The sequence below is a fragment of the Streptomyces sp. DI166 genome (assembly GCF_900091315.1).
Lineage (GTDB): Bacteria > Actinomycetota > Actinomycetes > Streptomycetales > Streptomycetaceae > Streptomyces > Streptomyces fuscus.
In genome coordinates this window covers 1-55,395 of sequence record NZ_FLSP01000003.1, presented here as the reverse complement: position 1 = coordinate 55,395, position 55,395 = coordinate 1, and the positions used below count along the sequence as shown (strand labels likewise).

General features: G+C 71.3%; 54 protein-coding genes and 1 pseudogene (1 of these 55 only partly in view). 19 read left to right on the top strand and 36 right to left on the bottom strand.

Translation table 11 applies throughout. From position 1 onward, the window contains the following. From GA0115233_RS02375 to hemL, 3 genes are all read right to left on the bottom strand, one after another. A protein-coding gene (locus GA0115233_RS02375) for a polysaccharide deacetylase family protein (RefSeq protein WP_093718348.1) crosses the window boundary here: on the bottom strand, positions 1-916 show its 5' portion. 341 nt of this gene lie to the left of the window's left edge; only the first 916 of its 1,257 coding nucleotides appear in the window; it begins with the start codon at positions 914-916; the stop codon falls past the left edge of the window. 139 nt (positions 917-1,055) lie between these two features. Beyond that, positions 1,056-1,748 (bottom strand): histidine phosphatase family protein, encoded by a 693-nt coding sequence (locus GA0115233_RS02370; protein WP_093718347.1) that lies wholly within the window; start codon positions 1,746-1,748, stop codon positions 1,056-1,058. Further along, positions 1,745-3,061, bottom strand: coding sequence for a glutamate-1-semialdehyde 2,1-aminomutase (hemL, locus tag GA0115233_RS02365; RefSeq protein WP_093718346.1), 1,317 nt, complete (start codon positions 3,059-3,061; stop codon positions 1,745-1,747). The genes GA0115233_RS02370 and hemL overlap by 4 nt, the downstream gene beginning before the upstream one ends. Before the next feature lie 292 nt (positions 3,062-3,353). Here hemL and GA0115233_RS02355 point away from each other — a divergent pair, with 292 nt between their 5' ends. Further along, positions 3,354-3,992 carry a hypothetical protein gene (locus tag GA0115233_RS02355; RefSeq protein WP_176711612.1) on the top strand — a complete coding sequence of 213 codons (639 nt, stop codon included), beginning with the start codon at positions 3,354-3,356 and terminating at the stop codon, positions 3,990-3,992. 377 nt (positions 3,993-4,369) lie between these two features. Here GA0115233_RS02355 and GA0115233_RS02350 read toward each other — a convergent pair whose 3' ends face one another. Beyond that, the gene (locus GA0115233_RS02350; protein ID WP_093718462.1) at positions 4,370-5,251 is read right to left on the bottom strand and encodes a universal stress protein; all 882 of its coding nucleotides are present in this window, start codon (positions 5,249-5,251) and stop codon (positions 4,370-4,372) included. 162 nt (positions 5,252-5,413) lie between these two features. On the opposite strand from GA0115233_RS02350, the gene GA0115233_RS02345 reads away from it, so the two are divergent. Further along, a complete protein-coding gene (locus GA0115233_RS02345) occupies positions 5,414-5,938 on the top strand; it encodes a hypothetical protein (RefSeq protein WP_093718344.1) in 525 nt (174 codons plus the stop codon). 91 nt (positions 5,939-6,029) lie between these two features. Here GA0115233_RS02345 and GA0115233_RS02340 read toward each other — a convergent pair whose 3' ends face one another. The 11 genes and pseudogenes from GA0115233_RS02340 to GA0115233_RS02290 all read right to left on the bottom strand — a co-directional run bounded on the left by GA0115233_RS02340 (position 6,030) and on the right by GA0115233_RS02290 (position 16,091). Continuing rightward, complete coding sequence (locus GA0115233_RS02340; protein ID WP_093718343.1) at positions 6,030-7,559, bottom strand: SPFH domain-containing protein; 1,530 nt, start codon at positions 7,557-7,559, stop codon at positions 6,030-6,032. A 53-nt stretch (positions 7,560-7,612) separates the two neighbouring features. Then, positions 7,613-8,110: an NfeD family protein gene (locus GA0115233_RS02335; protein ID WP_093718342.1), complete on the bottom strand. Its 498-nt coding sequence runs from the start codon at positions 8,108-8,110 to the stop codon at positions 7,613-7,615. Between the two features lie 153 nt (positions 8,111-8,263). Then, a pseudogene (locus GA0115233_RS02330) lies at positions 8,264-8,512 on the bottom strand (PaaI family thioesterase); the annotation flags it as partial. Positions 8,513-8,625: 113 nt separating this feature from the next. Next, positions 8,626-9,210, bottom strand: coding sequence for a sigma-70 family RNA polymerase sigma factor (locus tag GA0115233_RS02325; protein ID WP_093718341.1), 585 nt, complete (start codon positions 9,208-9,210; stop codon positions 8,626-8,628). 159 nt (positions 9,211-9,369) lie between these two features. After that, positions 9,370-10,002, bottom strand: coding sequence for a hypothetical protein (locus GA0115233_RS02320; protein ID WP_093718340.1), 633 nt, complete (start codon positions 10,000-10,002; stop codon positions 9,370-9,372). A gap of 73 nt (positions 10,003-10,075) precedes the next feature. Next, positions 10,076-11,338 (bottom strand): ArgE/DapE family deacylase, encoded by a 1,263-nt coding sequence (locus tag GA0115233_RS02315; protein ID WP_093718339.1) that lies wholly within the window; start codon positions 11,336-11,338, stop codon positions 10,076-10,078. 41 nt (positions 11,339-11,379) lie between these two features. Continuing rightward, entirely contained in the window at positions 11,380-12,792 is a 1,413-nt protein-coding gene (locus tag GA0115233_RS02310; RefSeq protein WP_093718338.1) for a HAMP domain-containing sensor histidine kinase, read from the bottom strand. Next, positions 12,793-13,518, bottom strand: a complete 726-nt coding sequence (locus GA0115233_RS02305; RefSeq protein WP_093718337.1) for a response regulator transcription factor — start codon at positions 13,516-13,518, stop codon at positions 12,793-12,795. 216 nt (positions 13,519-13,734) lie between these two features. Beyond that, a complete protein-coding gene (locus GA0115233_RS02300; RefSeq protein ID WP_093718336.1) occupies positions 13,735-14,325 on the bottom strand; it encodes a CE1759 family FMN reductase in 591 nt (196 codons plus the stop codon). Beyond that, the gene (locus GA0115233_RS02295; RefSeq protein ID WP_093718335.1) at positions 14,322-15,407 is read right to left on the bottom strand and encodes an LLM class flavin-dependent oxidoreductase; all 1,086 of its coding nucleotides are present in this window, start codon (positions 15,405-15,407) and stop codon (positions 14,322-14,324) included. The genes GA0115233_RS02300 and GA0115233_RS02295 overlap by 4 nt, the downstream gene beginning before the upstream one ends. 78 nt (positions 15,408-15,485) lie before the next feature. Further along, a complete protein-coding gene (locus GA0115233_RS02290) occupies positions 15,486-16,091 on the bottom strand; it encodes a TIGR03086 family metal-binding protein (protein WP_250754125.1) in 606 nt (201 codons plus the stop codon). 62 nt (positions 16,092-16,153) lie between these two features. Here GA0115233_RS02290 and GA0115233_RS02285 point away from each other — a divergent pair, with 62 nt between their 5' ends. Further along, complete coding sequence (locus tag GA0115233_RS02285; protein WP_093718334.1) at positions 16,154-16,972, top strand: helix-turn-helix domain-containing protein; 819 nt, start codon at positions 16,154-16,156, stop codon at positions 16,970-16,972. A 185-nt stretch (positions 16,973-17,157) separates the two neighbouring features. Here GA0115233_RS02285 and GA0115233_RS02280 read toward each other — a convergent pair whose 3' ends face one another. Further along, positions 17,158-18,042: an NADP-dependent oxidoreductase gene (locus GA0115233_RS02280; protein WP_093718333.1), complete on the bottom strand. Its 885-nt coding sequence runs from the start codon at positions 18,040-18,042 to the stop codon at positions 17,158-17,160. A 126-nt stretch (positions 18,043-18,168) separates the two neighbouring features. On the opposite strand from GA0115233_RS02280, the gene GA0115233_RS02275 reads away from it, so the two are divergent. Then, positions 18,169-18,582 carry a winged helix-turn-helix transcriptional regulator gene (locus tag GA0115233_RS02275; RefSeq protein ID WP_093718332.1) on the top strand — a complete coding sequence of 138 codons (414 nt, stop codon included), beginning with the start codon at positions 18,169-18,171 and terminating at the stop codon, positions 18,580-18,582. A 24-nt stretch (positions 18,583-18,606) separates the two neighbouring features. Here the strand turns inward: GA0115233_RS02275 and GA0115233_RS02270 are convergent, their stop codons facing one another. Continuing rightward, positions 18,607-19,080, bottom strand: a complete 474-nt coding sequence (locus GA0115233_RS02270) for a hypothetical protein (RefSeq protein WP_093718331.1) — start codon at positions 19,078-19,080, stop codon at positions 18,607-18,609. A 126-nt stretch (positions 19,081-19,206) separates the two neighbouring features. On the opposite strand from GA0115233_RS02270, the gene GA0115233_RS02265 reads away from it, so the two are divergent. After that, complete coding sequence (locus GA0115233_RS02265) at positions 19,207-19,545, top strand: YnfA family protein (RefSeq protein ID WP_093718330.1); 339 nt, start codon at positions 19,207-19,209, stop codon at positions 19,543-19,545. A 6-nt stretch (positions 19,546-19,551) separates the two neighbouring features. On the opposite strand, the gene GA0115233_RS02260 is transcribed toward GA0115233_RS02265, so the two are convergent. Then, positions 19,552-19,980: an ester cyclase gene (locus GA0115233_RS02260; protein WP_093718329.1), complete on the bottom strand. Its 429-nt coding sequence runs from the start codon at positions 19,978-19,980 to the stop codon at positions 19,552-19,554. Between the two features lie 548 nt (positions 19,981-20,528). On the opposite strand from GA0115233_RS02260, the gene GA0115233_RS02255 reads away from it, so the two are divergent. From GA0115233_RS02255 to GA0115233_RS02245, 4 genes are all read left to right on the top strand, one after another. Further along, entirely contained in the window at positions 20,529-21,305 is a 777-nt protein-coding gene (locus tag GA0115233_RS02255) for an SDR family NAD(P)-dependent oxidoreductase (RefSeq protein ID WP_093718328.1), read from the top strand. Beyond that, positions 21,305-21,448 (top strand): hypothetical protein, encoded by a 144-nt coding sequence (locus tag GA0115233_RS40840; RefSeq protein WP_176711610.1) that lies wholly within the window; start codon positions 21,305-21,307, stop codon positions 21,446-21,448. Before GA0115233_RS02255 ends, GA0115233_RS40840 begins: the two co-directional genes overlap by 1 nt. A 37-nt stretch (positions 21,449-21,485) precedes the next feature. Continuing rightward, positions 21,486-22,751 carry a tyrosine-protein phosphatase gene (locus tag GA0115233_RS02250; RefSeq protein WP_093718327.1) on the top strand — a complete coding sequence of 422 codons (1,266 nt, stop codon included), beginning with the start codon at positions 21,486-21,488 and terminating at the stop codon, positions 22,749-22,751. 175 nt (positions 22,752-22,926) lie between these two features. Continuing rightward, positions 22,927-23,724, top strand: a complete 798-nt coding sequence (locus tag GA0115233_RS02245; RefSeq protein ID WP_369691349.1) for an LAGLIDADG family homing endonuclease — start codon at positions 22,927-22,929, stop codon at positions 23,722-23,724. 47 nt (positions 23,725-23,771) lie between these two features. Here GA0115233_RS02245 and GA0115233_RS02240 read toward each other — a convergent pair whose 3' ends face one another. Continuing rightward, positions 23,772-24,965, bottom strand: coding sequence for an RtcB family protein (locus tag GA0115233_RS02240; protein WP_093718325.1), 1,194 nt, complete (start codon positions 24,963-24,965; stop codon positions 23,772-23,774). 168 nt (positions 24,966-25,133) lie between these two features. Between GA0115233_RS02240 and GA0115233_RS02235 the strand changes: the two genes are divergently transcribed. The 3 genes from GA0115233_RS02235 to GA0115233_RS02225 all read left to right on the top strand — a co-directional run bounded on the left by GA0115233_RS02235 (position 25,134) and on the right by GA0115233_RS02225 (position 28,268). Beyond that, positions 25,134-25,967, top strand: coding sequence for a hypothetical protein (locus tag GA0115233_RS02235; protein ID WP_093718324.1), 834 nt, complete (start codon positions 25,134-25,136; stop codon positions 25,965-25,967). A 107-nt stretch (positions 25,968-26,074) separates the two neighbouring features. Then, the gene (locus GA0115233_RS02230) at positions 26,075-26,950 is read left to right on the top strand and encodes a DUF3558 family protein (RefSeq protein WP_093718323.1); all 876 of its coding nucleotides are present in this window, start codon (positions 26,075-26,077) and stop codon (positions 26,948-26,950) included. A 76-nt stretch (positions 26,951-27,026) separates the two neighbouring features. Continuing rightward, positions 27,027-28,268 carry a DUF2637 domain-containing protein gene (locus GA0115233_RS02225; protein WP_176711609.1) on the top strand — a complete coding sequence of 414 codons (1,242 nt, stop codon included), beginning with the start codon at positions 27,027-27,029 and terminating at the stop codon, positions 28,266-28,268. Positions 28,269-28,329: 61 nt separating this feature from the next. Here GA0115233_RS02225 and lysS read toward each other — a convergent pair whose 3' ends face one another. Further along, entirely contained in the window at positions 28,330-30,072 is a 1,743-nt protein-coding gene (gene lysS / locus GA0115233_RS02220; protein ID WP_093718321.1) for a lysine--tRNA ligase, read from the bottom strand. Positions 30,073-30,216: 144 nt separating this feature from the next. On the opposite strand from lysS, the gene argS reads away from it, so the two are divergent. Beyond that, positions 30,217-31,971: an arginine--tRNA ligase gene (argS, locus tag GA0115233_RS02215; protein ID WP_093718320.1), complete on the top strand. Its 1,755-nt coding sequence runs from the start codon at positions 30,217-30,219 to the stop codon at positions 31,969-31,971. A gap of 30 nt (positions 31,972-32,001) precedes the next feature. Here argS and GA0115233_RS02210 read toward each other — a convergent pair whose 3' ends face one another. After that, entirely contained in the window at positions 32,002-33,213 is a 1,212-nt protein-coding gene (locus tag GA0115233_RS02210) for an aminotransferase-like domain-containing protein (protein WP_093718319.1), read from the bottom strand. 255 nt (positions 33,214-33,468) lie between these two features. Between GA0115233_RS02210 and GA0115233_RS40835 the strand changes: the two genes are divergently transcribed. Further along, entirely contained in the window at positions 33,469-33,606 is a 138-nt protein-coding gene (locus GA0115233_RS40835) for a hypothetical protein (RefSeq protein ID WP_176711608.1), read from the top strand. Positions 33,607-33,612: 6 nt separating this feature from the next. On the opposite strand, the gene GA0115233_RS02205 is transcribed toward GA0115233_RS40835, so the two are convergent. Next, complete coding sequence (locus GA0115233_RS02205) at positions 33,613-34,869, bottom strand: helix-turn-helix domain-containing protein (RefSeq protein ID WP_255310025.1); 1,257 nt, start codon at positions 34,867-34,869, stop codon at positions 33,613-33,615. 182 nt (positions 34,870-35,051) lie between these two features. On the opposite strand from GA0115233_RS02205, the gene GA0115233_RS02200 reads away from it, so the two are divergent. Further along, positions 35,052-35,720 carry a DUF4232 domain-containing protein gene (locus tag GA0115233_RS02200; protein WP_093718317.1) on the top strand — a complete coding sequence of 223 codons (669 nt, stop codon included), beginning with the start codon at positions 35,052-35,054 and terminating at the stop codon, positions 35,718-35,720. Between the two features lie 13 nt (positions 35,721-35,733). Here GA0115233_RS02200 and hemB read toward each other — a convergent pair whose 3' ends face one another. Then, positions 35,734-36,726: a porphobilinogen synthase gene (hemB, locus tag GA0115233_RS02195; protein ID WP_093718316.1), complete on the bottom strand. Its 993-nt coding sequence runs from the start codon at positions 36,724-36,726 to the stop codon at positions 35,734-35,736. Between the two features lie 182 nt (positions 36,727-36,908). Between hemB and GA0115233_RS02190 the strand changes: the two genes are divergently transcribed. Then, positions 36,909-38,285 (top strand): FAD-binding oxidoreductase, encoded by a 1,377-nt coding sequence (locus tag GA0115233_RS02190; protein WP_093718315.1) that lies wholly within the window; start codon positions 36,909-36,911, stop codon positions 38,283-38,285. Between the two features lie 58 nt (positions 38,286-38,343). On the opposite strand, the gene GA0115233_RS02185 is transcribed toward GA0115233_RS02190, so the two are convergent. The 5 genes from GA0115233_RS02185 to GA0115233_RS02165 all read right to left on the bottom strand — a co-directional run bounded on the left by GA0115233_RS02185 (position 38,344) and on the right by GA0115233_RS02165 (position 43,976). Beyond that, positions 38,344-40,044 carry a uroporphyrinogen-III synthase gene (locus GA0115233_RS02185; RefSeq protein ID WP_093718314.1) on the bottom strand — a complete coding sequence of 567 codons (1,701 nt, stop codon included), beginning with the start codon at positions 40,042-40,044 and terminating at the stop codon, positions 38,344-38,346. Further along, positions 40,041-41,000, bottom strand: coding sequence for a hydroxymethylbilane synthase (gene hemC, locus GA0115233_RS02180; protein WP_093718313.1), 960 nt, complete (start codon positions 40,998-41,000; stop codon positions 40,041-40,043). Before hemC ends, GA0115233_RS02185 begins: the two co-directional genes overlap by 4 nt. Continuing rightward, entirely contained in the window at positions 40,997-42,682 is a 1,686-nt protein-coding gene (locus tag GA0115233_RS02175) for a glutamyl-tRNA reductase (RefSeq protein WP_093718312.1), read from the bottom strand. Before GA0115233_RS02175 ends, hemC begins: the two co-directional genes overlap by 4 nt. Continuing rightward, positions 42,679-43,443 (bottom strand): redox-sensing transcriptional repressor Rex, encoded by a 765-nt coding sequence (locus tag GA0115233_RS02170; protein ID WP_093718311.1) that lies wholly within the window; start codon positions 43,441-43,443, stop codon positions 42,679-42,681. The genes GA0115233_RS02175 and GA0115233_RS02170 overlap by 4 nt, the downstream gene beginning before the upstream one ends. A gap of 236 nt (positions 43,444-43,679) precedes the next feature. Continuing rightward, a complete protein-coding gene (locus GA0115233_RS02165) occupies positions 43,680-43,976 on the bottom strand; it encodes a glutaredoxin family protein (protein WP_093718310.1) in 297 nt (98 codons plus the stop codon). A 151-nt stretch (positions 43,977-44,127) separates the two neighbouring features. On the opposite strand from GA0115233_RS02165, the gene GA0115233_RS02160 reads away from it, so the two are divergent. The 3 genes from GA0115233_RS02160 to GA0115233_RS02150 all read left to right on the top strand — a co-directional run bounded on the left by GA0115233_RS02160 (position 44,128) and on the right by GA0115233_RS02150 (position 48,219). Further along, a complete protein-coding gene (locus tag GA0115233_RS02160) occupies positions 44,128-45,054 on the top strand; it encodes an HAD family hydrolase (protein ID WP_093718309.1) in 927 nt (308 codons plus the stop codon). Between the two features lie 925 nt (positions 45,055-45,979). Then, entirely contained in the window at positions 45,980-46,753 is a 774-nt protein-coding gene (locus GA0115233_RS02155) for an ECF subfamily RNA polymerase sigma factor, BldN family (RefSeq protein WP_093718308.1), read from the top strand. A gap of 233 nt (positions 46,754-46,986) precedes the next feature. Then, positions 46,987-48,219, top strand: coding sequence for a DUF5667 domain-containing protein (locus GA0115233_RS02150; RefSeq protein ID WP_093718307.1), 1,233 nt, complete (start codon positions 46,987-46,989; stop codon positions 48,217-48,219). 121 nt (positions 48,220-48,340) lie between these two features. Here the strand turns inward: GA0115233_RS02150 and GA0115233_RS02145 are convergent, their stop codons facing one another. The 8 genes from GA0115233_RS02145 to GA0115233_RS02110 all read right to left on the bottom strand — a co-directional run bounded on the left by GA0115233_RS02145 (position 48,341) and on the right by GA0115233_RS02110 (position 55,377). Beyond that, positions 48,341-49,399 carry a lysophospholipid acyltransferase family protein gene (locus tag GA0115233_RS02145; protein ID WP_093718306.1) on the bottom strand — a complete coding sequence of 353 codons (1,059 nt, stop codon included), beginning with the start codon at positions 49,397-49,399 and terminating at the stop codon, positions 48,341-48,343. Positions 49,400-49,413: 14 nt separating this feature from the next. Next, positions 49,414-50,475: an NAD-dependent epimerase/dehydratase family protein gene (locus GA0115233_RS02140; RefSeq protein ID WP_093718305.1), complete on the bottom strand. Its 1,062-nt coding sequence runs from the start codon at positions 50,473-50,475 to the stop codon at positions 49,414-49,416. Between the two features lie 294 nt (positions 50,476-50,769). Further along, positions 50,770-50,868 carry a 30S ribosomal protein bS22 gene (locus GA0115233_RS02135; protein ID WP_003948845.1) on the bottom strand — a complete coding sequence of 33 codons (99 nt, stop codon included), beginning with the start codon at positions 50,866-50,868 and terminating at the stop codon, positions 50,770-50,772. A 157-nt stretch (positions 50,869-51,025) separates the two neighbouring features. Next, on the bottom strand, positions 51,026-51,238 hold the full coding sequence (locus tag GA0115233_RS02130; protein WP_004984898.1) for a helix-turn-helix domain-containing protein: 213 nt from the start codon (positions 51,236-51,238) through the stop codon (positions 51,026-51,028). A gap of 129 nt (positions 51,239-51,367) precedes the next feature. Continuing rightward, positions 51,368-52,183, bottom strand: a complete 816-nt coding sequence (locus tag GA0115233_RS02125; RefSeq protein WP_093718304.1) for a phosphatase — start codon at positions 52,181-52,183, stop codon at positions 51,368-51,370. Positions 52,184-52,282: 99 nt separating this feature from the next. After that, positions 52,283-53,458, bottom strand: a complete 1,176-nt coding sequence (locus tag GA0115233_RS02120; RefSeq protein WP_093718303.1) for an acetoin utilization protein AcuC — start codon at positions 53,456-53,458, stop codon at positions 52,283-52,285. Continuing rightward, a complete protein-coding gene (locus GA0115233_RS02115) occupies positions 53,409-54,620 on the bottom strand; it encodes an MFS transporter (RefSeq protein ID WP_093718302.1) in 1,212 nt (403 codons plus the stop codon). Before GA0115233_RS02115 ends, GA0115233_RS02120 begins: the two co-directional genes overlap by 50 nt. Before the next feature lie 112 nt (positions 54,621-54,732). Continuing rightward, on the bottom strand, positions 54,733-55,377 hold the full coding sequence (locus GA0115233_RS02110; protein ID WP_093718301.1) for an HAD family hydrolase: 645 nt from the start codon (positions 55,375-55,377) through the stop codon (positions 54,733-54,735). Positions 55,378-55,395 lie beyond the last annotated feature (18 nt).

The window sequence follows — 55,395 nt, the reverse complement described above, 5'->3', positions numbered from 1 at the left end:
GGTTGGCCAGGATGTTGTAGTCCATCGACAGGACTTCGAAACTGTGGCCGGGGAAAGGTATCTGCTGGAGCGGCAGGTTCCAGAGGCCGTTCTTCTTGGTCGGCCAGACCTGACGGCCGCCGGGCGAGGAGGCGTCGTAGCGCCAGCCCAGCTCGCGGGCGGTGGGCAGCAGGTTGTCCTGGCCGAGCAGACAGGGGGTACGGCCGCCGACGAGTTCCTTGTCGTAGTCGAAGGGCAGCGAGGGCAGGTCGGTCCAGCCGGAGTTGGTGCGCCACTCCTTCACGAAGGACTTCGCCTGGTCGATCTCGCTGCGCCACTGCTGCGGGGTCCAGTTGGCGACGGAGCCCGAGCCCGCGCAGAAGTGGCCGTTGAAGTGGGTGCCGATCTCGTGCCCCTCCAGCCAGGCGCGGCGCACGTTCTTGAGGGTGTCCTTGATGTGGTCGTCGGTGAGGTAGCCGATGTCGGAGGCGCCGCGCTGGTTGTTCGGGGGTTCGTAGAGCCGCTTCTTGCTCTCGGGCAGCAGATAGAGCCCGGAGAGGAAGAAGGTCATGTGCGCGCCGTGCTCGGCGGCGAGGTCCAGGAAGCGCGGGAAGAGCCCGTTGCCGACCTCACCGGCGCCGTCCCAGGAGAAGACGACGAACTGGGGCGGCTTCTGGCCCGGCTCCAGCGGCTCCGGCTTGGCGGGCTGCTTGGGCTGCTTGCCGGTGTAGGAGGTGGAGCCGTCGCCGATGGGCTTCGCGGAGGGCTTCGACTCGGGCTTCGACCCGGGCTTGGAACCGGCGGGTTTGCGGTCGGCGGAACCTCCGGAGGGGTCCGGTCCGTCTGACGACTTGAGGGCGCCGCAGCCGGCGAGTCCGGCCGCGGCGGCCCCGGCGACGCCGAGTCCGAGTGCTCCCCTGCGGGTGAGAGTGCGCATGGCATCCCCGTTCGTACGTGCTCTGCTGGTCACCCATTCAGAGGACGCACGGAACGGGGCGGTTCCTGTGGATCACATGTGATTCACAACATCTGCCATGGAATCGGACCGGTGATGCGCTATGCCCTGAGGATTCGCATTACGCCCCGAATGCCTTGCTCTTGCCCTTCGCCGGTTTCGCACCGGCCCGCAGATGGACGGGCACGAGATCGATGGCGGGCTCGCTGTACCCGACCGAGACGATCCTGTCCCCCCGGTAGGTGAAGGACGTGAGGGACGCCAGCGTGCACTGGCGGCGGCGCGGGTCGTGCCACAGCCGGCGCTTCTCCACGAAGGACCGCACGATCCAGATCGGCAGCTGATGGCTGACCAGCACGGCCTCGTGCCCGCGCGCCCGGTCCTTGGCGGTGTCCAGCGCCCCCATCATCCGTACGACCTGCTCGAAGTACGGCTCGCCCCAGGACGGCTTGAACGGGTTGACCAGGTGCTTCCAGTTGGCGGGCTTCTTCAGCGCGCCGTCGCCGACGCCGAAGGTCTTGCCCTGGAAGACGTTGTCGGCCTCGATGAGCCGCTCGTCGGTGACGATGTCCAGCCCGTGCGCCTTGGCGATGGGCGTCGCCGTCTCCTGCGCCCGCTCCAGCGGGGAGGAGCCGACATGGACGATGTCGCGGGAGGCGAGGTGCTCGGCGACCCGGTCGGCCATCTGACGACCCAGCTCGGAGAGGTGGTAGCCGGGCAGCCGGCCGTAGAGGACGCCGTCGGGGTTGGCGACCTCGCCGTGCCGCATCAGGTGGACGACGGTGATGTCCTGGTCGCTGCTGACGTCGCTCATGCCGTGGCCTCCGCCGCCGCGCGGGCCGCCGCCGGAAGGGCGTCGGCAATCTGCTGCACCGCCCGCTCGTCGTGGGCCGTGGAGACGAACCAGGACTCGAAGGAGGACGGCGGCAGGTAGACGCCGTTCGCCAGCAGGGAGTGGAAGAACGCGGTGTAGCGGAACGAGTCCTGCTTGCGGGCGTCCTCGTAGTCACGGACCTCACGGTCGGTGAAGAACACCGAGAACATGTTGGACGCGGTCTGGATCCGGTGCGCGACGCCCTCCTTGGTGAGCGCCTCGCCGACCAGGCCCCGGATCTCCTCGGAGACGGCGTTGACCTTGTCGTAGGCCGCGTCGTCCAGGAGCCGCAGCTGGGCGAGACCGGCGGCGGTGGCGACCGGGTTACCGGAGAGGGTGCCGGCCTGGTACACGGGCCCGGCGGGGGCCAGGTGCGCCATGACGTCGGCGCGCCCGCCGAACGCCGCGGCCGGGAAGCCGCCGCCCATGACCTTGCCGAAGGTCATCAGGTCCGGGACCACCCCGTCCACCCCGAACCAACCGGCGCGGCTGGTGCGGAAGCCGGTCATGACCTCGTCGGAGATGTACAGGGCGCCGTTCTTCCGGCAGGCGTCCTTCAGCCCCTGGTTGAAGCCGGGGCGGGGCGGAACGACGCCCATGTTGCCCGGCGACGCCTCGGTGATCACACAGGCGATCTCGCCCGGGTGCCGGTGGAACGCCTCCTGCACGGCCTCCAGGTCGTTGTACGGCAGCACGATCGTGTCGCCGGCCTGGGCGCCCGTGACACCCGGGGTGTCGGGCAGCGCGAAGGTCGCGACCCCGGACCCGGCGGCGGCGAGCAGGGAGTCGACGTGGCCGTGGTAGCAACCGGCGAACTTGATCACCTTGGAGCGCTGGGTGAAGCCGCGGGCCAGCCGGATGGCGGACATGGTCGCCTCGGTGCCGCTGGAGACGAGCCGCACCTGCTCGACGGGCGCGACCCGCGCCACGATCTCCTCGGCGAGCGCGACCTCGCCCTCACCGGGCGTACCGAAGGAGGTACCGCGCGCGACGGCCTCCTGCACGGCGGCGATGACCTCCGGGTGCGCATGCCCGAGGATCATCGGCCCCCAGGAACACACCAGGTCCACGTACTCGCGCCCGTCGGCGTCGGTCAGCCGGGCACCCTTGCCGGACACCATGAACCGGGGCGTACCGCCCACGGCGCGGAAGGCGCGCACCGGGGAGTTCACACCACCCGGAGTGACTGCCGCAGCACGGTCGAACAGAGCCTGCGACTCAGGCGCATCGTATGAATAAGGCAGTGAGCTCATCTCCTGCGACTTCTCCGACCTTCTCCGAGTGCTCGGACTCCGGTTGCCAGTGACCTCCTCAGGGTAGGCCAGGGGGCGCGTACGACCGCCGGGCCGCTCCCCGCCTCCCCCTACTGACCCGAGATCCAGTCCCCGCCCCCGCGCGATCTGCGAAACTGGGGACTGGTGCAAGATCCTGCGGACAGGTGTTTCAACGCACGTTTCGGCGAGCGACCGTGGGGGAGGTCACTGACACGATGATCGGGTTGCGCGGCGGGGGCCACGCGTCCTAGAAAAGCAGTCGGGTGGAGATATGCATCGCGGTGGCGGACTGGGCGAGGGGACTGATGACCTGGGTCCTCGTCGTGCCCGGCGGGGAAGGCACCGACGCGAGGCGGAGGAAGCGACCGAAGCACGTCAGGCATCACAGGGCGGACAGAGCGGACAGACGGACCCCGAGCGGATCGACCGACGCGTCGACCGGCTCCGGGCGGCGAGCAGGAATGGTGGTCGGGTGGGGGTGACGTACAAGTACTTCGGCGCGCCGGACGGCGCGACCGCGGCCCGCGTCCCGATCTCGATGCGCCCCGAGGAACTCGGCGGCGACGAGCTCGGCATGAACGGCATGTTCACCAAGATCAAGCCGGAGACGATGGCCGCGATGGTACTGACCGGCATCGAGGGCGTCCCCCTGCACAAGGTCCCACCCCTGGAACTGGTCGTCCTGCACCCCGACTACGCCGTCGTCAAACTCCCCATGACCGTCGTCGACCCCCTGCGCGGCATAGGCGAGGAAGCGGTCGGCGCGGCAGCCTTCATCTGGTCCACGGTCCCGGACCGCGGCGGCCCGCGGGACGCGTTCAACGTGTACCAACTGCTGCACGAGTGGCAGGACTTCAGCCATCGGTTGCATGAGGCGGGGCATCAGCCGTACTGCCTTGTGTGGCCGTGAGTCATCCTCATACTGCGGGGCCCGACGCCTGAGTGCGCGTCGGGCCCCGCGGTCGTAGTCGGGTGGGTGTTGGTCAGGGGGTGTGGTCGAGGACGTCGCCGTTGACGCAGTGACTGGTCGTGTTACCCGTCCACGCTCCCCCGACCGGTACGACCGCCAGCTCCTGGAAGCAGACGGAGGCGGCGGAGAAGTTTCAGTTGTTGGCCGCGTTGACCCCGGATCCGAAGTTGGAATCGGGCTCGTCGGCGTGGGCGGGCGTGGCGAGTACGAGGCTCGTGAGGACCAGGGCGGCGGCGGAGATGATCTTCTTCACGGGCCGCCAACGACGTCGTACGACTCCGGTTACTGTCCTGCGGCCGGAAGCCTGACCAGGGCCTTCACGGTGCGGACCCGCGTACCACCGCCACCGGGCACTCCGCGTGATGCAGGGCCGCCTGGCTGACCGAGCCGAGGAGGAGGCCGGTGAAGCCGCCCCGGCCGCGGGCACCCACGACCAGGAGCTGGGCGGTGCGGCTGGCCTCGATCAGGGCCTCGCGGGTGGGGCCGTGGATCAGGCGCTGTTCGACCTGGACGTCCGGGTAGCGCTCGCGGTGGCCGGCGAGGGCCTCCGCCAGGAGGCGTTCCTCCGTTGCCTGCAACTCGCCCCGGGGGCTCGCGTACGGCTGGTTCGGGTCCGGCGGGGCGGGCAGGGGGGCGTTCCAGGTGGTCCAGGCGTGCAGGGCGAGCAGGCCGGTGCCGCGCTGGGCCGCCTCCGCGAAGGCGAAGTCGATCGCCGCCTCGCCCTTGGGGGAGCCGTCGACACCGACGACCACGGGACCGTTGGCGTCGCCCGTCTCCCGCACGACCAGCACCGGGCACCCGCCGTGCGACGCCAGATGCACCGCCGTCGAGCCCACCAGCAGGCCCACGAATCCGCCCATGCCCCGGGAGCCCACCACCACGAGTTCCGCCGCCCGGGACTGTGCCTCCAGGACCGTCAGCGGCTCGCCCGTCACCACCGTGTGGGAGACCTCCACCTCCGGCGCCGTCTTCCTGGCGCGGGCCACCGCCTCGGCCACCAGGTCCTCCACCATGTTCCGGACGCCGCCCTCGGGCGGACCCAGCGGTGACGGGCCCAGCGGCACATGCATCGCCGGCCACAAGAACGCGTGCACGACCCGCAGCCCCGCCCCGCGCCACCGCGCCTCCCGCGCGGCCGTCTCCACCGCCGCGAGACTCGACGCGGAACCGTCCACACCCACGACCACCAGACCGCTCATCATCTCTCCCGCGTCCAGACGCCTCGCTTCTCAACCCCAGGGTCGCCCGCCCCGCCGCCGCCTGCCATGGGACCAACAGCCGTCGTCGGGGCCATCCGGCCCTGTTTCCCGGCTCGCGCGTCGCGCCCCGGCACAGCCCTCCCCCCGCCGTACCGTTCCGCTATGTCCGAGTCCGACGCCGGGCGTCCGCCGGCTGCCGCCCCTCGCCCCGACACCCTCGTCGAGCGGGTCAAGGAACGGGTCTACGCGACGATCACCATGCTCGCCGTGCTGGTCGGGCTCGCGCAGAACACCCACACCCGGTACTCCACGGCCGCCGTCTTCGTCGCCTGTACGGCGCTCGGTCTGTGGCTGGCGACCGTCGTGGCCGACTTCCAGGCCCACCGGGTCGTCCATCAGCGCACGCCCACCCGCGCCGAGGTGCGGGAGCTGCTCTACGCCACCGGGCCGCTGCTCAGTTCCGCCGTCGGGCCGCTCGTGATGATCGCCCTGTCCGCCATCGGGCTGCTCGGGCTGTCCACCGCCCTGTGGATCTCCGTGGGCGTTGATGTCGCCTCGCTGGCCGGGTGGGGGTTCATCGGGGGGCGGCGGATGGGGAACGGGGTGCTGCCGTCCGTCGTCGCGGCGGTCGTGGACGCCGCCATCGGGTTGGGGGTGGTGATGGTGAAGGTCGTCGCCGGGCATTGAGGGCTGCCCCGAGCCCGTTGCCGGGTTCCGGCAACGGGAAAGGGCCCGCCCGCCGTCGTACGGCGAGCGGGCCCGTGCGGGCCACCGGCCGTCAGCCGGTGATCTCCACCTTCCCGTTCAGCGGCTCCGCCGGAGCGGGCGCGGGCGCCTCCGTGCGCTTGCCGGTCACGCCCTTCAGCAGCTCCGCCAGGTCCACGCCCGTCGTCGAGCCGAGCAGCTCCAGGCCCTGGGCCACGTTGTCGGCCACCGCGCGCGGGATCCGGCCCGCGCCGTCCGTCGAGATCACGGTCATCTTGTCGACCGCGCTCAGCGGCTCGGACGCCTTCGCCACGACCTGCGGCAGGACCTCGACGAGCATCTGCAGGACCGCCGCGTCGCCGTACTGCCCGAACGCGTCCGCCTTCAGCCGCATCGCCTCCGCCTCGGCGGCACCCTTCGCCCCGATGGCCGCCGCGTCGGCCTCGCCCTCCAGCCGTACGGCCTCGGCGATCGCCGCACGCCGGGCACGCTCGGCCTCACCCTGCCGCAGGCCCTCGATGGCCTCGGCCTCGGCCAGCGCGCTGCGCCGCTGCTTCTCGCCCTCACCGGTCAGCCGGGCCCGCTCGGCCTCGGCCTGGGCGTCGGCGATACCCGCCGCCTTCTCCGCCTCGGCCTCCTTGACGCGGGCCACGCGACGGGCCTCCGCCTCCTGCTCGGCGGCGTACCGGCGGGCGTCGGCGGGCTTGCGGACCTCGGTGTCGAGCTGGCGGTCGGTCAGCGCGGCCTGCCGCTCGGCGACCTTCTCCTGCTCGGCGAGGATCTCCTGCCGCCGTGCCGCCTCGGCCAGCGGGCCGGCCGCCGCGGCTCGCGCCGCCGCCTCGTCGGTCTCCGCCTTGATCTCGGCCTGCTTCAGCGCGAACGTCCGCTGCGCGACCGCGATCTCCTCCTCCGCCTTCAGCCGGGCCTGCTCGGCGGCCCGCCGGGCCACGGCCTCGGCGATGTCGGCCTCCTGCTTGGCGCGCGCGGCCTCCGGGCGGCCGAGGTCCTCCAGGTAGGAGCCCTCGGTGGTGATGTCCTGGATCTGGAAGGCGTCCAGCACCAGGCCCTGCCCGGACAGGCTGGCCTCCGCCTCCTCGGCTACCTGGCCGGCGAACGCGGCCCGGTCGCGGATGATGTCCTCCACCGACATCCGGCCCACGATGGCGCGCAGGGCGCCGGAGAGCACTTCCTGGGTGAAGCCGACGATGCCGTCCTGCTGCATCAGGAACCGCTGGGCGGCGGCCCGGATGGAGTCCTCGGTGCCGCCGACCTTGACGATCGCGACACCCTCCAGGTTGGCCTTCACCCCGCGCAGGGTGACCGCGCCGCGCACCGCCACCGGGATGTGCCGGGAGGACAGGTCGAGGGTGAACTTCTGCTGCACGAACGGCACGACGAACACACCGCCGCCGACCACGACCTTCTGGCCGCTGTTGTCGGTGAAGACCCGCCCGGTCTCCGGGTCGGTGGCCTTCTTGCCGCGCCGGCCGGTGACGATGAACGCCTCGCTCGGCCCGGCCACCTTGTAGCGGGTGATGACGACGAGGCCCAGCAGCACCAGGAGTACGACGACTCCCACCACCGCGAAAACGACAGGACTCATGGCACTGCCCCCGATTCATGTACTAGGGAAAGAAAGAAGAAAGAGAGAGAAGGTCAGCGGGTCACCGGGCGCACGACGACCGAGGTCGCCGACGGCACCGACTCGACCCACACCTCGGCGCCCCGGGCCACCGGGCCCGCACTGCGCGCGGCGAACTTCACCGGCTGGCCCGCGAGTCGGAGCAGCACCTCGCCGTATCCGTCGGCGGGGATCGCGGTGACCACGCTGCCGGGCGCCCCCACCAGATCGTCCCCGTTCGGGGTGCGAGCCGTCCGGTCGCGCATCAGGGCACGGCTGAAGCGGTACGTCAGCCAGGCCGTCCCCACTCCGCACACGGCACCCGCCGTGCCGGCGACCGCGGGCGGGGCGTGGGTCACGCCCATGACGATGGCCCCGGCGAAACCGGTCATCGCCGTGAACCCGGCGACCACCGGCAGCGACAGCCACCCGTCCAGCCCGCCCTCGAACGCGCCGTCCAGCACCCCGCCGAAGACCAGCGACAGGGCGAGGAGCGCGACCCCCGCTGTACCGAGTCCGAGAAACCAGACCATGCGCGCTCTCCCCCTCCCGCCTCTGCCGCCGACCTCCGACGGAAGGGAGCATGACACGTTCAGCGGAGTGCCTTCACTGCCGTTCTCCGGCAATCTTTATCCCGCGTTTAATGCCGAGCCGACACTGGAACCGGCGGCCCGGATTTCCCCTCGTCACCGCTTCCGCGGGTACACCCTGATCAGGGTCTGCTGGCCGTTGGCGACGAGTGTGCGGCGGTCGTCCCGGACGCCGTAGACCTCCAGTTGGCAGACCGTCAGGGTGCGGCCGGACTTGAGGACGGTGCCGATCGCCTCCAGGTGGTCGCCCACGGCCGGGGCGAGCAGGTTGATCTTGTACTCGACGGTGAGCACGTCGGAGTCCTCGGGGAAGAGGGTGTACGCGGCATATCCCCCGGCGCTGTCGGGTCCTCCACGCGCGCTCCTCCAGGAACTCCACGGACGTCACGGCACCACCACGGTCATCATGGCACCGGGCGTGCCGGGCCCTTGGGGGCACCGGCACCCCGGCGTACGGATCAAGCCGCCTGAAGCACCGGTTCCGCCGGCTCTCGCGACTCGTCCAGCAGGTGCAGCAGCTCCGCTCGCGCCCGCGCCACCCGCGAACGCACCGTCCCGACCGGGCAGTCGACCGCGCGGGCCGCCTCCGCGTAGGGCAGGCCGAGCAGTTGGGTCAGGACGAACGCCTGACGGCGCTCGGCGGGCAGCGAGGACAGCAGATCCAGCAGGACGACTCCGTCGTCGAAGCCGGGCACGCCCCGCGGCTGGGCGTTCTCCACGGCGAGCTGCCAGTCCGCCACGTCGGCGAGCCGGGGGCGTACGGCGGCGTGCCGGTAGCTGTCGACCACCGCGCGCCGGGCGATGGCCAGCAGCCAGGAGCGGGCCGAGGAGCGGCCCTCGAACCGGTGCAGACTGCCGAGCGCGCGCAGGAAGGTGTCCTGCGCGAGGTCGTCCACAGCCTGGGGATCGGCGCACAGGTAGGCGACGTAGCGCAGCACGTCCCGGTGCAGGGCGCGCACAAACTGCTCGACGGCGGCCGGGTCACCGGCCCCGGCGGCGAGCGCCGACGCGGTTATCGAGTCGTCGGGCGCGGGCGGTCCCATGGAAGGTACGGCTGAAGGCAGGGCTGAGGGTACGGCAGAAGCGATCACCTGGGTGTCCTTCGGATCGTCCGGAGCACGGACAGGCACGGGGGCCGGTCCGCGACCGGTGGGTGACGTGGGGATACGGCCGCGGGAAGCGGCCGTTGGCACCGGCTGTCGTCAGGCGACAGCGGGCCCCACCGGCGGACCCCGGGAGGTGATCGCATGGGCGAGGAGGAGACACGGCACGCGCTCGGCGTCGCCGCGGTCGGCGCGCGGGCGGGGCCGCTCGGGCGGTACGGGCAGGGCGAGCAGCAGCCGCAGCGGCGCGGCCAGCCATCCGGCGACCGCCCGCAGGATGCGGAACGCCGACTGTTCGCCGTATGCCAGCCACAGGCCGCACAGCAGGGCGGCGAGCAGGTGGGCGGCGAGCATGCCGGGCGAGGAGACCGCCGTGGCGTCGGCACCGGAACCGGCATCGGCACCGGCACTCATGTGGTGCCCCATATGGCTCATGTGCAGGGCGTGTTCACCCGCACCGTCGGCCGTCCCGGAGGACACCGACTGCGCCCAGGAGAACCCCGAGTGCAACCCGGACTGCGCGGCCACGACCACCGTCACGACCAGCGGCAGCCCCCGCTCACGCCCGCCCAGCAGCCAGCCGACGGCACCCGTCGCGGCCACGGCGGCCGCCAGTGCCCACGCGGGCACATGGCTGCCGGACATCAGGACGTGCCCCAGCGCGGCGAGCAGCACGCACACGGCCGCGAACACCGCGGCCCTGAACGCGCGAGTGCACCGCCCTGCTGTCATGGCGCCTCATCCTCGCATCCGGACGTGGTTCGTCAGCCGTGGGTACGGCCGCGCCCTGCGATCGGTTCACCGCTCACCGCGTCCCCACACTCCGCAGGATCACCGGCACCAACGTCCGCGCAGCGTCCGCGACTTCGGTCACCGAGACATGCTCCCGCGCACTGTGCGCGACGTGGATGTCACCGGGCCCGTACTGCAGGGTGGGGATTCCCTCGGCCGCGTACAGCCGCAGATCGCTGCCGTACGTGGCCCCGTGGACGCCCGGCTCGGCGCCGCCGACCGCGTCGGTCCTCGCGCCGCGCACCAGGTCCGCCAGCGGGTGCCCCTCGGGCAGCGACCCGCTCGCGAACTGCCCGCCCGGCCAGGTGACCTCGGCGGGGTGTTCCCGCAGCCACGGGTCCGCCGCGCACGCCTCGGCCACGCACCGCTCGAACTCGGCGCGCGCGTCGGCCGGTTCCTCCCCCAGTCGCACCCCGAGCCGTCCCTCGGCCACCAGCAGATCGGGCACGCTGCTCGCCCAGTCCCCGGCGCGCAGGGTGCCGACGGAGAGCCCGTACGGGATCGGGTGCTCGGCCATCAGCGGTGCCGGGTCGCGGTTGCGCTCGGTCTCCAGGCGGGCCAGCGCCCGGTGCAGCGGCAGATAGGCGTCGATGGCGCTGACGCCCTGTTCGCGCGAGCTGCCGTGGGCGGACCTGCCGGGTACGGCGATCCGGAAGGTCAGGGCGCCCGCGTTGGCGGTGATGACCCGGCCCGCGGTCGGTTCGGCGATGACGCAGGCGTCCCCGCGGTGACCGCGGCGCAGGGTGCCGAAGGCGCCGATGCCGCCGTCCTCCTCGCCGACCACGAAGTGCACGGCGACCTGTCCGCGCAGCCGCAGCCCGGCCGCCCGGATCGCGGCGAGGGCGGCGAGGTGGGCGGTCAGTCCGGCCTTCATGTCGCAGGCACCGCGCCCGTGCACGAGGTCTCCGGTGACGCGGGGGACGAACGGGTCGCCGTCCCAGGTGGCGAGGTCGCCGGGCGGTACGACGTCGACGTGGCCCTGGAGGATCAGGGTCGGCCCGTCGTCGCCGCCGGTGGTGCCGACCAGGCCCCAGGCCTCGTCGCGGGGGGCCTCGGAGCCGGGGAAGCCGGGGTCGGCCCGCAGGGCGTCGAGGTCCATGGACCACAGGTCCACGTCCAGGCCGAGCAGTTCCAGGCGCCGGGCGAGGTGGTGCTGGAGCTCGGACTCGGCGGGGGTGCCGGTGACGCTGGGGATCGCTATGAGTTCCCGCAGCGTGCGGGCTACGGCGGCCTCGTCGACCTCGGCCAGCGCGCGGGCTTCTTCACGGCTCAGCATGGCCGGATGCTAGAGCCCGGACCCCGGCGCCGAACAGTGGCTCATCCGCCCTTCACCGTGAACCCGATGACCGCCCCTCCCCCGGGCCGCCGCGAGGCGAACGTCGCGCCGCCGTGCGCCAGGGCAACCTCGCGCACGACCGACAGGCCGAGCCCCGAGCCGGGCAGGGAGCGGGCGTCCGCCGCCCGGTAGAACCGGTCGAAGACATGCCGGAGGTCGTCGTCGGTGATGCCGGGCCCGCGGTCCAGTACCTCCACCCGTACCGTGCCGTGCACGGCGGGCCCGGCGACGTTGATCTCGATGGGGGCGTTGCCCTCGCGGTCGAACTTGGCCGCGTTCTCCACCAGGTTGGACAGCGCCCGCTGGAGCATCCCGGGCCGCCCGTCGGTGGTGGTGTCCCCGCTGGCCCGGACGAGGATCCGCCGCCCGGTGCGCCGCTGGGCGAGGCCCGCCACGTCCTCGGCGATGTCGGCGAGGTCGACGCGCTGCGGCGGCTCGGAGTCGTACTGGCCCGCCGCCAGGTCGACCAGTTCGTTGACCAGGTCGGTCAGTTCGCGGGCCTCCTGGGCGAGGTCGGCGACCAGTTCCTCCCGGGTGTCGGGCGGGAACTCGTCGATCCGGCGCAGCAGCGAGATGTTGGTGCGCAGCGAGGTCAGCGGGGTGCGCAGTTCGTGTCCCGCGTCCTGCACGAGCCGCCGCTGGTCCTCCTCGGACTGGGCGAGGCGGCCGAGCATGCGGTCGAAGGCGCGGCCGAGGCGGCCCACCTCGTCGTAGCCGGTGACCGGTACCTGGATGCCCAGGCGCCGGGTGCGGGCGACCTTCTCCGCCGCGGAGGTGAGCACGATCAGGCGCCGGGTGATCCGGCGGGCCAGCCACCAGCCGAACAGTCCGGCCCCGATCACGACCGCGGAGGTGAGGATCAGGGTGCGTTGCTGCAGTGCCCGCAGCAGGTCCTCGGTGTTGCTGAACTCCTGCGCGATCTGCACCGCTCCGCGTCCGCCGCCGAGCGAGACGGTGGCGACCCGGTAGACGTCGTCGCCGACGTTCACGTCGACGTGCACGACCGTGCGCCCGGAGGTCCGCCGGGCGGCGATCTCCCGGTCGGCGTCGGTGACGGGCAGTCCGGGGTCGCCGGGGTCGTAGATGGAGCCGTCGGGGCCGAGGACCTGCACGTCGGTGCGGGCAGGGCGGACCAGGTCGTGGCCGGGGGCGGTGGAGGAGAAGTCCAGCGGTTCCATCGTCCGGGTGCTGACCTCCTCGCGCACGGCCCGGACGACCTCGTCGAACGCCGACTGCTGGTCCACGCGGACCAGGCGGGCGGCGGCGCTGTAGGACAGCAGGCCGACGAGGACGGTGACGGCGGCGGTGATGGCGGCGAAGGAGACCGCGAAGGTGGTGCGCAGCGAGACCAGCCGTGGCCGTGGGCGCCGCAGCAGCCGCCCGAGGCGGCCCACTCAGTCCGCCCGCAGCACGTAACCCACCCCTCGCACCGTGTGGATCAGCGGCGGGGCGCCGGGCTGGTCGAGCTTGCGGCGCAGGTAGCCGACGTAGACGGCGAGGTTCTTGGAGCCGGGGCCGAAGTCGTAGCCCCAGATCTTGTCGTAGATGGTGGCGTGGTCGAGGACGATGCCGGCGTTGCGCACGAGCAGTTCCAGCAGCTCGAACTCGGTGCGGGTCAGTTCCAGCTCGCGCTCGCCGCGCCAGGCCCGGCGGGCCTGCGGGTCCATGCGCAGCCCGGCCGCCTCCAGCATCCGCTCGTCGGCCTGCTCGGGCTCCTGCTTGGGCACGTCGGCGGCGGCGCCGGTCTCGGTCTGGCCGGTGCGGCGGAGCAGGGCACGCAGCCGGGCGAAGACCTCCTCGACGTCGAAGGGTTTGACGACGTAGTCGTCGGCGCCCGCGTCCAGGCCGGCGATCCGGTCCTGGGTCTCCACGAGCGCGGTCAGCATCAGGATGGGGGTGCGGTCGCCCTCGGCGCGCAGCACCCGGCAGACCTGGAGGCCGTCGATGCCGGGCATCATCACGTCCAGGACGAGCACGTCCGGCGTCGCGGTGTGGGCCTGCGCCAGCGCCTCCACGCCGTCGGCGACCGCGGTGACCCGGTAGCCCTCCAGGGTCAGGGCACGCTCCAGGGCGTGCCGGATGGCGCGGTCGTCTTCGGCGAGGAGCACGGTGTGAGGCACGCCTTTCAGTGTGCCAAGGCCGGGGGCCGGGCGGCCCGGCGAGTACGCCCGCGGGCCCCCTTCTTACGCGCCTCTCACCGGGCCCTCTCCTGGGCGCCTCTCACCGGGCCCTTTCCTGGGCGCCTCTCACCGCGCCTCGGAGATCGCCCGTGCCTCTGACCGCGCCTCGGAGATCGCCCGTGCCTCTCACCGCGCCTCGGAGACCGCCCGTGCCTCTCACCGGGCCTCGGAGATCGCGGCGAGCTGTTCGGCGAACGGGACGACGGTGAAGTCGTCCTTGGCGGGGCGGGCCGGGCCCAGTCCCTCCGCCAGCGCGGCCAGTTCCCCGGCCGCCCGCTCGATCCTGCCGTCCAGGCCCTCCGCGCCCCAGTCCTCCGAGGCCGCGTAGACGCCGGTCGGGACGACGACGGCCTTGAGGTACGCGAACAGGGGGCGCAGGGCGTGCTCCAGGACCAGCGAGTGCCGGGCGGTGCCGCCGGTCGCGGCGATCAGCACGGGCTTGCCCGCGAGCGCGTCCGGCTCCAGCACGTCGAAGAACGACTTGAACAGTCCGCTGTACGACGCCGAGAACACCGGCGTGACCACGATCAGCCCGTCCGCCTCGGTGACCGCGCGCTGGGCCGCGGCCAGCTTCGTACCCGCGAAGCCGTTGGTGAAGTTGTGCGCGATCTCCACGGCGAGGTCGCGCAGCTCCACGACCTCGATGTCGGCCCCGGTGCGGGCGGCCGCGGCGGCGGCCAGCCGGTCGCCGAGCAGCCGGGTGGAGGACGGGACGCTCAGTCCCGCCGAGACGACGACGAGCTTCATACGGTGGTCACCTCCTGGGCGTTCTTGAGAGAGGCGTGGGTGGGGGCGTCCGGCACATCGGCCGGGCGGTTCTTGGCGAACTCCTCGCGCAGCACCGGTACGACCTCCTCGCCGAGCAGGTCGAGCTGCTCCAGCACGGTCTTCAGCGGCAGTCCGGCGTGGTCCATCAGGAACAGCTGGCGCTGGTAGTCACCGGCGTACTCGCGGAAGGACAGGGTCTTCTCGATCACCTGCTGCGGCGAGCCGACGGTCAGCGGGGTCTGCGCGGTGAAGTCCTCCAGGGAGGGACCGTGGCCGTAGACCGGGGCGTTGTCGAAGTACGGGCGGAACTCGTTCACCGCGTCCTGGGAGTTCTTCCGCATGAACACCTGCCCGCCGAGCCCGACGATCGCCTGCTCGGGGGTGCCGTGCCCGTAGTGGGCGTAGCGGGTCCGGTACAGCTCGACCATGCGCTTGGTGTGGTCGGCCGGCCAGAAGATGTTGTTGTGGAAGAAGCCGTCGCCGTAGTACGCGGCCTGCTCGGCGATCTCCGGGGAGCGGATGGAGCCGTGCCAGACGAACGGCGGTACGCCGTCCAGCGGGCGGGGTGTGGAGGTGAAGCCCTGCAGCGGGGTGCGGAACTTGCCCTCCCAGTTCACCACGTCCTCGCGCCACAGCCGGTGGAGCAGGTTGTAGTTCTCCAGGGCCAGGTTGATGCCCTCGCGGATGTCCTTGCCGAACCAGGGGTAGACCGGGCCGGTGTTGCCGCGGCCCATCATCAGGTCGACCCGGCCGTCGGCCAGGTGCTGGAGCATCGCGAAGTCCTCGGCGATCTTCACCGGGTCGTTGGTGGTGATCAGCGTGGTGGACGTGGACAGGATCAGCCGCTCGGTGCGGGCCGCCACGTAGCCGAGCATGGTGGTCGGCGAGGACGGCACGAACGGCGGGTTGTGGTGCTCGCCGGTCGCGAAGACGTCCAGGCCGACCTCCTCGGCCTTGAGCGCGATGGCGACCATGGCCTTGATCCGCTCCGCTTCGGTCGGCGTCCGGCCGTTGGTCGGGTCCGGCGTGACATCGCCGACGCTGAAGATCCCGAACTGCATGGTCGCTCACCCTCCAGGTTGTTGACCGTTCAACTATACCCTCGAACGGTCACCCCTGGCGTGGTATTCCCTCTCCTCTCAGGGCGTCCAGTGCGGGTCGCGTCCGGTGCGGGCGAGCAGCCGCTCGAAGGGCTCGGCGTCCTCCGCCACCGCTACGGGTTCCCCGAAGACGCCCATCTTCCGGGCGGTCGGCTCCAGCGTCGCGACCGCGCCTTCCAGCTCCGCCACCACGGCCCCGTCCGCACCCGGGTACTCCTGGCCGGTGGCCCGGGCCAGGTCCCACACGTGCACGGTCAGATCGAGCAGCGCCATCGAGCCCACCAGCCGGGCCGGCATGTCCATCGCCCCGGTGGTGCCCTCCTCGGCGCCGGGCGCGGACCAGAGCGACACCAGCCGCTGCGCCTCGTCCGCGAACCGCTCCCGCCACGCGGGGTCGGCGCCGACCAGGTCGGGGGTCTCGGCGCCGAAGTCGGAGTTCTCCTTCACGGCCAGCCGCTGGAACTGCACCACCACCTGGAAGAGGTGGTTGACCAGCGCCTTGACGTCGTACTCGGAGCAAGGAGTCGGGCCGCCGAGCGCGGAACCGGGGACGGCCCGCAGCACCGGCACCGCCCGCTCCCGCGCGAGATCCAGCAGCTCACCGATGCCGTACGTCTTCACGGGGTGCACAGAGTTCGTGTCCATGCCCCGACCGTAGGAGCGGGCAGGGCCGCGCTTCTTGAAGAAACGCGACATACGATCCCGGCATGGACGCCCGTCAGGACGACACCCGCGGCATCGTGGACCCGTCGGGCCTGCTCTCCCGCGTCCGCTTCCGCCGCCACCTCCCCGCCGAGCCGCTGCGCCCCTACGTCGAGTGGTACTGGCTGATCGACTGGGACCTCCCCGAGCCCTACGTCGCCCACACCGTCCCGCACCCCTCGGTCAACCTGACCTTCCAGTGGGACGAGGACGCGGGCCCGCCCTACGCCGAGCTGACGGGCGTGGCGCTGGGCCTGTACGCCCGCAGGCTGACGGGCCGCGGCCGGGTGTGCGGGGTGAAGTTCCGGCCCGGCGCCTTCCGCCCGTTCGCCCCGGAGGCCCCGGTCTCCCACTGGACCGGCCGCGCGCTCCCCGCCGGGGAGGTGCTGGGACAGGCGACCCCGGAAGAGGCGAGGCGGATCGTCACGGCGGAGGGCGACGAGGCCCGCGTGCGGGCCCTGGACGCCTTCCTGCTGTCGGTCCCGCACACCGCGGACCCCCAGGAGGACCTGGCTGCCGACCTGGTCGCCCGGATCCGCACGGACCGCTCGGTGAACCGGGTCGCGGACTTCGCCCGCTCACAGGGCCTGTCGGTCCGCTCCCTGCAACGCCTGTTCTCCGCGTACGTCGGGGTCAGCCCCAAGTGGACGATCCTGCGCTACCGCCTCCACGACGCCCTCGACCGGGCGGACTCCGCGGACACTGACTGGTCGGGCCTGGCAGCCACCCTGGGCTACGCGGACCAGTCCCACCTGGTGCGCGCGTTCACGGGGACACTCGGGGTGTCCCCCACGGCGTACGCGCGGGCGGTACGGGGGGACTGAGGGGGTCCGACGGCTTCCCTGTCCAGCCGGCCCCCTGTCCAGCTGGTCCCCGGTCCAGCCGGCCCCCTGTCCAGCTGGTCCCCGGTCCAGCCGGTCCCCTGTCCAGCTGGTCCCCCGGTCCGGCCGGTCCCCTGTCCAGCCGGCCCCCTGTCCAGCCGGCCCCCGCCTGTCCGGCCGGCCCCGCCTCACGGCACCAGCACCAGCCGCCCCCGGACACCGCCCTCCGCCAGGCGGGCGTGCGCCTTCACCGCGTCGACCAGGGCGTAGGTCTCCGCGACCCGGAGGGTCAGGACGCCCTTCTCGGCCAGGTCGACCAGCTCGGCGAGCTGACGGCCGTCGGCGCGAACCTCGACCGCGGCGACCCGCACCCCGCGCTCGGACGCCGGTTCGCCGCCCGGGTGGACACCCAGGTAGGCGCCGCCGTCGCGGACCCGGGCCAGGGCCGGCTCACCGAGGGCCGCCGCGTCCAGTACGGCGTCGAAGCCGCCCTCGTCGGCGTCCGCGATCCGGGCCGCGCCCAGCGACCGTACGAGCTCCTCGCTGCCCGGCCGGGCCAGGGCCGTCGCCTCGATGCCCCGGTGCGCGGCGAGCTGGAGGGCGTACCCGCCGACCGCGCCCGCGGCACCGGTGACCAGCAGCTTCTGCCCCGGCTCCACCCCCAGCCCGGCCAGGGCCTGCGCGGCAGTCAGGGCGTTCAGGGGAAGAGTGGCCGCCAGGACGGCGTCCACACCCGCCGGGGCCTTGGCCACCGCGTCGGCGTCCACTACCACGTACTCGGCGTGGGTGCCCAGCGACTTGCCCATGCCGTAGTGCAGGGCCACCACCTCGTCACCGACGCTCCAGTCCGCCTCCGCACCGACGGCGTCCACCACGCCCGCGACGTCCCAGCCCAGGCCGATCTGGGTGCCCGCGCCCCCGAAGACGCCTTCCCGCAGTCCGGCGTCGACCGGGTTCAGCGCGGCCGCCGCCACCTTGATCCGGACCTGGCGCGCACCCGGCTCGGGCACCTCGACCTCCACGACCTCCACGGCCTCGGGTCCGCCGAACGTCGTCACCACTGCTGCACGCATGTCGAAACAGCTCCTCAAGCCCTTGCGAAAGCCTCGGTATCTCCTCGGCCTCCGCAACCCTAGGAAGAGCTACTATCGATTCGTAAGGAGTTACCCAAAGGTGCGTACATACCCCAGAGGTGAGCCATGGCGACGATGACGGCGGCACAGCGACGCGAGCAGGCCCGCCGCGAGTACGACGCGTTCATCAAGGGCTGCCCCACCAACCAGCTCCTGGACCGGCTCAGCGACAAGTGGGTCAGCCTCGTCGTCTCCGCGCTCGCCTCCGGCCCCATGCGCTACAGCGACCTCGGCCGCAAGATCGCCGGGGTGAGCCCCAAGATGCTCACCCAGACGCTGCGCGCCCTGGAACGCGACGGCATCCTCACCCGTCAGGTCACCCCGTCCGTACCGGTCCGCGTCGACTACGAACTGACCCCCCTCGGCCACAGCCTGGCCCTGCTGCTGATGGCCGTGAAGGACTGGGCCGAGACCCACATCGAACAGGTCCACGAGGCCCGCGAGCGGTACGACGCGGCGAACGAGGAGCAGGCGGCCTAACCACGGGGGGCGCGCCCGGGGGCGCTAGAAGTAGTACGCGTCCCCCGTCTCCAGGATCAGCACCCGCTGCCGGTCATTGGCCGGGTTCCGGTCCACGGCCCCGCCGCTCCACACCGTGTCCATCTCCAGCTCCACCTCGGAGGACGCGTCCCGCAGCCGTACCCGCAGCGCGATCCGCTCCCCGAACTCGTCCGCGCCCAGCGCCCCCACCCGGCACAGCACCGCCCGCGTCCCGGCCCGCGCACACCCGTCGGGCAGCTCCTGCCGGTCCGCCAGCGGCTCCGACCAGCGCAGCCGCACCGTCGCGTCGGGCACCGCCGAGGGCCCGTGGTTGCGGGGCGTGAACCGCAGATCGACCTCACCGCCGACCAGCGACGCGGACCCGTGGTACGCCAGATCCGCCTCCGGCCCTCGCACGGCACCGGCCGCCCCCGACGCCCCTCCCACCAGCAACGCCGCCGCCATCACTCCGGCCCCGCACACCCGCGCACCGCGCATACGTCCACTCCCGTCCATCCGGTCGTTTTGTCGTACGGATGTATGCCACGTGGGGCATACGGCAGGCGCCGTCCAACAGGTGACAGACCCCGGTCCGCCCGAGGCCCCTTATGCCAAGCTGCGCCCATGTCCGTACTGCGCTCCGCCGTCCTGTTCGTCGTCGCCGCCCTCTTCGAGATCGGCGGCGCCTGGCTGGTCTGGCAGGGCGTACGCGAGCACCGCGGCTGGCTGTGGATCGGCGGCGGCGTGCTGGCCCTCGGTGCCTACGGCTTCGTCGCCACCCTCCAGCCGGACGCCGAGTTCGGCCGCATCCTCGCCGCGTACGGCGGGGTCTTCGTGGCCGGCTCGCTCGCCTGGGGCATGGTCGCGGACGGCTACCGGCCCGACCGCTGGGACGTGGTCGGCGCACTGATCTGCCTCGCGGGGATGGCCGTGATCATGTACGCCCCGCGCGGCGAGGGCTGACGGCCCTCAGTCCTCCGGCAGCAGACCGAGCTGCCCCAGGAACTCCATCTGATCGAAGTAGAGCCGGTAACTGACGATCCTCCCGTCCCGGACGGTGGCGAAGTCCACACCCCGCAGCTTGACGGGCTTCCCGGTCGCGGGCAGCGACTGCCCGTCCGGCAGCGCGATGGGGCCGCTGTTGATCCCGCTGAAGAACCCCTCATCGATCGCGGTGTCCCCGGCCTCGTACTCGTTCAGGGGCTCGAAGACCGCGTTCGGCACCGCGTCCGTCATCTGCCGGAAGTACTCGACGATGTGGTCCCGCCCGGTCACTTCCCCCTCATCGGGCGTCACCGCCACGGCGTCCTCCGCGAACAGCTCCGCCAGCGCCTTCAGATCCGGCTCCCCGGTGACCGCCGCGGTCAGCCGGTCCATCACCTCACGAGCCTGTCCCATGACAACCTCCGCCCTGCGAGGACCACCCACCCCAATTCTCCCACCAGAGCCCCCACCGGGGGCCGCCAGAGGCCTCGCCGGAACCTCGCAGGGGGCCGCCCAGGCCTCGCGGAAGACCCCCCGAGGCCTCGCGGGAGCCGACCAGAGCCTCACATGGGACCGCCCAAGGCCCCGCAGGAGCCGCGCAGAACCCTCGCAGGAGACCGCCCAAGAACGCCGCAGGGGCCGACCAGAGCCTCACAGAAGGCCCCCAAGGCTTCGCAGGAGCCGCTCAGAAGGCTCGCAGAAAACCGCCCAAGGCCCCGCGGGAGCCGACCAGAGCCTCACGAAGCTGCCCAGACCCGCCCACCCGCCCTCGCAGGGGCGCCGTCAGGGGGGCCTCGCGGGTGGTCCTAAGGCTCGCAGGGGGCCGTTCGAAGGGCTCGCAGGGGCCCCTCGGGAGCCCACCCACCGAAACCCCCCGACCCGCCCCCGGCCCGCCCGCCTATCCTGGCCGGGCATGCATTCGGGCCCCGCCCGAGCCGTCCGCCCTCCCGAGGAGCAGCCCCATGGCAGCCGCCGCACCGTCCGCCGCGTCCCGTATCGCCGTCGTCACCGGGGCGAGCAGCGGTATCGGTGCCGCCACCGCCCGGCAGCTCGCCGCGGCCGGGTACCGGGTCGTGCTGACCGCGCGCCGCAAGGACCGGATCGAGGCCGTGGCCGAGGAGATCAACGCCGCCGGACACTCGGCGACCGCCTACCAGCTCGACGTCACCGACCGCGCGGCCGTCGACGAGTTCGCCACCGCGTTCAAGACCATCGCCGTCCTGGTCAACAACGCCGGCGGAGCCCTCGGCGCCGACCCCGTCGCCACCGGCGACCCCGCGGACTGGCGCGCGATGTACGAGACCAACGTCATCGGCACCCTCAACCTCACCCAGGCGCTCCTGCCCAAGCTGGAGGCCGGCGGCAACGGCACCGTCGTCGTGGTGTCCTCGACCGCGGGCCACGGCACCTACGAGGGCGGCGCGGGCTACGTCGCCGCCAAGCACGGCGAGCACGTCCTCGCCGAGACCCTCCGCCTGGAGATCGTCGGCAAGCCGGTCCGTGTCATCGAGGTCGCCCCCGGCATGGTGAAGACGGACGAGTTCGCCCTCACCCGCTTCGGCGGCGACACCGACAAGGCCGCCAAGGTCTACCAGGGCGTCGCCGAGCCGCTCACCGCCGACGACGTCGCCGACACCATCACCTGGGCCGTGACCCGGCCCAGCCACGTCAACATCGACCTGCTGGTCGTCCGGCCCCGCGCGCAGGCGTCCAACACCAAGGTCCACCGGGAGCTGTGATGACGGGCGAGGAGAAACAGCAGGGCGAGAGCAAGAGCCCCCACAACGAACGCCAGATGTGGTGGTGGCTCGGCTACTTCCTGTTCGGCATCCACATCGTGGCGTTCGTCATGATCTACGCCGTGACACACGCGCCGAAGTAACCCCGGAACCCAAGAGTCCACGGGTAGAACCGACCGAGTGGACAGACACATACCCTTCGACGCCCTGCACAACTTCCGCGACCTCGGCGGCTACCGCACCGCCGACGGCCGCCGGATCCGCCCCGGCCGCCTCTACCGCGCCGACTCCCTCGGCAAGCTCACCGAAGGCAACGAGGACTGGACCCGCTTCCTCGCGCTGGGCGTGCGCACGGTCATCGACCTGCGTTACCCCTGGGAGATCGACTCCCGGGGCCGGGTCCCGGACCACCCCACGCTGACCTACCACAACCTCAGCATCGAACACCGCCCCTACAACCAGGCCGCGTTGACGGCGGACGTGCAGGCCGGACCGTACCTGTCGGAACGCTTCCTGGAGGTCGCCGAGGACGGCGCACAGGAAATCCGCCAGGCACTCGAAGTGATCACGAAGTCCGCCGAATCGGACGAACCCCTCGTCTTCCACTGCGCCTCGGGCAAGGACCGCACCGGTGAACTGGCCGCCCTGGTCCTGTCGTTGCTCGGCGTCGACGAACCAACGATCGTCGAGGACTTCACCCTCACCGAACTCGCCACCGAGCCCCTGCTCGCGGAATGGCGCACCCGCAACAACGGCGACTCCCCCACCTGGCCGGACTACGGCCGCGCCCCGGCATCGGTCATGCGCCTGTTCCTGAAGGGCCTGAAGGACCGCTACGGCTCGGTGGAGGCGTACGTCACCGACGCCCTCGCCCTGAACGCGCAAGCCCTGACCCGCACCCTCCGCGCCGCCCTCCTGGAGCAACCCCCCACCACCCACCCGGAGTTGACCTTCCACAAGGCAACCGAGGCAGACGCCCCCGCCCTCGCCCGCCTCCACGACTCGGCCGCCCTGTGGATGCTGGCCCGCGGCATCGACCAGTGGAAACCGGGCCGCAAGGACGAGGCCCACTTCCGCACCCGCATGCGCGAGGGCGAGGTCTGGCTGGCCCATGCCGACGGCCACCTGACCGGCGCCTGGGAACTGTGGTGGTCCGACCCCGCCGCCTGGGGCCCCCGCCCCGACGACGCCGGGTACATCCACCGCCTGATGACCACCCTCCACACGGCCCCACCCGGCACCGGCCGCCGCCTCCTCGCCGAGGCCGAGTCCCGCATAGCCACCACCGGCCGCCCCTACGCCCGCCTCGACTGCCTCACCTCCAACCCCCGCCTGCGCACGTACTACGAGACCGCGGGCTACCGGGCCGTCGGCGAACGCCACGACAAAACGGACGGCACGAACGCCCTGTACGGGGTGACGCTGATGGAAAAGAAGCTCGGTTAACTCACAGGACTGAACATCACCGATCACCCGTACGGCCGTTGAACTGCCGACCTACGCTCGCGTCGAACGATCAACGCAACGGCCCTCGCCCGGATGCCGGTCCGGAGCGAGGGCCTGACCAGTATGGAAGGCGGCCTTCCTCATGGCTGACTGCGAGCCTAGCGCTCATCGATTCATGGACCTCACGGTCCCCGAGTACGCGTACATGTTCGGCTTCCTGCAAGCCGACGGGCATCTGTACCAAGGCACAGGGCGCAAAGGGAGGTTGAGCCTGGAGATCAACGCGCGGGACATCGATCTCCTCCGCGCATTCCAGAAGCTGACGCCCTACAACAGCAGCATCATCCAACGCACCCGGTCCACCAACTTCGCCGCCGTCCATACCTCGGCGGTCTGGAGCGTGTGCTCCCTGGAGGCCAGGACCGTCCTCAACGACCTCGGACTCCCCTACGGACGAAAGTCGGAGACGATCGCTCCGCCGCTCGGCGACTTCGCCCACCGTGACTACCTTCGAGGAGTCATCGACGCCGACGGGTCAGTGGGATTCACGAGCAAGGGATTTCCGTTCGTCTCCCTCACCACGGCCAGCACCGCCATCGGCCAGGACCTGTGCGACTACGTCCAAGAGGTCACCGGAGTCCAGCGCACAGTCAAGCGGAACACTCGCGACAGCATCTACAACGTGCTCATCGCGATGGAGGCAGGCCAGCGCCTGGCAGCCGACCTGTACTACCCCGGCTGCCTGGCTCTGGCACGCAAGCAGGCGGCCGCCGACTCGCTCGCCGCGTGGATCCGTACCGCAGGAATGCGTTCCGCCTACACGGCCCGCCGCTGGACGGCGGCGGAGGACCGCATCCTGCTGAAGCTCAACAGCCCGACAGCGGCGGCCGAGGTCCTCGACCGGACGCCGCAGAGCTGCAATCTTCGTATGTGGCGACTGCGGTCCGGCAAGGTACCCATGCCGAGCAACTGACGTCGGACCGACACGGCCCCCGGCTGTCGCGCCGGGGGCCTTGTGCGTCAGCCCTTCACACACACGAACTGCTTCAGCTTCGCGACCACTTCGACGAGATCGCGCTGCTGCTGCATTACCTGGTCGATGTTCTTGTAGGCACCCGGAATCTCGTCCAGCACACCGGAGTCCTTACGGCACTCCACACCGCGCGTCTGTTCCTCCAGGTCCCGCACGGTGAAACGCCGCTTCGCCGCATTGCGGCTCATGCGCCGACCGGCACCGTGCGAAGCGGAGTTGAAGGCCTTCTCGTTGCCGAGTCCCTTCACGATGTAGGAACTCGTGCCCATCGAGCCCGGAATGATCCCGTACTCGCCGGAGCCCGCCCGGATCGCTCCCTTGCGGGTGACGAGCAGGTCCATGCCCTCGTAGCGCTCCTCGGCCACATAGTTGTGGTGGCACGAGATCTCCTGCTCGAAGGTCGGCTTCGCCTTCTTGAACTCCCTGCGGACGACGTCCTTGAGCAGCGCCATCATGATCGCGCGGTTGTACTTCGCGTACTCCTGGGCCCAGTACAGATCGCTCCGGTACGCCGCCATCTGCGGCGTGTCCGCCACGAACACCGCGAGATCGCGGTCGACCAGGCCCTGATTGTGCGGAAGCTTCTGCGCGACGCCGATGTGGTACTCCGCCAGCTCCTTACCGATGTTCCGGGAACCGGAGTGCAGCATGAGCCAGACCGAATTTGACTGATCAAGACAAAATTCGATCATGTGATTGCCGGATCCGAGCGTCCCCATCTGCTTCCCGGCCCGTTCGTGACGGAATTTGACCGCTTCCGCGATCCCGTCGAACCGGTCCCAGAAGTCGCCCCACCCGCCGGTCGGGAAGCCGTGCAGTCGGCCGGGGTCGACGGGGTCGTCGTGCATCCCCCGCCCCACCGGGATCGCCTGCTCGATCTTCGAGCGCAGGCGGGAGAGGTCGCCGGGGAGGTCGTTCGCCGTCAGGGACGTCCTGACCGCCGACATTCCGCAGCCGATGTCCACCCCGACCGCCGCCGGGCACACCGCGCCCTGCATCGCGATCACGGAGCCGACCGTCGCACCCTTGCCGTAGTGGACGTCCGGCATGACCGCCAGACCCTTGATCCACGGCAGGGTCGCCACGTTCCGGAGCTGCTGGAGGGCCACGTCCTCCACCGTCGCGGGGTCCGTCCACATCCGGATCGGAACCTTGGCACCGAGCATTTCCACGTACGACATATCGTCCTCATTCCCCCGATAAGCAACACAAGTCTTCAATCGCAAAACTGGCGCCAAGGTCAACGAAAGGGACATCGGACCGGCGTTCACAGCAGTGCGTGCGATACACATTGTGTCCAGGGGGCGCACCCCGCCCGCAATCGATTTCCGCAGCGAGAGGAGCCGACCGTGCAGCGGAAGGCGTACGTATCCGGCGTCGCCGCACTCCTCGCGGCGCTGCTGGCCGGCTGCACCGGAAGCTCCGACGACGGCGGCCCGACGGACGGGTCGAACCCCGGCGACTCCGGTACCGCGACGGCGGCGGCCGAGCCCGGCCGGTACCGCACCCTCCCGGAGCCCTGCGGCTCGGTCGAGCCGGACACTCTCGACGCGCTGCTGCCGGGCATTCCCGAGGTCAGCGACGAGGAGCAGCGGGAGAAGCTCTACGAGGGCACCGCCACCCTCACCTACGACACCGACCGCAAGGTCGGCTGCCGCTGGAAGGTGGACTCGGCCGCCGCGACCGACCACCTCTTCATCGACTTCGAGCGTGTGGTGTCCTACGACACCGCGGTCAGCGACGACAGCCAGGCCGAGGATGTCTTCGCGCGGCTGCGCACCGAGGCGGACCTCCCCGAACCGGCAGACACGGACGCCGAGTCCTCCGGCTCCGAGTCCCCGGACAAGCCCACGGACGCGGTCTCCAACTCCCTGACCCCGTCGGACCCCGACGCCTCCCCCTCCTCGTCCGCCACGTCCGCGCCGGACACCACCCCGGCCGACCTCCAGCCCCGCCTCCTGGAGGATCTGGGCGACGAGGCGTTCCTGAACGACGTGCTCAGCAGTGCCGGTTCGACGGCCAAGCAGCGCACGGTGACTGTGGCGTTCCGCACGTCCAATGTCGTGGTGACCATCCAGTACGAGGAGCAGCCGGCCACTGTCGGTGTGGTGCCGGACAGCAAGGAAATGCAGGACAGGGCGCTGAATCTGGCCATCGAGCTGGCCGAGACGCTGGCGGGCTGAGGCCCGTGCGCGGCGAGTTGTGAAGACGGCGAAACAGAAACGCACTCCTTGCTCACCGCGTACCGTGGCCCCTCGGACCCGATCCGACGGCAGGAACCACGAGTCTCATGAGTGAAGGAACCATGCAGCGAGCAGCCCAGCGTGACCCGAGCCATCAGCGAGCCAGGCGTCTTTCCCGTGCTGTTGTCGGTGCGGCCGCCGTTCCCGTGATGCTGATCGCCGCCGGCTGCTCCTCTGACTCCGGCTCGGACGACGCGAGCAAGAACGCCAGTGCCAGTGCTTCGGCGTCGGCGGCTCCGTCGCCCACTGTGCAGGCGGCGGCGTACGACAAGCTGCCCGAGGCGTGTGACGTGCTGGCCAAGGACACCTTGGGTGATCTCGTACCGAAGGCGGGCAAGTCCGGCAAGGAGGGCTCGTCCGACGACACTTCCACGCGCGCCAGTTGTTCCTGGAGCAGTCTGGACAACAACGGTGTGAAGGGCTCGCAGTTCCGCTGGCTGAATGTCTCGCTGCTGCGCTTCGAGTCGGACATCACGCGCGGTGAGGGCGACAAGCTGGCGGCGGAGTTCTACGCCAAGCAGGTCCAGGACGCGCAGGCCACGAAGGACGCGAAGAACGTCAAGTCGGAGCCGGTCGCCGGGACGGGCGACGAGGCGACGCTGGTGCGCTACGACCTGAAGAAGAAGGAGGGCGCCTTCAAGCAGCAGACGGTCGTCGCCCGGGTCGAGAACGTGGTCGTCACGCTCGACTACAACGGTGCCGGTCTCGCGGGCGAGAAGACGCCGAGCGCGGACACGCTGACCAAGCTGGCCGAGAAGGCCGCGAAGGAAGCGGTGGCGGCGGTGACGAAGGCCAACGGCAGCGGCACGGACGGTGACTCGGCGGGCACGAATCCGTCCAAGTCGCCCTCGAAGGATGCCACCGAGGACTCCGCCAAGGACTCCTCGAAGAAGCCGTCGGCGAAGGCGTCGGCGAAGAGCTGACCCACCGGCGACACGTGCGCCGCACACATGTGCCACCCTGTTGCGCGCAACAACACGCAAGGGGAGGGGAGTACGAGTGGCCGGGCCACCGCAGCTGACCCGAATGCACCGCGTCCTCATCGGCGTGGTGGTGTTCGGCGCAGTGATCATCGCCGGCATCGGCTTCGCCGGTTCGTACGCGGCCGTCCGAGAGCTGGCCATCAAGAAGGGTTTCGGGGACTTCAGCTATGTGTTCCCGATCGGCATCGACGCGGGCATCTGTGTGCTGCTCGCGCTCGATCTGCTGCTGACCTGGATCCGTATCCCCTTCCCGCTGCTGCGTCAGACGGCCTGGCTGCTGACGGCGGCGACGATCGCGTTCAACGGCGCGGCGGCCTGGCCGGACCCGCTGGGCGTGGGCATGCACGGCGTGATCCCGATCCTGTTCGTGGTCGCGGTGGAGGCGGCGCGGCACGCGATCGGGCGGATCGCGGACATCACGGCGGACAAGCACATGGAGGGCGTCCGGCTGACCCGCTGGCTGCTCAGCCCGGTGCCGACGTTTCTGCTGTGGCGGCGGATGAAGCTGTGGGAGCTGCGCTCCTACGAGCAGGTCATCAAGCTGGAGCAGGAACGTCTCGTCTACCAGGCGCGGCTGCGTTCCCGCTTCGGCCGGGCCTGGCGGCGCAAGGCTCCGGTGGAGTCGTTGATGCCGCTGCGGCTGGCCCGCTACGGCGTGCCGCTGGCGGAGACGGCCCCGGCGGGTCTGGCGGCGGCGGGCATAGAGCCGCTGCTCATACCCCCGGCGCCGCAGCAGCCGCAGGCCGTCGCGGCGCCGTCCGCCGCCGAGCAGCAGCGCCCCCAGCTCGTCGGCAACCAGTACGCCGAGCAGTACACCGACCCGTACGCCTACGAGCCGCCTCCCGAGGAAAGCCCCTGGCTGCACGCCCGGCACCCGGAGGAGATCGAGTACCACGGCGGCTACGACCCCTCGTACGACCCGGCGCAGTACGAGAACTGGCACGAGGAAGAGCCCCCGGTGATGGATCACCAGGAGCCCTCTCCGGAGGAGACGGGCAGCTTCCCGATCCCGGTGGCCCCCGGCCGCACCCGTGAGCTGGGTGAGGGCGGCGGTGCCCCGGAGCCGGACGAGGATGCCTTCTACCAGGTGTTCCGTGAGTCGATAAAGAGCGGCAACGGTGCTCCCACGCCCCGTGGCTTCATGGCCGACGTGGAGGCGACGTACGGCATCGCGCTCCCGGAGGCGGAGGCCAAGCGGATGGTGAACCGGTTCTCCAACCGCCTGAACGCGGAACTCACCGACGAGCACATCGCGTAGGACACACAAGAAGGGGCCCTCCGTAGGAGAGGGCCCCTTCTTCCATGCGCACGCTCGTCGCCTACTCCCCGAGCAGCGACCGCACCCGCTCCTGCCCGACCGCCAGCAGCAGCGTGGGCAGACGCGGACCGGTGTCCCGGCCCACCAGCAGGTGGTAGAGCAGCGCGAAGAACGACCGCTGGGCCGTCTTGATCTCCGGCGGCAGCTCCTTGGGCGTGGCGTCGGCCGGGAACCCGGCCTGCACCTTGGGCACGCCGTAGACGAGGTGGGTCAGGCCGTCGAGCGACCAGTGCGAGTCCAGTCCGTCGAGCAGCAGCCGCAGGGACTGCTGGGAGGTCTCGTCGAGGGACTTCAGCAGCTCGGCGTCGGGCTCGGAGCGCACGATGGTCCGCTGGTCGGCGGGCACGTGCGTGTTGATCCAGGCCACGGCCTTGTCGTAGCGCGGGCGGGCCTCGTCCAGGGAGCCCAGCGGGTTGGCCGGGTCCAGGTCGGAGAGGATGCGCAGCGCCTGGTCCTCGTGCCCGGCGGTGATGTCGGCGACGGACGCGAGGGTCCGGTACGGCATCGGCCGGGGCGTGCGCGGCAGCTCACCGGAGGCCGTGCGCACCGCGCGGGAGTGCGCGGCGATGTCGGCCGGGAGGGCGGAGCCGTCGGCGACCTTGGCGTCGAGCTTGTCCCACTCGTCGTACAGCCGCTGGATCTCCTGGTCGAAGGCGATCTTGAACGACTGGTTCGGGCGGCGGCGGGCGTAGAGCCAGCGCAGGAGCTGGGGCTCCATGATCTGCAGGGCGTCCGCCGGGGTGGGCACCCCGCCCCGGGAGGAGGACATCTTCGCCATGCCGGAGATACCGACGAAGGCGTACATCGGGCCGATGGGCTGCTTGCCGCCGAAGATCCCGACGATCTGCCCGCCGACCTGGAACGACGAGCCGGGCGAGGAGTGGTCGACGCCGCTGGGCTCGAAGATGACGCCCTCGTAGGCCCAGCGCATGGGCCAGTCGACCTTCCACACCAGCTTGCCGCGGTTGAACTCGTTCAGCCGCACGGTCTCGGCGAAGCCGCACTCGTTGCAGGTGTACGACAGCTCGGTGGTCTCGTCCGCGTAGGAGGTGACGGTCGTCAGGTCCTTCTCGCAGTTGCCGCAGTACGGCTTGTACGGGAAGTACCCGGCCGAGCCGGCCGAGCCGTCGTCCTCGCCGGCGGCGCCCGAGCCCTCGGCGGCCTCCAGCTCGGCCTCGTCGACCGGCTTCTGCGACTTCTTCGCGGGGGCCTTCTTGGTGCGGTACTGGGCGAGCACCGCGTCGATGTCGTTGCGGTGCTTCATGGCGTGCAGGATCTGCTCGCGGTAGGCGCCCGAGGTGTACTGCTCCGTCTGGCTGATCCCGTCGAACTCCACGCCCAGCTCGGCCAGCGACTCGATCATCGCGGCCTTGAAGTGCTCGGCCCAGTTCGGGTACGCCGAGCCCTCCGGCGCGGGGACGGAGGTCAGGGGCTTGCCGATGTGGGCGGCCCAGGCCTCCTCGTCGACCCCGGCGATGCCCTTGGGCACCTTGCGGTAGCGGTCGTAGTCGTCCCAGGAGATCAGGTGCCGGACCTGGTACCCGCGGCGCCGGATCTCGTCGGCGACGAGGTGCGGCGTCATGACCTCGCGGAGGTTGCCCAGGTGAATGGGGCCGGAGGGGGAGAGGCCGGACGCGACGACGACCGGTTTGCCCGGGGCCCGACGCTCCGACTCCTCGATGACGTCATCCGCGAAACGGGAGACCCAGTCGGTGGTCTCGGTGCTCTGAGCCACGATCGGCACGTCCTTCTTTCCTAGGGGCAGCCGTACGGTCAAGGCTGACGGGTGCATTCTCCCAGACGTCACCGCGCCCGGAAAAACGGCTTTACCCCCCGTGGGATACTGGCCACGTCCAGCAATTCCGCCGAGGAGAACGGCTCCCACTCAATGGCTCCGGTCACGTCGCTCACCGATCTCGTCAACCAGCGCCTCACCGACGCCCTCGTCTCCGCCCTGCCGGAGACCGACGGCGCCGACCCGCTGCTGCGACGTAGCGACCGGGCCGACTTCCAGGCCAACGGCATCCTCGCGCTCGCCAAGAAGGCGAAGGCGAACCCGCGGGAGCTGGCCACGAAGGTCGTCGGCGACATCGTCACCGGTGATGTGATCAAGGACGTCGAGGTCTCCGGCCCCGGCTTCCTGAACGTCACCGTCGCCGACCGCGCGATCACCGAGACGCTCGCCGCGCGCGCCGCCGACGACCGGCTCGGCGTGCCGCTGAAGGAGAACCCCGGCGTCACGGTGATCGACTACGCCCAGCCGAACGTGGCCAAGGAGATGCACGTCGGCCACCTGCGCTCCGCGGTGATCGGCGACGCCCTGCGCCACATGCTCGACTTCACCGGCGAGAGGACGATCGGCCGGCACCACATCGGCGACTGGGGCACCCAGTTCGGCATGCTCATCCAGTACCTGATCGAGAACCCGGGCGAGCTGGCGCCACCGTCGGAGGTCGACGGTGCGGAGGCGATGAGCAACCTCAACCGCGTCTACAAGGCCTCGCGTGCCGTCTTCGACGCAGACGACGACTTCAAGGAGCGGGCCCGCAAGCGGGTCGTCGCCCTCCAGTCGGGCGACGAGGAGACCCTGAAGCTGTGGCAGCAGTTCGTGGACGAGTCGAAGGTCTACTTCTACTCCGTCTTCGAGAAGCTGGACATGGAGATCCGGGACGAGGAGATCGTCGGCGAGTCGGCGTACAACGACGGCATGCCGGAGACCGCCCGCCTCCTGGAGGAGATGGGTGTCGCGGTGCGCTCCGAGGGCGCGCTGGTGGTGTTCTTCGACGACATCCGCGGCAAGGACGACCAGCCGGTGCCGCTGATCGTGCAGAAGGCGGACGGCGGCTTCGGCTACGCGGCCAGCGACCTGACGGCGATCCGCAACCGGGTGGGCGAACTGGACGCGACGACGCTGCTGTACGTGGTGGACGTGCGTCAGTCCCTGCACTTCAAGATGGTCTTCGAGACGGCCCGCCGCGCGGGCTGGCTGAACGAGAACGTGACCGCCCACAACATGGGCTACGGCACGGTCCTCGGCGCGGACGGCAAGCCGTTCAAGACGCGTGAGGGCGAGACGGTCAAGCTGGAGGATCTGCTGGACGAGGCGGTCCAGCGGGCCGCCGAGGTCGTCCGGGAGAAGGCGCAGGATCTCACCGAGGAGGAGATCCAGGAGCGGGCCGCGCAGGTCGGCATCGGCGCGGTGAAGTACGCGGACCTGTCGACGTCGCCGAGCCGGGACTACAAGTTCGACCTGGACCAGATGGTCTCACTGAACGGCGACACGTCCGTGTACCTCCAGTACGCGTACGCCCGTATCCAGTCGATCCTGCGCAAGGCGGGAGAGGCGAAGCCGGTCGCGCACCCCGAGCTGGAACTGGTCGCGGCAGAGCGGGCGTTGGGCCTGCACCTGGACGCGTTCGGCACCACCGTGTTCGAGGCTGCGGCCGAGTACGCGCCGCACAAGGTGGCCGCGTACCTGTACCAGCTGGCGTCGCTGTACACGGCGTTCTACGACAAGTGCCCGGTGCTGAAGGCCGACACCGAGGAGCAGAAGGAGAACCGCCTCTTCCTCTGCGACCTCACCGCCCGCACCCTGCACCAGGGCATGGCGCTCCTCGGCATCCGCACCCCCGAGCGTCTCTGACCTGAGCGGTTGCGGGACTTCGGCCTTGCCCTAGTCCCGCAGCCCCCGTCCCAGCCGCGCCAGTCCCTCCCCGATCCGCTCCGGGGTCTCCGTGACGAAGCAGAGCCGCAGGGTCGAGCGGTCGGGGTCGCCGACGTGGAAGGGTGCGCCGGGCACGTAGGCGACGTCCTGGCGCACCACCCGTGCCAGCAGCTCTGTCGTGTCGTACGTGTCCGGCAGGCGGGCCCAGAGGAACATGCCGCCCTCGGGGCGGCCCCAGGTCGAGCCGGGCGGCAGGGCGTCCGCCAGTCCCGCGAGCATGGCGTCGCGCCGCTCGCCGTAGACGTGGGCCACGCGGGCGACGTGGGCGTCGAGGTCCCGGTCGGCCAAGTACCGTGCGGCGGCGAGCTGGTTGACGGTGGGGGTGTGCAGATCCGCCGCCTGCTTGACGACCGCGCAGGCGCGGCGGAGTTCGGCGGGGGCGCGCAGCCAGCCCAGGCGCAGGCCGGGCGCCATGACCTTGGAGAAGGAGCCGAGCAGGACGGTGCGGTCCTCGGCGCCCGGGTGGGCGGCGATCCACGGCACGCGCTCGCCCTCGAAGCGGAGTTCGCCGTACGGGTCGTCCTCGACGAGCCACAGCCCGTACCTCGCCGCGACGGCGGCGACGGCGGCGCGCCGCTCGGCGGGCATGGTGCGGCCCGTGGGGTTCTGGAAGGTGGGGACGGTGTAGAGGAGCTTGGGCCGCTCCTTGAGGACCAGTTCCGCCAGCGCGCCGGGGTCCACGCCGTCCGCGTCGCCGGGGACGGCCACGACCCGGGCGCCGGTGAAGGCGAACGCCTGAAGTGCCGCGAGGTAGCAGGGACTTTCCACCAGTACGGCGTCGCCGGGTTCCAGCAGCGCGGTGGCTAGCAGGGACAGTGCCTGCTGTGAGCCGGTGGTGACGAGCACGTCGTCGGCGTCGGTGGGCAGTCCCCGCGCGGACATGCGGGCGGCGAGCGCGGCCCGCAGACTCGGCTCGCCCTCGGTGGTGGAGTACTGGAGCGCCCGGCCGGGGACTTCGGCGAGGACCGCCCGGTAGGCGGCCGCTATCCCGTCCGCGTCGAAGAGTTCCGGCGCCGGGAGCCCGCCCGCGAAGTTGATCACCTCGGGCCGTGCGGTGACGGCCAGGATGTCCCGTACCGGGGAACCGCCCACGGAGCGGGCCCGCGCGGCGAGCGGCGGCAGGGACGCGGAACGGGACGGCACGGGCTCGGCGACGGTCACGTGGCGGCTCCTCGAAGGCGATTCGGCTGCTGCCCGCACCCTAGGCAGCTAGGTGCCGCCTACAAGCACCTTTCCGCGATACGGACACGGCGCCCGAGACCCGTCCCGTCCCGCCCCTCCGGGACGGCGCGTCTTCGCAGCTCAGAGACGGTCCCAGCACCCGGCCGTCCCGAATCGACGGCGGAAGCTGGCACCGGCCCCGCTCATTTCGCAATCTGAGACCGTCCCCGGACCCCTCCTGCGAAAGGGCCCCCCATGTCCGCACGCCGCCGCCCCCGTCTGCTCGCCGCCGTCCTCCTGCTGGCCGTCCTCACCGCCGCCCTCACCGGCTGCGAGGACGGCAAGGGCCTGCGCGACGAGGGCCCGTCGAGCAGTGTCGGCGAGCACCGCTAGCGGACCTCAACCGCCCGACGACGGCTCCCACTTTTCCCCGCCCAGCAGGAACTCGTACGCGGGCCGCCCCTTGTTGCCGCTCGTCCGGAACGGCCTGCCCCCGTCGTCGACGACGAGCTTCCCGCTCCGACCACCACTGGACCACGCCAACTCCAGGTACCAGCGCACGTCGTACGCCGAGGTGTCGGCGGTGATCCGGAAGACCTCGGGGTCCGACTCGCTCACCGAGAACGGGAAGTCCCGCTGCCCGGCTCCGGCCACCACGACCGGGCGCCCCGCGTCGAGCGCGACCGTGAAGGGCCGGCTGGGCACGTCGCCTCCGCAGCCGACGCCCATGACGTAGTCGTTCCACTGCAGCGGCGCGTCCTTGCCGACGACCCGCACGGTCAGACTGTCGAGGACCACGGTCTCCTTGCCCGTGCCCTGCACCGTCAGCGTCACCAACTGCTCCCCCGCCGACACGGCCCCCTCCGCGGCCACCCAGGCGGGCGCCTCCTGCTGGAACGGCGGCGGAGGCACCTTCGAGGGGCCCTTGTCGATCAAGTAGTGCTGGGAGCAGGGCCCTTCCCAGGTGTACGGCCGGGTCGTGACGGTCAGGGGCGGCGCCGCGCTGTCAGCGGTGTCACCGCCGCCGCTCGCGCGGCTCCGGGAGGGCTCGGCGGACGGGGTGCCCTTCGTCGGGGCCGGGTCGGTGCTGCGGGACGGGGAGGCGGAGGAAGGCCGGTTCTCGCCCGGTGACTCGGACGGCTCCTCGGAGGCGGCGGAGCCGACGGGACCGCGGCGGGCGTCGGCGCTCTTCTCACCGTCCCCGGAGAAGGGGTTCACGGCGAGGGCGACCCCGGCGAGCAGAGCGGCGAGGCCGACACCGGCGAGGACGGCCGTACGCCGGGGAAGGCGGAGGCGGGACGGGGAGGGCGGGAGGGGGTCGTTCCCCGGCTCGTTCTGCGGCTCGGGTTCGTGCTGCGGCTCGGCCTCCTCGACCCGTGCCTCAGGAGTCGCCGTCCCCTTCCTCCCCCTCCCCGCGTCGGCCAGCACCCAGCGCCGGTGCAGCTCCACCAGTTCCTCCGGGGTCGCCTTGCAGAGGCGGGCGAGGCGTTCGACGGGGGCGTACTCGGCGGGTACGGCGTCGCCGTTGCAGTAGCGGTGCAGCGTGGACGTACTCATGTGCAGGCGCTTGGCGAGCACCCCGTAACTGAGCCCGGAGCGGTCCTTCAACTCCCGCAGATACGCGGCGAACCCGTCCCCCGAACTGTCCTGCGACACCGTTCCTCCACTCCCCGTCGTCCCGTTCCCCCGTTCCAGGAAAGGGTCGTTCTCCCACGTCAGACGTGGTGCGGGCGTTCCAGCGTCCCGTATCCCCCGGCGATTGCTGCGCCCGGGACAAAAGATCGCACACGCTCTCCCCATCCACAGCAGATCCCGTCGACACGGACAAGGAACCAGCCATGCGCACCTTCCGCCACGCACGTCTTCTCGCCGCCACCGGCGCCGCTCTCGCCGCCCTCGCCCTGACCGCGTGCGACAACGGCACCGGAACCGAGGACGAGGGCAGGGCGGAGCCGTCGACCACGCGCACCGCGCAGCCGGACGACAAGCAGACGGACGACAAGGAGACCGGCGGGCAGACCGAGGAGGCGAACAAGCCGAACGAGCAGACGGCACAGCCCTCTTCCGATGCCGACTCCTCCGAGCCCGTCGTCTGCAACGGCTCGAACACCAAGGTGACCGCCCAGACGGTGTCCCGCCCCCTGAACCACATGCTGCTGACGGTGACCAACACCGGCTCGAAGCCGTGCTCGCTGCCGTACTACCCGCTGGTGCGCTTCGACGAGATGCAGTGGGCGCCGCAGGTCAGGGAGGACTCCCAGCCGCAGGCGGTGCCGACGCTCGCCCCCGGTGAGTCCGGCTACGCGGGTGTCATGCTCTCCGCCGCCGACGGCAGCGGGGAGAACGGCACGACCGCGAAGCAGCTGACGGTCGGCTTCCAGGGCATGGAGCCGGGCAGCGACGGCGGCGCCACGGCCACCGCGCCGCTGCCGAAGAAGGGCGTGTACTACGACAGCGCGCTGACGGTCACGTACTGGCAGCAGGAGGCGGAGGACGCCCTGAACTGACCCCCTCGCCGAACTACCGCAGCATCTGGGCGGCTTCGGTCGCCCAGTAGGTGAGGATGTTGCGGGCGCCGGCCCGCTTGATCCCGGTGAGGCTCTCCATGATGGCCCGGTCGCGGTCGATCCAGCCCTTCTCGGCGGCGGCCTCGATCATCGAGTACTCACCGGAGATCTGGTAGGCGGCGACCGGCACGTCCACCGCGTCGGCGACCCGGGCGAGGATGTCGAGGTAGGGCCCGGCGGGCTTGACCATCACCATGTCGGCCCCCTCCTCCAGGTCCAGGGCCAGCTCCCGCAGGGACTCCCGCGCGTTGGCGGGATCCTGCTGGTAGGTCTTGCGGTCGCCCTTCAGCGAGGAGCCGACGGCCTCCCGGAAGGGACCGTAGAAGGCGGAGGCGTACTTGGCGGTGTACGCCAGGATCGCCACGTCCTCCCGGCCGATCTGGTCGAGGGCGTCGCGGATGACCCCGATCTGCCCGTCCATCATGCCGCTGGGCCCGACGACATGGGCGCCCGCGTCGGCCTGGACCTGCGCCATCTCGGCGTACCGCTCCAGGGTGGCGTCGTTGTCCACGCGCCCGTGCTCGTCGAGGACGCCGCAGTGCCCGTGGTCGGTGGTCTCGTCCAGGCACAGGTCGGACATGACGAGCAGCTCGTCACCGACCTCGGCCCGCACGTCCCGGATGGCGACCTGCAGAATCCCGTCCGGGTCGGTGCCCGGCGTCCCGAGGGCGTCCTTCTTGCTCTCCTCCGGCACCCCGAACAGCATGATCCCGGACACCCCGGCGGCCACGGCCTCCGCCGCCGCCTTCTTCAGGGTGTCCCGCGTGTGCTGCACCACCCCGGGCATCGCGGCGATGGGAACGGGCTCGGAAACCCCCTCCCGCACGAACGCCGGAAGGATGAAGTCCGCGGGGTCGAGCCGCGTCTCGGCGACCATCCGCCGCATGGCAGGCGTGGTCCGCAGCCGCCGGGGCCGCGTACCGGGAAAGGATCCATACGTCGTCATACCCCCAAGCTACGCCCGCCCCCGCGGCCCCCTTACAGACACCCTGTCGGCACCTCCGCCGCCGCCCACCCGACCTGCGCGCCCCATCCCGCGGGGCCATGCTGGAGGGACAACCGCACCCAGGGCCCCGACGGCCACCGCGACCGCCGCCGTCCCTCCGTACGCCCGCCACGGAGGACCCGATGTCCACCACCCCCGACCTGTTCTCCCTCTCGCAGATCCACGGCCCGGTCCTGCGCCCCGGCGAGGACGGCTACGCCGACGAGGTCGCCGGCTTCAACCTCGCCGCCCTGCACACGCCGGACGTCGTCGTCTGCGCGACCGGCGCCGACGACATCGTCACCGCGCTGCGCTGGGCCGCGGCCACCGGCACCCCCGTCGCCGTCCAGGCCACCGGCCACGGCGCCAACTTCCCCATCGACCACGGACTGCTGATCAGCACCGCCCGGATGACCGACGTCACCGTCGACCCCGCCGCCCGCACCGCGACGATCGCCGCCGGAGCCAAGTGGCGGCACGTCCTGGAGGCGGCCGCCCCGCACGGCCTGGCCACCCTCAACGGCTCCTCCAGCGACGCCGGGGCCATCGGCTACACCCTCGGCGGCGGCCTCCCCGTCCTCGGCCGCACCTACGGCTACGCCGCCGATCTGGTCCGCTCCCTCCGGGTCGCCACCCCCGACGGCGCCCTCCACGACGTGGACGCCCGGCACGACACCGACCTCTTCTGGGCCCTGCGCGGCGGCAAGGGCAACGTCGGCGTGGTGACCTCGATGGTCACCGAGCTGCTGGAGCTGTCCCACGTCCTCGGCGGCGGCATCTACTGCGACGGCCGCGACGCCGAGGCCCTCCTGCGCGCCTGGGCGGACTGGACGCGCACGGTTCCGACCGGGATGAACAGCACGTTCAGCCTGCTGCGCCTGCCCCCGTTCCCGGAGATCCCCGAGCCCTTCCGCGGCGGCTTCTGGGCGCGGGTCGTCCTGGCCTGGACGGGCGGCGCGGCAGAGGGCGAGCGTCTGCTGGCCCCGCTTCGCGAGGCCGCGCCGGTCGTCGTGGACACGGTGGAGGAGATGCCGTACGCGGCCGTCGACCGTATCTTCATGGACCCCCAGGACCCCCTGCCCGCCCGCGAGTCCTGCGCCCTGCTGCGCGAACTGCCCCCGGAGGCCGTGACGGCGTTCCTCGCCGAGGTGGGCCCGGAGGTGTCCGACTGCCCGCTGCTGATGGTGGAGATCCGGCACATGGGCGGCGCGCTGGCCCGCCCCGCCTCCGTCGAGGACGCGGTCTGCTCCCGCGACGCCGGGTATCTGCTGGAGGCCGTAGGAGTACTGGCCGCGCCGCCCGCCGCCGAGGCCGTCGAGCGCGCCACCCGGTCCCTGAACGCGGCGATGGCCCCGTACGGCACCGGCCGCACCATGGTCAATCTGCACGGCACCCCGGGCGACAGCGCCGACCGGGCCCGCGCCTGGACCCCCGAGGTGTACGAGCGGCTGCGGCGGACGAAGGCCGCCTACGACCCGAAGAACCTGCTCGCCTTCGGCCACACGGTGCCCCCGGCATAGGAAAACCCCGCCGCCCGCGTACAGACGTACGCGGACGACGGGGTGAACCCGTCACACGTCAGGTCGTGGACCGGCGCCTGCGCGCCCCCGGCCGCCGCTCGCTGGGCCGGGTGACCGGATCCCCGGCCGACAGCGCCGCGTCCCGGCGCCTGGCGCCGAACTCCGCCAGCGCCTCCGCCAGCTTGTGCACGGACGGCTCCGGAGCCATCACGTCCACCCGCAGCCCGTGCTCCTCGGCGGTCTTCGCCGTGGCGGGACCAATACAGGCGATCACCGTCACGTTGTGCGGCTTGCCGGCGATACCGACCAGGTTCCGCACGGTGGACGACGAGGTGAACAGCACCGCGTCGAAGCCACCGCCCTTGATCGCCTCCCGGGTCTCGGCCGGCGGCGGCGAGGCGCGCACGGTGCGGTACGCCGTGACGTCGTCGACCTCCCAGCCCAGCTCGATCAGCCCGGCCACCAGCGTCTCGGTGGCGATGTCCGCGCGCGGCAGGAACACCCGGTCGATCGGGTCGAAGACCGGGTCGTACGGGGGCCAGTCCTCCAGGAGACCGGCCGCCGACTGCTCGCCGCTCGGCACCAGGTCCGGCTTCACACCAAACGCGATCAGCGCCTTCGCGGTCTGCTCGCCCACCGCCGCGACCTTGATTCCGGCGAAGGCACGGGCGTCCAGCCCGTACTCCTCGAACTTCTCGCGCACCGCCTTCACGGCGTTGACCGAGGTGAAGGCGATCCACTCGTAGCGGCCCGTCACCAGGCCCTTGACCGCCCGCTCCATCTGCTGCGGGGTGCGCGGCGGTTCCACGGCGATGGTCGGCACCTCGTGCGGCACCGCGCCGTACGAGCGCAGCTGGTCGGAGAGCGAGGCCGCCTGCTCCTTGGTGCGCGGCACGAGCACCCGCCAGCCGAACAGCGGCTTGGACTCGAACCACGAGAGCTGCTCGCGCTGGGCCGCGGCGGACCGCTCACCGACCACGGCTATCACCGGCCGGCCGCCCTCCGGCGAGGGCAGCACCTTGGCCTGCTTCAGCGTCTGCGCGATGGTGCCGAGCGTCGCGGTCCAGGTGCGCTGCCGGGTCGTCGTACCGGCGACGGTCACCGTCATCGGGGTGTCCGGCTTGCGGCCCGCGGCCACCAGCTCACCGGCCGCCGCGGCGACGGAGTCCAGCGTGGTGGAGACGACGACCGTGCCGTCCGAGGCGCCGACCTCCGTCCAGCACCGGTCGGAAGCCGTCCGCGCGTCCACGAACCGCACGTCCGCGCCCTGCGCGTCGCGCAGCGGCACACCGGCGTAGGCGGGCACACCGACCGCGGCCGCGATACCGGGGACCACCTCGAAGGGCACCCCGGCGGCGGCGCACGCCAGCATCTCCTCGGCGGCGTACGTATCGAGCCCGGGGTCCCCGGACACCGCACGCACGACCCGCCTGCCGCCCCGCGCGGCCTCCATGACAAGATGTGCCGCATCCCGCACAGCGGGTGCTCCGGCGGTTGTTGACGCGCCGTCAACGACCGCCAGCTGAGGCGTGCCTGTGCCCTGGGCCGGATCCGTCGAGGGGTCCGTGTTCACCACGGCCACGCCCGACCTGGCGTGCACCCGGACCACGTCGAGCACCTCGTGCTCGGCGACCAGGACGTCCGCGTTCGCCAGCGCCTCCACGGCGCGCAGTGTCAGCAGTCCCGGATCTCCGGGTCCGGCACCCAGGAAGGTGACGTGCCCTTGTTCAAGGCCGGTGGGAAGGGTGGTGGGGCTCAATGTGCTCGCTCCCCCATCAGACCGGCCGCGCCCTGCGCGAGCATCTCGGCGGCGAGTTCGCGACCGAGTGCCAGCGCGTGGTCGTGCGTCTCGGGCACGGGACCGGTGGTGGACAGCTGCACCATGCGCGCACCGTCGGCGGTGCCGACGACGCCGCGCAGGCGCATTTCCTTGACAATCTGCCCGTCGGCCAGCAGGTCGGCCAACGCGCCCACGGGGGCGCTGCAACCGGCCTCCAGGGCGGCGAGCAGTGACCGCTCGGCGGTCACGGCGACCCGCGTGAACGGGTCGTCGAGCTCTCCGAGCGCGGCGATCAGCTCCGCGTTGTCCGCGGTGCACTCGACCGCCAGGGCCCCCTGGCCGGGGGCGGGCAGAACCGTGTCGACCGACAGGAAGTCGGTGACCTCCTCGATCCGGCCGATCCGGTTCAGCCCGGCCGCGGCCAGTACGACCGCGTCGAGTTCGCCGTCGCGGACGTACCGGATGCGCGTGTCGACGTTGCCGCGGATCGGCACGGTCTCGATGTCGAGTCCGTGGGCGCGGGCGTACGCGTTCAGCTGCGCCATGCGGCGTGCCGAGCCGGTGCCGATGCGCGCGCCGCGCGGCAGGTCGGTGAACTTCAGCGCGTCCCGGGCGACGATCACGTCGCGCGGGTCCTCGCGCTCGGGGATGGCCGCGAGCGTCAGCTCCTCGGGCTGCGCGGTGGGCAGGTCCTTCAGCGAGTGCACCGCGAAGTCGACCTCGCCGCGCAGCAGCGCGTCGCGCAGCGCGGTGACGAAGACGCCGGTGCCGCCGATCTGGGATAGCGACTCCCGGGAGACATCGCCGTACGTGGTGATCTCGACGAGCTCGACGGGCCGTCCGGTCACCTGGCTCACGGCGTCCGCCACCTGCCCGGACTGGGCCATGGCGAGCTTGCTCCGCCGGGTCCCGAGCCTCAGTGCCTTGTCTTTCATACCGGCCCTCGGTCCTTCTCGGTGCTGTCCCCGGCCCGGGAGACGGCGGCCACCGTCTCGGGGTCGAGGTCGAACAGGGTCCGCAGCGCGTCCGCGTACCCGGCGCCGCCGGGTTCGGCCGCGAGCTGCTTGACCCGTACGGTCGGCGCGTGCAGGAGCTTGTCCACGACGCGCTTCACGGTCTGGGTGATCTCGGCGCGGTGCTTGTCGTCCAGCCCCGGCAGCCGGCCTTCGAGCCGGGCGATCTCCGCGGCGACGACATCGGCGGCCATGGTGCGCAGCGCGACCACGGTGGGGGTGATGTGCGCGGCCCGCAGCGCGGCGCCGAACGCGGCGACCTCGTCGGCCACGATCCGGCGCACCTGGTCGACGTCGGCGGCCATCGGGGCGTCCGCGGAGGCCTCGGCCAGCGACTCGATGTCCACGAGGCGGACCCCGCCGAGCCGGTGCACGGCCGCGTCGATGTCCCGGGGCATGGCGAGGTCGAGCAGGTACAGCACCGGCTCGGGCGCCTCGGCGACCGGCTCGGGCCTGCGCCGCTCGGGGATCCGTCCGACGGTGGCCGCGGCGGCGGCGAGCGCCGCGATGGCCTCGGCCTCGTCGGCGGGGCTCTGCGGGCGGGGGATGCCGTTGTCGACCCAGGCGGCGTGCTGCTCCAGGGTGGCCGCGTCCATACCGGCGACGGCGGCCTCGCCCATGACGGAGAAGCCTGACTGCACGGCGGCGAGGTCGAGCGGGCAGTTCTCCTCGTCGGCCGCCGTGAGGCTGCGGGCGTTCGTGCCGCCCAGGGCGGCACGGGTGGGCGCGGGCGGCACCTCGTCGGCGCCGAGCCGCGCGGGCACCCCACGGTCCTTCAGCGCGCCCGCGACGGTCTCCGAGGCGAGCACGAGGCCGGTGGCCCCGGTGCAGGACACGGCGATGTCGGCACGTGTCAGTTCGCCCGGCACCGCGTCCATCGCGACCGCGCGGGCCGAGACACCGGTACCGCCCTCGCCGAGGATCTCCACCAGCCGCTCGGCCCGGTCCGCCGTACGGTTCGCGACCACGACCTCGGCCACCCCGGCCCGCGCCAGCGTCGCCGCCGCCAGCGACGACATCGACCCGGCACCGATGACCAGCGCCTTCTTCCCGCGCGCCCAGTCCTGCACGGCCGTCGTCCGGGACAGCTGCTCCAGGCCGAAGGTGACCAGGGACTGCCCGGCGCGGTCGATACCGGTCTCGGAGTGGGCCCGCTTGCCGACCCTGAGCGCCTGCTGGAACAGGTCGTTCAGCAGCCGCCCGGCGGTGTGCAGGTCCTGCGCACGCGCGAGGGAGTCCTTGATCTGGCCGAGGATCTGGCCCTCGCCGACGACCATCGAGTCCAGCCCGCACGCCACCGAGAACAGATGGTGGACGGCCCGGTCCTCGTAGTGCACATAGAGATACGGAGTCAGCTCGTCGAGACCGACCCCCGAGTGCTGGGCGAGCAGCGTCGACAGCTCGGCCACACCGGCGTGGAACTTGTCCACGTCGGCGTACAGCTCGATCCGGTTGCAGGTGGCGAGCACCGCCGCCTCGGTGGCGGGCTCCGCCGCGACCGTGTCCTGCAGCAGCTTGATCTGGGCGTCCGCGCTCAGCGCGGCCCGCTCCAGCACGCTGACCGGCGCGCTGCGGTGGCTCAGTCCGACGACCAGGAGACTCATGCCGGCATCACGGCGGGCACGTCCCCGTCAGGTCCCTTGTCGCCGGACTCGTCGCGCACGGCGGGCACCGCGCCGGTGCCCTCGGTGGCCGCGGCTTCCTCGCCGGCCTTGCGCTGCTCGTGGAAGGCGAGGATCTGCAGCTCGATGGAGAGGTCGACCTTGCGCACGTCGACGCCGTCCGGGACGTTCAGCACGGTCGGCGCGAAGTTCAGGATGGAGGTGACGCCGGCGGCCACCAGCCGGTCGCAGACCTGCTGCGCGGCACCGGCGGGGGTGGCGATGACACCGATGGACACACCGTTGTCCTCGATGATCTTCTCAAGATCGTCGGTGTGCTGCACGGGGATGCCGGCCACGGGCTTTCCGGCCATTGCGGGATCGGCGTCGATCAGCGCGGCGACCCTGAAACCACGGGAGGCGAAGCCGCCGTAGTTGGCCAGCGCGGCGCCGAGGTTACCGATACCTACGATCACAACCGGCCAGTCCTGGGTCAGGCCGAGTTCACGGGAGATCTGGTACACGAGATACTCGACGTCGTAGCCCACGCCGCGTGTCCCGTAGGAGCCCAGGTACGAGAAGTCCTTGCGCAGCTTCGCGGAGTTGACTCCGGCGGCGGCGGCGAGCTCCTCGGAGGAGACCGTCGGTACCGAGCGCTCCGACAGTGCGGTCAGCGCGCGGAGGTACAGCGGAAGCCGGGCGACGGTGGCCTCGGGAATCCCTCGGCTACGGGTCGCCGGTCGGTGAGTTCGGCCAGTTGCCACGGTGCTCCTGCGGGTAGAGCGGGGCTGCAGGCGGTCGTACGTCCCCAGACCGCCCCGTCGGAAGCAGGCTATGTCTTTGTGAACGCGTGCACAAAGATGGTGTCCGATTTGCCCGGCCAACGTGACCGGGGTCACGCACGTCGCTCTCGGAGGCAAAACCGCACACTTCCCTCAATCAATCCCGCCCCCGAGACCACTTCTCCATCGATCCTAAGCGACCGGCCGGCGCAGTTGTACTAGTCAGTCAGTGCCTTGCGGAGGCGGTTCTCGTCCACGCGCCAGAAGGTGTGCTGCTCTCCGTCGACGAGCACCACGGGGATCTGTTCCCAGTACTGGTCGTGGAGTTGGGGGTCCTCGGTGATGTCCTTCTGCTCCCAGGGGACACCCAGATCCGCGCACACCTTCTCGATGACGATCTGTGCGTCATCACACAGATGACAGCCGGGTTTGCGGATGAGCGTGACGAGGCGGTCCTGGGGGGCCCGGGGGTTCTTGGCCTCGCGGCGGCGGAAGAGGGGAGTCATGTCGGCCATTCTCGCGCGGGGGGTGGTGGGGCGGAGAGGGGCGTCACTGTTGATGAACGCCGTGATGGGATCACTTCTTTAACGACACGGTCGCGGAGAGTTCACAGCCTTCGAACCTCTCGGCTCCGGAAGCACCGAACAAACTGGCTATGCTCACGCCATGGCCGCTCTCGGATGGCTCACCCCCCGTAGGCGCTCCGCCACGGCGCGGAGCGTGTTGGCAGGCGAGGCCTCTGCGGAGGCAGCGCGCAAGTCGGTTCCCGAGTTGGTACCGGAGTCCGGGCCCGAGGAGGAACCCGAGTTCCCGGTGCTCGGGGACGACAAGGCCGCCGCGTTCTTCGACCTCGACAACACCGTGATGCAGGGCGCCGCGCTGTTCCACTTCGGCCGGGGGCTGTACAAGCGGAAGTTCTTCGACACGCGTGAGCTGGTGCGGTTCGCGTGGCAGCAGACATGGTTCCGGCTGGCCGGGGTCGAGGACCCCGAGCACATGCAGGAGGCGCGCGACTCGGCGCTGTCGATCGTGCAGGGGCACCGGGTGTCCGAGCTGATGTCGATCGGCGAGGAGATCTACGACGAGTACATGGCGGAGCGGATCTGGCCCGGGACGCGGGCGCTGGCGCAGGCGCACCTGGACGCGGGGCAGAAGGTGTGGCTGGTGACGGCGGCGCCGGTGGAGATCGCGCAGGTGATCGCGCGGCGGCTGGGGCTGACCGGGGCGCTGGGTACGGTGGCGGAGTCGGTGGACGGGGTGTACACGGGCAAGCTGGTGGGCGAGCCGTTGCACGGGCCGGCGAAGGCGGAGGCCGTACGGGCGCTGGCGGCGGCGGAGGGGCTGGACCTCTCGCGCTGCGCGGCGTACAGCGACAGCCACAACGACATCCCGATGCTGTCGCTGGTGGGGCACCCGTACGCGATCAACCCGGACGCCAAACTCCGCAAGCACGCCCGCGAACTGGACTGGCGGCTGCGCGACTACCGCACGGGGCGGAAGGCGGCGAAGGTCGGCATTCCGGCGGCGGCGGGCGTGGGCGCGGTCGCCGGCGGCACAGCGGCAGCCATCGCCATCTCCCGCCGTCGCCGCTGAATGCCTGCGGCGGCCCGCGCGCGTGGATGGGGGTACGCGTAGCGCCTACGGCCGTCATGCGGCCGGGGCCGGGGCGGGGGGTGTCCGTCCTCGGACGGGCGGCTCAGTACGTACATCAATCCCCCACTCCGGACGCCCGCCACTGCGGGCGAACACCCCCCACCCCGTCCCCTCCCACGGCGGGCGACTGCAACCCATGATCCCGACCCGACCCGACCCGCCTAACTGCGGGCAGCGGCACCGCTGTACCGACATAGCTGCGGGCCGTCGTGCCGCCTAGGCGGCGCCCACCAAGCCGACGGCACCGCCATATCGCCCCAGCTACGGGCAGTCGTGCCACCGAGGCAGCGCCCACCCAAGCCGACGGCACCGCCATATCGCCCCAGCTACGGGCAGTCGTGCCACCGAGGCAGCGCCCACCCAAGCCGACGGCACCGCCATATCGCCCCAGCTACGGGCAGTCGCACCACTGGGACGGCACGGGTGGGCGCAGCGGCACCCCGTGAGCGCGGGCGAGCGGACCCACCTCCAACGGCGCCGACAACGGACGGCACTCGGAGCACCCGGTGACCGAAAGTCGGAGTGCAGCTCCGATCAACTGCGGACCGGCGCAGGCGAACCCGGCCAATCCGGGCGCCATACCCACCCAACCCCCTGTCCAGTCCCCTTGGCTGCACACGGCCACAACACGCCCCGCTCCCGACCGAAATACGATCCCTTCCGGTCAACAATCGGTCACTGCAAGGCACTTACCCGACCGCCAATCGGTTACAGAAGCGACGTAATCGATGATTTGAGCAACTGGGTGTAGCAGCGCCTACACGAAGCGTTATTCTCCTCAGACGCAAACCGGTACCCCTCCGTCGCTACGACGGGTGAACGGTCCCGCACTGCACGTGATGGAAGCTCTGCCTCTGGGAGTCCCGTGTACCCACACGTCGGGGTTGACGCCTCGGGCCTGGCTACGCTGCGCGCAACGGTCCAAGACCTGTTGCGCGGCTTCGTCCCCACCGCGTACGCCGTCCCCGCCCTCGCCGTAGCCGCCGCCCCCGTCGGCCCCTGCTACGCGCTCGCCGACGGCACGGCCGCCGTCGGCAGACGGGGACGCGCCTCCGGCGCCACCACCCCCCGGCGCCCGGCCGCGGACAGCGACAGCGCCCGGATGATGGATCTGGTCGAGCGCGCGCAGGCCGGGGAGGCCGACGCCTTCGGGCGGCTCTACGACCAGTACAGCGACACCGTCTACCGGTACATCTACTACCGGGTGGGAGGTAAGGCGACCGCCGAGGACCTCACCAGTGAGACCTTTCTGCGGGCCCTGCGCCGCATCGGCACCTTCACCTGGCAGGGCCGCGACTTCGGCGCCTGGCTCGTCACCATCGCCCGCAACCTCGTGGCCGACCACTTCAAGTCCAGCCGCTTCCGCCTGGAGGTCACCACCGGCGAGATGCTCGACGCCAACGAGGTCGAGCGCTCCCCGGAGGACTCCGTCCTGGAGTCGCTCTCCAACGCCGCCCTGCTCGACGCCGTCCGCCGGCTCAACCCCCAGCAGCAGGAGTGCGTCACGCTCCGCTTCCTGCAGGGCCTGTCCGTCGCCGAGACCGCCCGCGTCATGGGCAAGAACGAGGGCGCGATCAAGACCCTCCAGTACCGCGCCGTGCGTACCCTCGCCCGGCTCCTGCCCGACGACGCCCGCTGACGCCGCACGCTCAGTAGCGTTCAACTCGCTCTCGGTGAAAGTCCGTTGACTCCCCGATCCGATCATCCGTCGTCCGTAACCCAAGTGCCGCGACGCTCGTTGTGCGGGATGCAGGCTCCCTGTGGTCACTACCCGGCCGTCTCCGATCACTCGATCGTGTGGATGTGGTCGGGTGGTGCAACCCTCAGGACCCCCTGGGGAGTCGACCGTCATGACGAGAGGAGGTGCCGCCAGTGATCGCGAACGTATCGGCGCACCGGCGGGCGAACGCCTTCGCCCAGGCCCTGGAGGAGCAGTCCGACCAGGGCACGGCGGCCGAGCAGTCCGAAGGATCGGCACCGGCCCCGGCCGCTGCGGAACAGACCGAGCAGGGCCGTCTACTGGCCCTCGCCACAGGTCTCGCGGAGCTGCCCCGGCCAGAGCTGGATCCTGAGGTCAAGGTCGTCCAGCGGGCCCAGCTCGTGGCCGCGATGGAGGCCATGCTGCTGGAGAGCGCCGGAGGCGGGGCTGATTCTGCGGTGCCGGAGCAGCGCTCCCACCGGGCCCGGGGCGCACACCGGGCGAGCGGACTGGGCAAGCTGCGACCGCGCTCCCGGCTCACCAAGGGCCTCGCCGCAGGCGGCCTCAGCGTCGGTGTGGCCGCCGGAGCGTTCGGCGGAGTCGCCGCGGCCAGCGGTGACGCCCTGCCCGGCGACTCGCTCTACGGCCTCAAGCGCGGCATCGAGGACTTCAAGCGCGGCCTCGCCGACGGGGACTCCGAACGCGGCCGGGTCTACCTCGACCAGGCCTCCACCCGGCTCAACGAGGCCCGTCGGCTGATGGAGCGCGACCGCAGCGGCCCGCTCGACCACGAGACGCTGGGCGAGGTCCGGCGCGCCCTGTCCGGCATGCACCACGACGCCTCCGAGGGCCACCGGCTGCTGGCCGCGGCCTACGCCGCCGACCCGGACTCCCTCGGCCCCATGCAGGCCCTGGCCGGGTTCTCCCGCTCGCACCGCGAGACCTGGGGCGCCCTGCGCGACCGCCTCCCCGTCCAGCTCGGCGATGTCGGCGAGCAGGTGACATCGGTCTTCGACGCCATAGACGAAGACGTGGCGCCGCTGGAGTCCCTGCTGCCCGAGACGCCCAGCGAGAGCGGCGGCTCCGGCAAGCACCGGGGCGCCCCCGAGTCGGCCTCCACAGGTTCCTCCGGTGCGGACCGCTCGACCGCGCCCAGCAGCGGCAGCAGCGCCTCCGACGGCCGCGGCTCCTCCAGCAGCCCCAGCAAGTCCGCGAGCGGCTCCACCGGCGAGGACGAGGGTCTGCTCGGCGGCAGCACCGGCGGCCTCCTCGACCCGCCGAACAGCACGGGCAGTACGACGCCGTCCGCCGGCGACCCGGCCCTCCCCGAGCCGGACGTCACCCTCCCGCCGCTGCTCCCGGGCCTGCTCCCCGGGCTCGGCATCGACACCGAGGACGCCGACTAGGCACCAGGCTCCGGTACACGACGGGGGCGCCCTTCCCGGGAAGGGCGCCCCCGTTGTCGTACGGCCGTATAAAGCGTTTCGCCGTATAAAACGTTTCTTCGGTGCGCGGGTTGTGGCGGGCTCAGAAGAAGACCGACCGGCGCTGCACCAGCAGCTTGTACAGGGTGTGCTGGATCTGCTCCCTGACCTGGTCGGTCAGGTTGAACATCAGCATCGGGTCCTCGGCCGCCTCCGGCGGATAGCCGTCCGTGTGGATCGGCTCGCCGAACTGGATCGTCCACTTGGTGGGCAGCGGGATCGCGCCCAGCGGGCCCAGCCAGGGGAACGTCGGGGTCAGCGGGAAGTACGGGAAACCGAGCAGCCGCGCCAGCGTCTTGGCGTTGCCGATCATCGGGTAGATCTCCTCCGCGCCCACGATCGAGCACGGAATGATCGGCGCGCGCTTGCGCAGCGCCGTGGAGACGAAACCGCCCCGCCCGAAGCGCTGGAGCTTGTAGCGCTCCCCGAAGGGCTTGCCGATGCCCTTGAAGCCCTCCGGCATCACCCCGACCAGCTCGCCCTGGCCCAGCAGCCGTTCGGCGTCCTCCGCGCACGCCAGGGTGTGCCCCAGCTTGCGCGCCAGCTCGTTGACCACCGGCAGCATGAAGACCAGGTCCGCCGCCAGCAGCCGCAGATGCCGGCCCGCCGGATGGTGGTCGTGGACCGCGACCTGCATCATCAGCCCGTCCAGCGGCAGCGTGCCGGAGTGGTTGGCGACGATCAGCGCGCCGCCCTCGGACGGGATGTTCTCCACGCCCTTCACCTCGACCCGGAAGTACTTCTCGTACACCGGCCGCAGCAACGACATCAGGACCTGGTCGGTCAGCTCCTCGTCGTAGCCGAAGTCGTCGACCTCGTAGTCCCCGGTGAGGCGGCGGCGCAGGAAGGACAGACCGCCCGCGATCCGCCGCTCCAGCCCGCCGTCGTCCTGCGGCTCCGGCGTATCGTCCGTCACCGGTTTCTGTTCCGTCACTGGGCCATCATCCTGCGGGACCGGCCTGCCGGGCAGGGGCTGGACCTCGCCGAGCGCGGAATCCGCGCCCTTGCGCCGGCTCCCCACGCTCCGGCGGCGCTGCGGCCGCGGTGCGGCGCCCGCGCGGGACCGGTCGTCGTCGAACGGAATGACCTTGGCGTCCGCCATCGTTGCTGCGCTCCTCAGTTGGCGCTCTGCGTCGGGAGGTGACCACTGCCCGGAAGGGCCAGCTCGGCGACCCGGTCCACGGCCCCCGCGAGGGCCTCCGGCGGGAGCAGTCCGGGGCCGCGGCTGCGGGAGAAGTCCTCGAAGGTCTCCGCGGTCGTGTACTTCGGCCGGAAGCCGAGGGTCTCCCGCATCTGGTCCGTCGCCACGACCCTGCCGTGGGTCAGCAGGCGGATCTGCTCGGGCGAGAAGTCCGTCATACCGAGCGTACGCACCAGCGAGCCCGCCCAGGTCACCGCGGGCAGCAGCAGCGGCACGGTGGGCCGCCCGAGCCTCCGCGCGCACTGCGACAGCAGCAGGACCCCGTCCCCGGCGATATTGAACGTGCCGCTGTTCAGGGTGCCGCGGGCGGGCTCGTGCGAGGCGATCCGCAGCACCTCGATCACATCGTCCTCGTGCACGAACTGCAGCCTCGGGTCGTAGCCGAGAACCGTCGGCAGGACGGGCAGCGAGAAGTACGAGGCGAGCGGTGTGTCCGCGGTCGGCCCGAGGATGTTGGCGAACCGCAGCACGCACACGGCCACATCCGGCCGCCGCCGCGCGAACCCGCGCACATACCCCTCGACCTCGACGGTGTCCTTCGCGAAGCCGCCGCTGGGCAGGGACTTGGGCGGGGTGGTCTCGGTGAACACCGCCGGGTCCCGGGGCGCCGAGCCGTAGACGTTCGTACTGGACTTCACCACCAGCCGCTTGACCGTCGGCGACTTCTGGCACGCCCCGAGCAGCTGCATGGTGCCGATGACGTTGGTCTCCTTGACCGTGGTCCGGCTTCCGCTGCCCAGCGCCGTGCCCGTCACGTCCATGTGGACGACCGTGTCCGCGCCCGTCTCGGCCAGCACCCTCGCTATGGTCGGCTGCCGGATGTCGGCCTGAATGAAGTCCGCGCCGCCCAGATGGTGCTCGGGCGGAACCGCGTCCACGGCGACGACCCGGTCGACCTGTGGGTCACGCTGGATCCGTCGTACGAAACGGCCCCCCAGTTGACGGGCCACTCCGGTCACGAGCACGACCTTTCCCAAGATCAGCGCCTTCCTTCCAGGAATTCGTCCAGACCCGATGTACCGCTGCTCGTTACCCTGCCGGGTTCCCCGTGTGCCGCCAACTTAGCGGGTCGATGTTGCGCTGTGATGACCACCCAATGCATGAAGTGACGGCATCCACAGGACGGACGAACAGATGCAGCCAGTGTGAGCGTCCGGGCCCGCGTACGAGGTCCGGCCCGCCGCACAACGGCCCCGGAAAAGGAGTGTGGCCCCCGACCGGCAACCGGTGGGGGGCCACACTCACGCTCTCGCGGCGGCTCGCGTCGCGAGTTACTTCTTGTTGCGACGCTGAACGCGCGTGCGCTTGAGCAGCTTGCGGTGCTTCTTCTTGGCCATCCGCTTGCGCCGCTTCTTGATAACAGAGCCCACGACTACCCTCGCTCACTTCTCATCACTCGGTGTTTGGGCGCCATGGGCCCACACGACCTACGAGGGGCTAGCCTACCCGCCCGAGCGCTGAGGTCGTAATCGAGGTGGCCGGGGGAGATCCGACGGTGCCCTGAGGATCCCCCCGTACCCCGTGCCGTCAGGCGGTTTCCACCCCCACATAGCTCTCACGGAGGTACTCGTGTACCGCTTGCTCGGGGACGCGGAAGGACCGCCCCACCCGGATCGCGGGCAGATGACCGCTGTGCACCAGGCGGTACACGGTCATCTTGGACACTCGCATCACCGAGGCGACTTCCGCCACGGTAAGGAACTGAACCTCGTTCAGAGGCCTCTCGCCAGCTGCAGCCATGACACACCTGAACCTTCCGCACTCGACGGCCACCGGCTTCCCCTTCCGGTGACTCTTCGTCGCTGCGTGCTCACTCCCCAATGTAGGGGCGGGTGGTGCGAGTGGGGAAGAGGTGCACCCATCGGCGGCCTACTGTGACAGACACGCTCGTTTGAGTACGTAGCGGGTAAGCGGCCGGTAGTAAGCAGACCGCACACCGTCATCAAGTGGAACGACGACGGACACCACCCCCTCCGCCTCCCCCACGAAGAGCGCGGGGTCATCGGTATCGGCCAGCCCAATGGCCTCAAACCCCAGCTGACCTGCTCCGCAGACCCAGCCGTGATCCCCGATCACCAATTCCGGCAGCGGCCCGTCGGCCTCGGCCGCGGCCGCCAGCGCGAGCCGAACCGGGAGCGGGGAATGCGTGTGTGCGCCCGGCTCACGCCCGGAGCCAACGGCGTCGGCCGCGCGTACGAGCGCGACTCCTCGTACGTACTCAAGGTTGTACGTGCGTAGACCGAACCGGGTCGTTATGTCGACACAGCGACCCTGCGCGGGGGTGAGGACGACACATCCGGCCGCCGAGAGAGCGTCCGCCAAGGCGGCGTAGAAACCGAGCAGCGGACGCGGGTGCCCGGTGCCGATGAGCACGGCCCCGCCGCGCCGGACGACCGCACGCAGCCGCCCCGCGAACGCCTCCAGGCCCGCCAGCGTCCGATCAGGATCGATCACATCATGCCCGTCAACGCACAGCGGATCGCGGGAAACCCCGCATTTGTCCGCCATCAACGCGACCAGTTCCCGCTGCCCCCACTCGGCGCACGGGTCGACCCCCATCAGCGCCCGGGGATCCCCGGCCGCGAACAGCCGATAGCTGCGCAGGCTCGTCTCCCGGGTGGTGGCCACCACCCCCGCCAGCCGAGCAGCGACCAGATGGCCCCGCAGAGCCCCAATGGACAACACGCAGCGATGCTGGCGGACGCGGGGCGGGGGTGGGGGTGGAACGGGGTGAAGTGCGCACGGTTGGCGTAACGGCGACGGCAAGCCCGTAGGGGTGGCCCCCTACGGCAGCAGCCCCCGCAGCGGGAACACCGCCCGCCTCGTCGCCAGTACGGCCTGATCCAGCCGGTCCGCGGGGTCGTACCCCGCCTCCCACTCCCCGTACGACACGGGCCAGCGCCCGTCCGTCATCCGCACCGGCGCCAACTGCCGCGTACGGGCGAACACTTCCTGCCGCCACTCCTCCGGGATCGACGCCTCCGGGGCGATCTCCCGGCCCGCCGCGATCCCCACCAGATGCGTCCACGAACGGGGTACGACCTCCACCACCGCGTAGCCGCCGCCCCCGAGCGCCACCCAGCGCCCGTCGGCGTACTCGTGCGCCAGGTCGTGGCAGGCGACCTGCACGGCCCGCTGCGCGTCCAGCGACACCGCCAGATGCGCCAGCGGGTCCTCGAAGTGGGTGTCCGCCCCGTGCTGGGTCACCAGCACCTGCGGCCGGAACCCGGCCAGCAGCTCCGGCACCACGGCGTGGAACGCCCGCAGCCAGCCCGCGTCCCCGGTCCCGGCCGGCAGCGCCACATTCACCGCCGAGCCCTCCGCGTCCCCGGCCGCGCCTGTCTCCTCCGGCCAGCCGGTCTGCGGGAACAGCGTGCGGGGGTGCTCGTGCAGGGAGATCGTCAGGACCCGCGGGTCCTCCCAGAACGCCGCCTGGACGCCGTCCCCGTGGTGCACGTCGACGTCCACATAGGCGACGCGCTCGGCGCCGAGCTCCAGCAGCCGGGCGATGGCGAGCGAGGCGTCGTTGTAGATGCAGAAACCGGAGGCACCGCCGGGCATCGCGTGGTGCAGGCCCCCCGCGAAATTCACGGCGTGCAGCGCGTCCCCACGCCACACGGACTCCGCCGCGCCCACGGACTGCCCCGCGATCAGCGCCGAGACCTCGTGCATCCCGGCGAACGCGGGATCGTCCAGCGTGCCGATCCCGTACGACCCGTCGGCGGACCGCGGATCGGCCGAGGCCGCCTTCACGGCGTCGATGTAGTCCTGGCGGTGCACGAGCCGCAACGTCGACTCCCCGGCCGCCTTCGCCGTGACCACGTCCACGGCCTGGTCGAGCCCGAAGCTCTCCACGAGACGCCGGGTCAGGGCCAGCCGGACCGGATCCATCGGATGCTCCGGCCCGAAGTCATAGCCCGTTACTGCCTCGTCCCACATCAGCTGTGCGCGGCCGCTCATGCCCGCCACCGTATCGGTCCGATCCAGTCTCGAACGATCGGGCATACACAAGCGTCACCAGCACCAACACCATCGGCACAAGCATGGCCCCGCGGTAACTCCACGCATCGCCCAAGGCCCCCACCAACGGCGAACCGACCAAAAAGCCCACATAGTTGAACACATTCAGCCGGGCCACGGCCGCATCCGACGCCCCCGGCGACAACCGCCCCGCCGCGGCGAAGGTCTGCGGCACCAGCACGCACAACCCCAGCCCCAGCAAGGTGAACCCGAGCAACCCAATGTTGGCCGACGGCGCCCACGCCACCACCGCGAACCCGCCCGCGGCCACCACGGCCCCCGTCCGCACCACGGCCACCGCCCCGAACCGCCGCACCCCGAAGTCCCCGAGGGAGCGCCCCAACAAGGTCGTCACCATGTAGACGTTGTACGGAACGGTCGCCATCTCGGGGCTGCCGCCCAGCACGTCCCTGAGGTACTTCGCGCTCCAGTTGGAGACGGTGGAGTCCCCGATGTAGGCGAAGGTCATGACCAGGCACAGCGGAAGCAGAAGCTTGAACCCCACGCTCCCCGCCGCCGCGGCCCCGCCCTCCTCCGGCTCCTGGCGACCGTCGATGTACCAATGGCTCCCGACGAACGCCAACGGCATCAGCACCACAACCACAGGCAGATACGACAGGAGCAACGCGTAGTCGAGGCGCGCCCCCACCCAGGCCAGCGTGGCGCCGAAGATCCCGCCCAGGCTGTACGCGGCATGGAAGCTGAGCATGATGCTGCGCCCGTACGCCCGCTGGAGGCTCACTCCCAGCATGTTCATCGAGGCGTCCAACGCACCCACGGCCAGTCCGAACGCCGCGAGGGACACCCCCAGTTCGACCATCCGGTCCCCCGCCGCCACCCCCAGCAGCGACAGGAACACCACCGGCTGGGACCACCGCAGCACCCGGCTCACCGGTACCCGCTTCACCAGCCACCCGGTCGCCACACTCCCGGCCCCGGCCAGAATCGGCACGGCGGCCAGGAACGCCGGCAGCAGCGCGTCGGAGACCTCGTAGCGGTCCTGGATCGCCGGTATGCGGGTCACCAGGAGGGCAAAGGCCACGCCCTGGGCGTAGAAGCTGAACGTCAGCGAGGCCCTGCCGCGCCACAGCACATCAGTCATGGCGGCGAGCGTAGGGCTCCGGCGTACCCGTGGGTAGATCCAGCCAAAGATGAATTTCCTTCAGCTTTGGCGGACCGGCTGCGGACCGGCTGCGGACCAGTTGCGGCTGTCTTCAGACCAGCAGATCGAGCAACTCGCCCATGTCGGCGAAGAGTCCGTTGGCGCCCTCCAGCCGCGAGGCCGGGGTCATCGCGGTGAACCCGTAGACATCCATGCCCGCGGCGACGGCCGCCTGCACCCCCAGCGGACTGTCCTCCACGACCACACACCGCTCCGGCGCGACCCCCATCCGCTTCGCGGCGTACAGGAACAGATCCGGCTCCGGCTTCCCGCGCCCGACGTCCTGCGAGCTGAAGATCCGCTCATCCTCGAACCACCGCGCCAGCCCGGTCGTCCGGTGCCCCACCCGGATCCGCTCATGACTGCCGGACGAGGCCACGCAGTACGGCACCCCGTCAGCGGCCAGCTTCTCCAGGACCTGCTCGGCCCCGGCCACGGGCTTCAACTCCCGCTCGAAAGCGGCGAACACCCGGGCGTGGAAGACATCGTCGAAGTCCGCCGGCAGCCGCTGTCCGGTCCGCTCCTCGACAAGATCGTGTACGCGGTGCATGGCGGAGCCCATGTAGTCGCGCAGGGAGTCCTCGTAGGAGGTGGGGTGGCCCAGCTCGGTCAGATAGGCGGCGAGGTGCCGGTTGGATATGGGCTCACTGTCGACGAGTACACCGTCGTTGTCGAAGATGACGAGGTCATAGCGCATGGGTAGAGCCTAATCCGG

Bases quoted from the DNA above. Each gene is read 5' to 3' on its own strand.
- hemL (WP_093718346.1), bottom strand. From the start codon at position 3,061: ATGAGCTCACTGCCTTATTCATACGATGCGCCTGAGTCGCAGGCTCTG.
- GA0115233_RS02165 (WP_093718310.1), bottom strand. From the start codon at position 43,976: ATGGCCGACATGACTCCCCTCTTCCGCCGCCGCGAGGCCAAGAACCCC.
- GA0115233_RS02350 (WP_093718462.1), bottom strand. From the start codon at position 5,251: ATGAGCGGTCTGGTGGTCGTGGGTGTGGACGGTTCCGCGTCGAGTCTC.
- GA0115233_RS02270 (WP_093718331.1), bottom strand. From the start codon at position 19,080: ATGCGCGGTGCGCGGGTGTGCGGGGCCGGAGTGATGGCGGCGGCGTTG.
- GA0115233_RS02290 (WP_250754125.1), bottom strand. From the start codon at position 16,091: ATGGACACGAACTCTGTGCACCCCGTGAAGACGTACGGCATCGGTGAG.
- GA0115233_RS02315 (WP_093718339.1), bottom strand. From the start codon at position 11,338: ATGCTGAGCCGTGAAGAAGCCCGCGCGCTGGCCGAGGTCGACGAGGCC.
- GA0115233_RS02160 (WP_093718309.1), top strand. From the start codon at position 44,128: ATGGCCGCTCTCGGATGGCTCACCCCCCGTAGGCGCTCCGCCACGGCG.
- GA0115233_RS40835 (WP_176711608.1), top strand. From the start codon at position 33,469: ATGTCCGCACGCCGCCGCCCCCGTCTGCTCGCCGCCGTCCTCCTGCTG.
- GA0115233_RS02275 (WP_093718332.1), top strand. From the start codon at position 18,169: ATGGCGACGATGACGGCGGCACAGCGACGCGAGCAGGCCCGCCGCGAG.
- GA0115233_RS02200 (WP_093718317.1), top strand. From the start codon at position 35,052: ATGCGCACCTTCCGCCACGCACGTCTTCTCGCCGCCACCGGCGCCGCT.
- GA0115233_RS02190 (WP_093718315.1), top strand. From the start codon at position 36,909: ATGTCCACCACCCCCGACCTGTTCTCCCTCTCGCAGATCCACGGCCCG.
- GA0115233_RS02285 (WP_093718334.1), top strand. From the start codon at position 16,154: ATGGACGCCCGTCAGGACGACACCCGCGGCATCGTGGACCCGTCGGGC.
- GA0115233_RS02300 (WP_093718336.1), bottom strand. From the start codon at position 14,325: ATGAAGCTCGTCGTCGTCTCGGCGGGACTGAGCGTCCCGTCCTCCACC.
- GA0115233_RS02260 (WP_093718329.1), bottom strand. From the start codon at position 19,980: ATGGGACAGGCTCGTGAGGTGATGGACCGGCTGACCGCGGCGGTCACC.
- GA0115233_RS02130 (WP_004984898.1), bottom strand. From the start codon at position 51,238: ATGGCTGCAGCTGGCGAGAGGCCTCTGAACGAGGTTCAGTTCCTTACC.
- GA0115233_RS02120 (WP_093718303.1), bottom strand. From the start codon at position 53,458: ATGAGCGGCCGCGCACAGCTGATGTGGGACGAGGCAGTAACGGGCTAT.
- GA0115233_RS02325 (WP_093718341.1), bottom strand. From the start codon at position 9,210: ATGGGACCGCCCGCGCCCGACGACTCGATAACCGCGTCGGCGCTCGCC.
- GA0115233_RS02345 (WP_093718344.1), top strand. From the start codon at position 5,414: ATGTCCGAGTCCGACGCCGGGCGTCCGCCGGCTGCCGCCCCTCGCCCC.
- GA0115233_RS40840 (WP_176711610.1), top strand. From the start codon at position 21,305: ATGACGGGCGAGGAGAAACAGCAGGGCGAGAGCAAGAGCCCCCACAAC.
- GA0115233_RS02340 (WP_093718343.1), bottom strand. From the start codon at position 7,559: ATGAGTCCTGTCGTTTTCGCGGTGGTGGGAGTCGTCGTACTCCTGGTG.
- GA0115233_RS02230 (WP_093718323.1), top strand. From the start codon at position 26,075: ATGAGTGAAGGAACCATGCAGCGAGCAGCCCAGCGTGACCCGAGCCAT.
- argS (WP_093718320.1), top strand. From the start codon at position 30,217: ATGGCTCCGGTCACGTCGCTCACCGATCTCGTCAACCAGCGCCTCACC.
- GA0115233_RS02265 (WP_093718330.1), top strand. From the start codon at position 19,207: ATGTCCGTACTGCGCTCCGCCGTCCTGTTCGTCGTCGCCGCCCTCTTC.
- GA0115233_RS02280 (WP_093718333.1), bottom strand. From the start codon at position 18,042: ATGCGTGCAGCAGTGGTGACGACGTTCGGCGGACCCGAGGCCGTGGAG.
- GA0115233_RS02370 (WP_093718347.1), bottom strand. From the start codon at position 1,748: ATGAGCGACGTCAGCAGCGACCAGGACATCACCGTCGTCCACCTGATG.
- GA0115233_RS02110 (WP_093718301.1), bottom strand. From the start codon at position 55,377: ATGCGCTATGACCTCGTCATCTTCGACAACGACGGTGTACTCGTCGAC.
- GA0115233_RS02255 (WP_093718328.1), top strand. From the start codon at position 20,529: ATGGCAGCCGCCGCACCGTCCGCCGCGTCCCGTATCGCCGTCGTCACC.
- GA0115233_RS02355 (WP_176711612.1), top strand. From the start codon at position 3,354: ATGCATCGCGGTGGCGGACTGGGCGAGGGGACTGATGACCTGGGTCCT.
- GA0115233_RS02145 (WP_093718306.1), bottom strand. From the start codon at position 49,399: ATGGCGGACGCCAAGGTCATTCCGTTCGACGACGACCGGTCCCGCGCG.
- GA0115233_RS02335 (WP_093718342.1), bottom strand. From the start codon at position 8,110: ATGGTCTGGTTTCTCGGACTCGGTACAGCGGGGGTCGCGCTCCTCGCC.
- GA0115233_RS02245 (WP_369691349.1), top strand. From the start codon at position 22,927: ATGGACCTCACGGTCCCCGAGTACGCGTACATGTTCGGCTTCCTGCAA.
- GA0115233_RS02240 (WP_093718325.1), bottom strand. From the start codon at position 24,965: ATGTCGTACGTGGAAATGCTCGGTGCCAAGGTTCCGATCCGGATGTGG.
- hemB (WP_093718316.1), bottom strand. From the start codon at position 36,726: ATGACGACGTATGGATCCTTTCCCGGTACGCGGCCCCGGCGGCTGCGG.
- hemC (WP_093718313.1), bottom strand. From the start codon at position 41,000: ATGAAAGACAAGGCACTGAGGCTCGGGACCCGGCGGAGCAAGCTCGCC.
- GA0115233_RS02175 (WP_093718312.1), bottom strand. From the start codon at position 42,682: ATGAGTCTCCTGGTCGTCGGACTGAGCCACCGCAGCGCGCCGGTCAGC.
- GA0115233_RS02115 (WP_093718302.1), bottom strand. From the start codon at position 54,620: ATGACTGATGTGCTGTGGCGCGGCAGGGCCTCGCTGACGTTCAGCTTC.
- GA0115233_RS02295 (WP_093718335.1), bottom strand. From the start codon at position 15,407: ATGCAGTTCGGGATCTTCAGCGTCGGCGATGTCACGCCGGACCCGACC.
- GA0115233_RS02320 (WP_093718340.1), bottom strand. From the start codon at position 10,002: ATGACAGCAGGGCGGTGCACTCGCGCGTTCAGGGCCGCGGTGTTCGCG.